This window comes from Salinimicrobium xinjiangense DSM 19287 (assembly GCF_000423585.1).
GTDB classification, from domain to species: Bacteria; Bacteroidota; Bacteroidia; order Flavobacteriales; family Flavobacteriaceae; genus Salinimicrobium; species Salinimicrobium xinjiangense.
Map to the genome: position 1 here is coordinate 1 of NZ_KE384056.1, position 44444 is coordinate 44444.

Here is a 44444-nt window from a genome sequence, read left to right on the forward strand (position 1 = left end):
GCGTAAATTTGCTTGTCATATAGGTGTAGCTCCTTTTTCTTTTCATTCGGGAACAAGTCAAAGATCAAAAAATAAAGTGTCTCACAGAGCAAATAAAAAGCTTAAAACACTTTTCCATATGGCTGCCTTGTCAGCAATAAAAATGAAGGGTGAGCTCAGGGATTATTTTGAAAGAAAAATAGCAGAAGGAAAGAACAAAATGACTGTTGTTAATGCTGTAAGAGCAAAATTAATTAACAGGATCTTCGCCTTAATTAGAGAAAACAGGCAATATGAAAAATCCCTTAATTTAACCTTGGTTTATCCATAAGAATATCGGGGCTTACTATTTCTGTTATCTCAAAATTTCCGGAGGAAGGTTTAAATTTAAAAAGATGGATTTTACCACCCGAACCAACAAGCTCTGCAAATTCCCCTGCGTCTGAATTAAAGAATGTTTTATGAGAGAAATTAAGGGCTGAAATTCGGGGTGTGTCCTCCAGTTCCCGGATGGTACCCGTTTGAATATTGTAAGTTACCGGCCTTACTTCTGCCATGTAATCTGAATTGGCTACAGGTGAAAAACCAAAAATGGAATTGGCACTCCCACTATTTCCAAGATTTGTAAAGCCTGTATCAATACCGGAGACCGGAACCACTTTAAAAGAATTTTGATCCAGATCAATTTCCAGCAGATTTGGATTCCACTGGCTGCCTCTAAATCCAACTGCATATAATTTTTGCCCTACCAGACTTGTGGAATAGACATTTGTATAAGCTTCTGTAGCTAAATCAATATCAGGTGTAGTGGTTATTTCGAAGTTTTCGGGATCTATCCGTACAACCTTTATAGGTTTGTTGTTTCCGGACTGTTCTATGTCCTCTCTGGTAATCCCAACGAGGTTTTGATTTTCTTCATCCCAGTCCAGGGAGATCAGAGCCGTGTTGTCTCCAAACTCTGCAGGGAAATCCAGAACAGCAGACCTGGTGTTAGCAGTTAGCTTATCCCACGCATACAGAACCCCCCTTGGAGGATCAAAATAATGCTCATAGATGTAGATTTTCGAACTTGATGAGGTGATGGAATTGAACATGACATTAAATTCAACTCCCGGTATTTTGCCCAGCATACTTACCTTGCCGGTTTGATCCCCAATGCTAAATAGCGTGCCGTCATTCCTTAAAGCGATATAATTATAGCTGTCCATGACTTCTTCAGGCTTTTCGGTGCCTTTTTCTTCCGGCGTAACTTCATCTTCAGAACATGAAAAGAGGGAAAGGAGTAAAGCCAGCATGAGGAGGGGCTTTGAAATTTTTAGTTGCATAATGTCATTTTTGAGAAGTATGAAAATAGATAATAAATTTTAGATTATGACATAAAAAAGTGGTCAGTGTTCAGTGGTCAGAATTTTATCATACAATTTATGATATACATTATTCATTAGACCTTATATCTTCCAAAGTAAGTCGGGAGAGACAGTATTGTTAGCCCGGGAGGTTGAATTTCCGAAGTTAGAAGTACGAGGTATTTTTAAAAAGTGGGCAGTGTTCAGTGCTCAGTGCTCAAAAATTTTATTATACAATTTATAATATACATTATTCATTAGACCTATACTTCCAAGGTAAGTCCCGGAGGGACGAAATATTGCCAGCCCGGGATTTTATGCCCGGTGATCATAATCAAAGCATACTCGTCGTTAGGAGAATTTAATGGATAGTTTATGGTCAGGAAACTAAATCTATAATTTTAGTTAAAGTCGAAATCTTCAAAGTGTATTTGTTTTTTGGGCACTTTTAATTGGTTCAGTTGTTTTAAAATGGCTTTTCTCATATTTTTCGGTCCGCAAATAAAGATCTCTTTTTTCTGTATTTCAGGTAAGTCGCCGGCTTTGAAAAAACCATTCTGTTCTTCACTAATTACCTGTACATGAAATCCCGGTAATCTTTTTTCCAAATTCATAAAGACCTCCATGTGAGTTGCAGAATTCACATTCTTTACGCAGTAGTAAAGTTTGGCCCTTATATATTCATTGGGATTGTTGAACAGGTAGTTCGCCCAGCCAAGAAAAGGTGCAATTCCAACGCCACCTCCTATCCATACCTGCTCTCTTTTGGTAGTCCTGAAATTAAATTTCCCATAAGGACCTTCGAGCAAAGCGGGTATTCCGGGTTTTATGATTTTGTTCAAAAGGTTCGTGTAATCCCCCAGAGCCTTTACCATGATCTTTATTCTTCCATCTTCGGTCTCATCACAAATGGTAAAAGGATGACTTTCTGCCGAAAGATCTTCAGAAAGAAAAGTAAAGAAATAAAATTGTCCGGGTATAATATCTTCAGCTTTACTTTTTGGCTGTAGTTCTATCTCAACAATGTTGGCATTCAGCCTTCGAACCTCTGTAACTAAAAACCTGCTTTTCTTTTTTACCAGATCAAAAAATACCGATTTATAAAGCCACGCAGATATTCCTCCCACTGAAAGCAATGCCAGATAAATTCTTAAACCGGGATTTACGGAAAAGGAAATGCCCTGAAAATAGAAATGGGCTACTCCCAAAACAAAGAAAAATCCCATGAATTTATGGGAAATCTTCCATTTATCGTAAGGGATTTTTATTACCAGAGTAAAGATAATTAGGACGAGCATGCCCCATAGCGCCCAACTGCCCAGATCTATTTCCACCCGACGGTGGAGGGGGAGCAGATACCACAAAGCCTTGGTTAAATCTTCGGGAACCCACCTTAGGGCCAGAAGAACCGGATGTGCTACTAAAAAAATAGCGGCCGATTTCCCCATAGAAAGATGCATTTTATAAACCTTGTCTAAACCTCCGAACAAGTCTTCCAGAAATCTTAGTCTGGAGGTTAAAATCAAACTTAATGAGAACAAGGAGAATCCAATAAGGCTTGAAAGCTGACTGGCATATATGAAGAAAGGTTTAAAATTATGCCGTACAGTAGTTTCGGGATAAGAGATGATCCACAGAGGGATAACAATAAAAACAATTCCCCAGATAATAAAAGGGCCGGGTGGTCTTCTGGTTAATGCTCTATCCCGGTGTTCTGAAATGAGTGCATAGGAGGACATATCATTTTAATTAGTGATTGTATGGGAGAAATTGGTAGCATCAAAGACTATTTTCAGACTTATTTCGGGAGTTAAGAAAGAAGTATCACAGTTATTGTGTTCGATGGTCGTAACCCCATTAAATTTACGACAAAAAAAAGTTGTGACAGATTTTGTAAGGCAGCAATTAACCAGATTTCACACCCTATTCCTTATGCCTTTAAAACCAATCTCCCGGAGACCATATATCGGTAGCCCGGGAAGATAGACTTACGAAGTTATAAGTACGAGAAAAAGTGGGCAGTTCCCAGTTTTAAGTGGGCAGTACTAAAGTTGTCGGTTGTCAGTTGTCAGTAAGAGAGGTGTGGAGTCACAAGGCCTCTAAGGGTGAACCGTAGTAAATGAGAAATTAAACATTATACACTATTCAATATTTAATTTGTCAGAGCCTTTATACAGGAAAATAAACCGAAAAAGTAGAACCTTTTCCAAGCTGACTCTCTACCTCTATACTACCACCATTGTTTTCCATAATACGTTTGATGATATAAAGACCCATTCCTGTACCTTCAATCTTGTGGGAAACCCGGGTAGACCTTTTAAAGATAGCCTCCTGGTGCTCCTCTGCAATGCCAATACCGTTATCCTTTACCTGCAAGAGTACGTGATCATCATTTCTTACCGTGGAGAGCTGTATCTTTAATGGCTTATCTGCTTTTTTGTACTTGATGGAATTGCGCAGCAGGTTGTATAAGATACTTCTTAAATTGTTTCTGGAGAAAATAATTTCTGAAGTTTGAAAGTCTGTACTAATTGTAATTCCCTTGTTAAAGATTTCAGATTTTAAAGAAATGATGACATCCTGCGCAATATTCTCAATATTTACCCGGATTGGTTCGCCTTCAAGTTCAGGCTGTTCTTCACTTTCAGCTATAAAATCTTTAACCAGCTCCCTCATGGCGTTAGAGCTGGATTTTAAAGTATCGATGTATTTTATGAACTGCGGGGTATTTTGTTTATGATACGCATTTAATAAGGCGTCAGAAAGTAATACAATAGCAGAAAGTGGCTGCCTTATATCATGAGAAAGGGCATCTAATAGCGTATTGTATTCAGAATTTAACTTCTCTAGTTCCCCAATGGTTTTTATTCGTTTGGTAATGTCTACAAAGGTAATTATAACCCCGTTGGTCCTGTTTTCCTTAAAAACCGTGTAGGGGAGGATATTCATCTGAAACCATTTCTCATCTGTAGTCTGCACTTCCTTTTCGAGTATCTCTCCGGTCTCAATGACTTCGTTAATATTTTCAATCAAAGTGGGAAAACGAAAGTTATCCTTTACATCACGTATATCTCTGTTGATATCTTCATCTGTAAGAGAAAACTGTTTCATCGCAGGAGGTGTAAATTTCTTCAGGATGAGATTGCCATCAATGAAAAGCTGCGGAATTATTGTATTGGCGAAGTAATTTTCGAGATCCTGGTTTTTCTTTTTATTTGCTTTGGGAACATTTTTTTTAACTACTTCAGACATATGGTATTAATCGTTTTTAATTTTATGAAAGATAGGCATTTAATTTGTTTTATTTAAGATGCCTGATATCGCAAGAGAAAATAAAATATGTTTTTTAGTTTCAAATACCCGATCCAATTTGAGAGCGAGTTCATTTTTATGATTCTTGAAAAACTATCTGTGGATCGTAACTGAATTAAAGTCTCTAAAATGCCATTAAAAAGAGTTATTTATAAGGGACAGAGGAGAGAGAAAATAGTGATCAATGGTCACTGTTCAGTGCTCAGTACCTCCCCCGCTGAAACAGCAGGATTACTGCGGAATATGACTGTAGAAGATTTTGTGCGGACAGCAAAAAAAGCCCCAGCGGGGCGAAATATAGGTAGCCCGGGGTGCAGCCCCGGGATCAAAAAACACCCCCTCCACAAAGAGCCCCGGAGGGGCGACATATTTGCGATTGCAGTTACATCATTATGTTTAGTCATATGATAGTTAAATACGATTGAAAAAAGTTTAAAATGAAAAGTAAAAAGTTGAGAGTAGAAGATGGGAAGCGGAAAGTGGACAGAAGAAAGATGAGAGAAGCACCAAATTCCAAATTCCAGGGAGTCAGTTGGCAAAAAAAGTTAATGGTTAATAGGATTACTAAACTCCACAAGGTCAAACTGAGAACCGGAACCCCTTATACAATATTCAGTATCTATCAAAAAGATATCCGTGAATCCGTGGCTAATTAGAATGGTCCTTAAAATGCAATTTAAAAGAGGTGTCCATATAGGACCAAAGACAGTTGATCATTCATTATTCAATATTCATTATTCATTATTCATTACTAAATATTTAATATTCATTTTTATCCTTGCCGGTTATCTTTTTCAGAATTGTGGAAAGGCTGAGGCTAAAAAGGACAAAGGCAATGAAGATGATGAACCCCGGCTGCAATGAGGTCTTATTGGTTGAGATGCTAACCAGCGTTTCAGTCTCCATGTCAAGATTCGAAAGCTGATTATCCAGTATTCCCTGGAAACCTATATAGGCCATGAAAATTGCAATCACATACACATCTGCCATGCTCCACTTCCCCGATTTAAAAGTGAAGAATCTAAGGATCTTGTTCTTTCTCAGTTTAGCACCTCCGGCAAGATAGATTTGGGTAGATAATAACTTTGCCAGGGGAAAAACTATACTAAAGACAAGGATAAGTAGTCCCACGAAAAAGGAATCCAGCTTTCCTGTATCAAATAATATCCCAATCACCTGCAGTATGCTTTTACTTTGGAAAAAAATAACCTGATCGTTAAAAGTGATCTGCTCTCCAATGATTAGGAAATTCACCTGCTGGAACCGGGCATCTATCTCTATCATTGGGGCTGTGAGTCCGGCAAAAAGGACAATTAGGGCCACCAGAACCGAAGTGATAAATAAAAGGGTGTGCAGGGAATTTTGGTTTCTAAGCAGCCACCACAGGATTAAAAAAGCTATGATCACTCCAAGTAAAATATAGGTGTGGTTATAAGTTTTTCTTTCCAGTTCGAGCAGTTCTTCAGATGCTTTTAAATTAAATTCTTCAAGGTTTGCTGCATCATACCGATATAACAACTCATTAAGTCGTATCACCGCGGCCAGAGAGTTTGCGTGGGTCATATCGCTGTATTCCTGCAGTTTGCTTTTTATGACGTACTTAAGAGCTTCCTTGTTTTCAGGTTTTTGAATTTCATCTACTATAGTCTGGGCAAACATGGGTACAAGAGCCCTGATCTTTTCCTCGGGCACCAGAGTTCTAACTGCAAATTTGCGGAGCTTACCCTTTAGGGTTTTTTGTTTGAGGTTCATTAGGCTGTCACCCTTATCGATTCCGGCAGTCAGAATATTCTCCACCTGAAACACCAGTGTGTCTTCCTGTTCGGCGGTGAATTCAAATTCATCGATCCGGTTAAGGAGCATATTGGTGAGGTGATCCCTCCAGATGTTTACCGAAAGAATTCCGTGGGTAATGCTATTAAGTTCACTGAAATCTTTTTTGATCTGGGCTGCTTCTGAAGAATATTTATAGACCAGGAAACTGCTCCATCCCGAGATGACAAGCAGACCACCGGTAAAGATTATCAGAAGAAGGCGCTGTAGAGTTTTTGACATCACTTATTGGAGTTGCACTAAATGTACTCCTTTTAAGCGGATAAAAAATGCGCCTGATTTACACCTGAAAATATCGAAAAGCAGAAGCACCAGGTTGTAGATAGTTAATAGTTATTAGTTAATAGTTAATAGTTAGTAGGAATCGAATACATCAAGGACAATCGTGAACAGATTTCAAAATTATATTCCGGTACTAAAATACAGCAGGAACATAGTAAACCGTATTCAGTATTTTTTGTAGAATTAGCTCCGCAGGATCTTTTCCATTTTCCTGCCTTTAGCCAGTTCGTCCACCAACTTATCCAGATATCTGACTTTTTTCGTCAGCGGATTTTCAATTTCCTCTATTCTGTACCCGCAAATCACGCCGGTAATAAGATGCGCATGGGGGTTGAGGGAAGCTTTGTCAAAAAAGGTTTCAAAAGTGACGTTTTGATCGATCATTTCCCGGAGCTGTTTTTCATCAAAGCCGGTCAACCACTCAATAACCTGATGCAATTCTGCTTTTGTTCTACCTTTCTTCTCTACTTTGGTGACATAATGAGGATAAACAGAGGCAAATGTGAGATTTGCCATTCTTTCGTCATGAGATGCGGAAGTACTCATTGATTTTTAAAGAAAGATATAGGATTTGGTTTTAATGTCAAAATAAGTAGAGGACGATGTGCAGTGGGCAGAGAACAATTAATGAGTAGTTAATATTCACTATTTATGTATGGAGGAAACAGTGTGAAATAATCAGACAAAAGCTTGTAGGGATTCGCTTCTGTCAATAACCCGTTAACAAGTTTTTAAATGTAGGAATTTTTTGTTTTTATTTTTTGATTTTGTGGAAAAAAGTGAGTGAGCAGATACAAACTCTGTTATACCTTATTCCTTGTTCATTTTACCAAAAGGGACTCCTCCTTCGTCCTGATGACAAACCTTGATTGAAGTCTTTTACCGGGCTCTTGAAGCCGAAGCGGACTTTATTCTTAACCGGACATTAGGATACTCAATCCTGATCTATTTTTAATCATCAACCTTCAGCACAACAAGCCTCTTCTCGATTGCCAGACATTTAAAATCAAATTTCTTCCGGATAAATTCAAAAGTGGGTTCTGTATAAATGAAAACATGGGTAGGATCCTTCCTGTAGTACCAACTTTCAAACGGAATTTCTTCAGAATAGAGGTGGGTCATCATAATTAAAGCTCCTCCCGGCTTGAGCATTTTTCTTAATCTCCTGAATTCTTCCTGCGGATGGTAAAAATGCTCCACCACCTCACAGGCGAAGATATAGTCATAGGTTTCCTCCAGTACTTCAGGATGATTAGCAAAATATGGATCGTACTGCCTTATCTGATAATCCTGTTTTTTTAGCATTTCGGAAATTACAGGCCCTGTACCCGATCCAAAATCCAATCCTGAATGATGTGGTTTGAAATTGTTTAGAATATAATTTGTTATTGGGGAAGTGAAATTTTGGTAGTTAATATCATTGACATCATTGTTGTGAGTCAGATAGCGTTCTTTTTCCGCTGAAGTGTCCGGCCATAGTTCCCTGTCTTTTACCAAAGCCTCACATTGGGTGCAGTGGAAATAATGAGTATCTATCTTGAGGTTGAGGTCGTTCTTGCAAAGCGGGCAATCCATAAGTGCTAATTTAAAAAAGAAGATAATTTTCGGGAGCCGGATGGTTTCAAAAACAGTCCTACCGCTGAAAAGAACCTACAAAATAACATCGTTAGGAATTTGACATAAAAATTTATCCTGGCAGAAGGTAAAAGGATTTCTTCTAATTAGGAGTATGTCTAAAAATTTTAGAAATAAAATTATTCCAAAAATAACAAATTAAGATAGAGCGAGGCCAGGATGTTTCCAGATCAGGAACCCAGAATCTTAGACATTAAACAATCCATCTTACTCATTCAAAAGTTATGTTAATCATTTCCAGGGATTTAAGTTTTTAGCTATATTAAGGATGAATCACTGTTTAACCTTAAAAAACTAATTATGAGTATAGTAAAAGTTATAGAAGTAATAGGAACATCAGACAAGAGTTTTGATGATGCAACCCAGAACGTATTAATAGAAGCTTCGAAAAGCGTCAAAAATATTGAGTCTGTTTATATAAAAGAGATGAAGGCCAAGGTGAAGGATAACCAATATGTATCTTATGGTGTAAATGCAAAAGTATCCTTTGTTGTGGGAGAAATTTAGACTGGAATAAAGCCAGAGCTTTCATTAAGCGGCTATCTAAAAAGATTGGAACGTGTCATCCCTAATTTCCTTAGGGTTATCAATTACTGAATTTCAGGTCAATGATGGTCTGAAAAACAAGTTTGGAAAACACATTTTCAAGGCTATTTAGATGGCCTTTTTTTATGGACAAAATTCCAGATGATGGAACTATTGTCCAATTCATTTAATCTCCTTTCAATTACCTGCAGTAGCTGAATAATTTCCTCAAAATTTTTAAGATTGTATATGATTGTACTCATAATACAGCCTTGCCTGTTTGCAGATATTTGGGACTAACAGTTAGTTGTTAGCTATTCCGGAAAAATAAACTGAAGATCCATACTTCCGGTGTCTTTAGCTGCTTTTGAATTTAAATGAGGATGAATAAGAAATTATCAGATTCCGGCGCTTTAAAAATATTGAACGAGGAACATGATCATGTACTTCAGTTGTGTTCGAGGATTAGAAAAGGATTGATCCGAAATGTCGAGACAGCAAGGATAAGAAGATATGCCGACTGGTTTAAGGAAAATTATCTGGAGCCACATTTTGAAGCTGAAGAACAGTTGGTTTTCCCTCTTTTAGGTACTAATGTGAGGGTGAAAAGAGCTCTGGCAAACCACAGAAGAATAAATAAGTTGCTAAGTTGTAGCTGTGCCACCCCTCAAAAGCTGGAAGAGATAGAACGGAATTTTGAGGCACTTTCTTTTGATGATTCAGAATGGAGGGACCAATTCTGGCTGGAATAAAAATTTGCAGATGTAGTTGGATCAATAGTAAAAGGTTTAAAACTGATTTGTATCATTTTTACAGATGAAGGGTTGAACTATTTTCGGCCCTTAGAAGAAATGCTATGAATGTCCTTTTACTTTCAGACTTCTCAAAGGTGGCTATTAATGCTACCCTTTATGCTATGGATCTTCTACAGGACCAAAAGGTGAATTTTTATTTATTGAACATCTATGATCCCGATCCTGATTGTGAGGACAATCGGGAACATAAAAGAATTGCCACCCAGGCACGCTTAGAAGAACGGGTTCAAAAGTTAAAACAGAGATCCGCTACCGGTCTTCATAAAATTACAGGGCATTATTCTGAAGATACTTTAGTGAATGCGGCACGCAGGTTTGTAGATAACTACAGGATAGACCTAATTGTGATGGGAGCAGTGGGTCACGAACAGCGTCATACTACAATTCTGGGAAGACACACTTTTGAAATAATATATAAAATCAAGTGCAATATACTGGCAGTACCAGAGAATAGTAAGTTTAAAAGACCCGGGAAATTGCTAATGCCTCTTGATTACACTGCTTCTTTCAGCAGCAAAAATATTCGCTTTTTAAAAAATTCCGGGCTTTATCAGGGGACTGATCTCAATATCTGGGAAATATCAGGAGACGCAAAGATCGCGGATGAAGAGATTGCTGCAAAGAAGAATATATTCAGCAGCATTAATGATATTAAAGTGAAATTTTCCCCATTAATGGAATCTGCCGTTTATAATGCAAATACCTGGACAGAGGTTCAGAAAAAATTTGATCACATCATACTTCTGGGAAAGAATATCAGGATCTGCGATCGTCTCTTGCACAACCAACATGGTTTATATACTTCTGTTCCAAATCAAATTCCCATCCTTGTGCTACATGACTGAAACATGTTTTGAAAGGAGAGCCACGTTCTAGAATATCTTCCGGAAAAGGAAAACCTTTAAGTCAATTCAGATAACAAGACAGGTGTGAAAAGTAATCTCTGAATCTGACTGTAGGGAAATTCTGTGTTGTGATGAGCCTTTAAACTATTGGGACGGCTAAAAGCGGAATCTTTAATTCATCTACAAGATCTTTCTTCTTGTTGGAGGAGAAAAGTTCGTACAGGAAATCCTTTTTACGATGTCCGGCGATGACCAGGTCTATACCATATTCATCTACTTTTTGTTTTATAGCTTTGGCAACAGAGCCTTCAACTATAAAACCTTCTGCAGGAATACCATGATTCTCCTGAATTCCTTTAGCGCATTGTTTTACGAAAGTATCTTTTTTCTTTTGTTTTTCAGCTCTTTCATCAAATACGAATTGAGGTCCACTTTCCCGTGCCAGATAATCTTCCGGATTGGATTCGGTGACATGTGAAATCCAGATCTTTCCGTTAGTGAGTTTCGCCAGCTTTACTGCCTGGGCTATTAATTGATCAGCATGTTCACGATTTCCGAGCGCTATAAGTATATTCTTCATAAACAGATATTCAATAAAACTTAAATATAGCAAATAAAAACCGGTTCAAATAAAAAACACGAGCAGGTTCAGCCTTTGGACCAGGTATTATGTATATTTTTTAATTCAATAGAAAAACGAAAAATCTTATTATTGAAACTCTAATAATTGTATAAAGTCCGTTAATTCCTTTTAAAATATAACCGCAGAGGGATGAACATTTGTTATTTTCCAGACTAAATAGTAGCATATGAAAGCTGATGATCTTTATGAAGTACTTAAGCCAAATTTAAAAAGGCTTGGCAGGACCGAAAAAATCAAATTATATCACCAGATAATTTCTGAATCCCACCCTGCATATAGACTAAAGAAAAGAGGGAAAATAAAAAGTTGTGAAGAAGTAAAGCAAAAACTCCGAAAGGATTTGAGGATTGCTTCACAAAGTGCTTTGACAATCCACAATCTAAAGCAGGAGAATATCTAAGATGGAAAGCCGGGAACAGCAAGAGGAGCATGAAATCGAGGAAATCCTAAAAGATAAAAAGGTCAGGGAGGCTTTAAAAGAATCTTCGGGAGAGAAAAAAAGCAGCAGTAAGGAACAGTCTTCTGCTCTGGGTTTAACAACAATTATCTTCCTGGTTGCCGGTACCGTATATTTCTTGGTACAGTATCAGGTTATCCCCATCCCTGTCTCCTATGTTCCTTTAGTCCAAAGAATATTACCTGGTCTTTTATTTATATCAATTATTCTGGTCATTAGCCGCTTGTTGAAAAAGATCTTAGATCGTAAAATAGTAGATAAATCCACAGTCTATAATTTACATCGCATAATCAACCTCTTTAGTGTCGTTTTCATCTTTGCTGTTTCTTTATCTTTATTATTTTCCAACTGGTATGCCACCATGGTATCATTTGGTGTGGGTTCATTAATTCTTGGACTTGCCTTGCAGAGTACCTTCACAAGTTTTTTTGGATGGATCTATCTTCTTATTCGGAAACCATATGAGGTGGGAGATAGGATTAAAATAGGACCGGTTTATGGGGATGTGATTAGAGTGGGATACCTTGATACTACTCTTTGGGAATTTCGGGGAGATTATCTTTCTGGGGATCACCCCAGCGGTAGAGTGGTTAGATTTACCAATTCCAAAGTTTTTACTGAATATATTTATAACTATTCATGGCCGCTATTCCCTTTTATCTGGAATGAATTAAAAATATTTGTTTCTCATGACAGTGACCTCTTGTTCATTAATAAAACAATAAAGAGAATAGCAGAAGAAGAAATTGGAGAAGCTATGACCCGCAGGATAAAAAGGTACAACAGAATTTTAAAAAGCACTCTGGTCGAAAAATTAGAAGTTCGGGAAGTGCCTTCAGTTCTACTGAAGGTCAATGAAAATACCTGGATAGAAATTACTGTAAGATATCTGGTGAATCCGAAATCTTCAGGTACAGTAAAAACAAGTTTACTTGAACATGTTATGCAGGAATTAAAGAGACATCCTGACAAGGTAAAATTTCCGAATTAGTATTCTCTGTAAGGTCTTCAGAAATAGATTCAATCAGAATTCTTTCCAAATAAAAAACCTAATGGTTTCAGCTTATCAATGCTTCGGAAAACAACAGTAAAAATGGCCATGACCGGGATTGCCAAAACCATCCCAATTAGCCCCCAAAGAGCCGCTCCCAGCATTACAAACAATATCACGAAGAAAGGATGAAGTCCCACCTTGTCGCCAACAACATACGGTTGAAGAATATAGCTTTCCACAAACTGGGATACTGTAAAAGTAATAATTACCCCCCAAAGAACATTTAGATCCCCGGAGGTAAGATATCCAAATACCATAGCCATAGCAAGACCTATTATATTTCCTATCCAGGGGATAATGGTTAAAATAGCAGCAATAATGGATATCAGAATAAAGTTATCTACCCCCGACAAGCCCAATCCGATGGAATAGAGTACGGCAAGAATTCCCATCAGGATTAATCTTCCCAGCAGGTATTTTTGTACTACATCTGCAGATTCGGATAGTATTTTGTGTATTTGTAATTTTCTTTCTTTCGGAAAAAGTTTTATTAGAAATTTTTTAAAATGCTGTCGGTAATACAGGATGAAAAAAATATAGACAAAAGTTAAGAGATATACTCCCATAAAATTAAAGACAGATTTTAAAAATCCGGCAGCACGTGCTCCTTCGTTCAGAGGTTCTTCCAAAAATGGGAAAAGATCTGACACAGTACGGTCACTCAAAGACTCCTTGTTTATTGCTGTATGATCAAAAACGAATGTTTTAAATTTTTCTATTTCGGGGGACATGGTTTCTTTAATATCAGGCCATTGACTAACAAAGTTTTTGATCTGTAGGGAGCATAAACTTAATATCCCTAATGAGAAGAGAAACAACACAATGGTGCTAATTAAGGAGGAAAAACTTCTGTTAAAAATAGATCTTTCCATCTTCCTGGAAAGAGGAAGAATAATTAAAGCTAAGACTACCCCTGTAACTATGGGTGCTAAAAAGCCCCGGGAATATGGTAAAAAGTTTAGAAGCAAGATTAGAGCAATCAGCCCTAAGACCGCCAGAAGAAGCTTTACATGGATTATCTTAATCATTTGGGACTAAAATTTCTATCCTAAGTTAAGGAAGAATTTTTAAGGAAAAAATCCAGGCAGAGGCAGAATGTTAAGATTTTCTTTATCTAAAACTTTTGAACAGACGGAGGGCAACTAAATAATCATTTTAAACTTCTTCTTCCCGGCCTGAAAATTCTATAGTCCAGGACCGGAAAGGTTTACTTCCACTTGCTAGTACGGAATTCTTTGGCAGTAACTTCAGGAATTGGGCGGGAAGCATAATAAGTATTACACTTCGTGTTTTTCCTGCTTCACTTCTCTTTTTATCTTAGAAAATTTTCAAAATATTATTTTTTCAGGCAGATCTTTTCCTAATAAATCAAATGCATTGGAACTGTAACTATTGTTACTGCACCGAGAGAGGTCACAGAGTACTTTTGCTGCAAATTAAAAAAAGGACACTTTGGAAATAATAGATCTCTTAGGATATTTTGGAGCATTATTGATTGGCGTGGTTTTAGGCCTGATAGGAGGTGGTGGATCAATCCTTACAGTTCCGGTCCTGGTTTACCTGCTATCAATTAATCCTGTTACGGCAACAGCATACTCCCTCTTTGTTGTAGGTGCTTCCTCTCTGGTTGGTGCTTTGAATAACATGAAAAAGAAGCTGGTGGATTTCCGCACGGCTACGGTATTTGCCATTCCGGCTTTTATTGCGGTCTATGGTACCCGGAAGTATCTTGTACCTGCAATTCCCGAACATATTTTCACCTTATGGGGATTTGAGGTTACCAAAGATATTGCAATCATGCTGTTCTTTGCTGTCATTATGATCGTAGCGTCAATATCGATGATCAAAAATAATGGTACAGAAGAACTAAAGGAAACTAAGGTCAAATATAACTACCCGCTTATCATTATTGAAGGTCTGGTAGTTGGTGTTTTGACCGGAATTGTTGGTGCCGGCGGCGGATTCCTTATCATTCCGGCCCTGGTATTACTGACTAAACTCCCAATGAAAAAGGCAGTAGCCACCTCCCTGCTCATTATAGCCGTGAAGTCACTTATAGGTTTTATTGGAGATGTGGAAAATCTGGAAATTGACTGGATTTTTCTTATGATCTTCACCGGACTGTCTATCATAGGGATCTTTCTGGGCGGTTATCTCAATAAATTCATTGACGGGAAAAAACTTAAAAAAGGTTTTGGCTGGTTTGTATTGGTAATGGGCGTTTACATCATTGGAAAAGAGCTGCTGTAAATTGCATTTTTGACACCCCTAAACATTGATTTCAACGGAAGAAAATTATCTTCTCAGGGATAAAAGCTTCGGATTTCCCTGCGGAACGGAAGGTGGAAATTCAGGAGTTTCGACTGAAGTGGACTGCAAAGTTTTGGCTTTAAAATCTAATCCCGAAGGGTAGGTAAGACGACATTGTACAAATAAGAAAAAGGATGAAATAAAACCTTTTTAAAAGGCATCTCTTTCGGATGCCTTCTTTCTTGCCCTGTAACTTTTGTTACATCCGGTAGGGAATAAGGGTTCTATTTTTGAAAGTCATAAAAGAAACTTAACCTAATTGATTCAAAAAGATGAATACGACCATAATAGTTCAGAATTTAAAATGTGGTGGCTGTGTAAAAACCATATCCACTAAAATTTCAGAACTGGAGAATATAAGTAATGTAAATGTAAACCGGGAAACTGCTGAGGTATCATTCCAGTATAATGACCCCGAAGACGCTTTGAAAGTAAAGGAGATACTGAAAAAACTCGGGTATCCCGCAGTAGATGAGAAAAATAGCCTGGTTGCTAAGGCAAACTCATTTGTAAGTTGTGCTACAGGCAAAATTTAAATAAATATAAAAAATCACAGGAAGTATGAAGGAAAAGAATAAGAAGAGCTTGAAAAAGAATTTAATAGAATACGGAATTATTTTTGTCATTTTCGGGGGGTTATATGTCACAGGTTTGCATACCGAAGTCCTGGGATTTCTGCAGCGCGGGATCCTGGCGACCGGATTAATGAATCCCGATCTTGAGAAAAAAGAAGAGCTGGCATTAAATGATGTTAATCCCGCTGCCGACTTTAATATGAAGCTTATAAATTCAAAAGGTGAAAAAGTGGCAATGGAGGATCTAAAAGGCAAAGTGATTTTTATGAATGTATGGGCTACCTGGTGCCCTCCATGTATAGCTGAAATGCCCGGAATAAATAAACTTTATAATGATGTAGATAAGGAAAAGGTAGCTTTTATAATGTTATCTGTTGATCAGGATTTTCAGAAGGCCATAGATTTTAATGAGAAGAAAGGCTATGATTTCGAGATCTATAGACTTGACGGAGGCATGCCGGTGATGTACCAGACTCAGAGCATCCCCAGCACCTTTGTAATAGATGCCGACGGAAAATTGGTTATGACCCACCTGGGAATGGGAGACTACAATACCAATAAATTCAAGAAGTTCTTAAAGGAGCAGTATTGATTTAAGGAATCATCCGGCCTCTTATAAATAGAAAACCTCACAACCTTATTGTGAGGTTTTTCTATTAAAAAGAAAGATGATCACTGAAACTTATAATTTGTTTCAGGTACTGTGGAAAAAGAATAAGGTCCTAAATATTCACAGTAGGCGCGACCTTCCAATTTTGGGGATACCGGTGAATTCTTTTGAAGATACTCTTCCACCACCTCGTGAATGGTGTAATCCTTTACTTCCACGTCTTCCACATCTGGAATCCGGCACAGGTTATCTATAGGATCACCGGGACGTACACAGGCAGAAATAGTGTAGTATTCATCCATTTGCATTGGCTCACCTTTTATAGTAATAGATTTTACCCGTTCTCCTTTGTTGCCCTGACTATTGAAATCAACTTCCATTCCTGAAAATCTTACCAGCCATCCGCCAAACCTTTCGGTAGGATCCTGAGCAAAAGCATTATGCATTTCCCGCTCCAGCCAGTCTTTTATCTGCTGTCCGGTGACTTTTCCGGTTTTCACTTTTTCATTTACTGGAAGCAGGTTCCATAAATTTGCACGGGTAATAGGTGCAGGTTGGCCATTCTCCGGAACTATGGGATTTCCAAACCGGAATCCATTGGAAATGGAAATGTCGGCTCCGGTTTTCCACCTGGCGGCATCGGTTATCATGTTGTCCATTGGATTTTCAACGGTTAAATACCTGTAAAGGGGAGTGGCTGTATGTCCTACAACCGTTTCCAGATGTTCCTCATAAGGTTCTTTGGCTTTATCAACCAACTGCTGAAGTTCAGGATCTGCGGGATAAACTTCTGGATCCACATCCATTAGTTCGTAGTCATCTCCCACCAGTTTTCCATCTACAAAATGCAAGGTGAGCTTTCCTACGAAAGAACCGAAGGCACCGGGCTCAGTTACTTTCGCATATTTACCCGAAATGAGCTCCCTTACTCTCTCGTGTGTGTCATTCCCCAAAATATAATCGACATCTTTCGCCAGCTCCCGGTTTGCAAGATCCACCTGTTTAAATACGCCGAAATGGGTAACCAAAAAGAGGACATCTATTGCTTCCTTCTTTTTGACCTCACTAATAAGTTCTTTTACCTCATCCTCAATTCCGCTGAATGTTATTCCTTCGCTAAAAATTGGATTTTGACGCACAGGTACATCGGGATCATTAATACCGATGAAGCCAATTTTCACCCCCTCTATTTCTTTTACCCAATAGGGAGGAAAAAGTTCCTTCCCGTTCTCTTCGTGAAACATGTTCTGAGCGATCACGGGTGTGTTATAGTTTGTCATGATATCCATCATCCTGGCTTTTCCATAAACCACCTCCCAGTTTCCGGGTATGATAAGATCATAACCCATCTGGCTTATGATCTCCGGGAAAATTTTGCCTTCAGAAAGAGCAGCATAACCGCTACCCTGGATGAGGTCTCCGCCATCTACAATTATAGTGCGGCCGGGATTCTTTTTACGTTCTTCCTTAAAAAAGGTTTTAATATTGGCGAGTCCGCCTCTTTCTTTAAAAACGATCTCTTCATTTTCCCAGAACAGCTCAGGGTGTGGATCCAATTGCCCGTGAATATCTGCCGTTTGCAGCACGGTAATACTTAAGGTGTCTTTTTTGATTTCTTTATTAATCGAATTCCCTCCGGTTGCCTGATTGCAGGAAGTTAAAACTGCAATCCCCAATAGTGCCGGGATCCAAAGAGATTTCTTCAAATTAAAATTCATAGCTATTTTTTTATAGTTGTAAACTGTAATAATTTTTATTTTTCTGTAGCTGAATGAGGTGCGTAAAAGCATGATCCACCACCTCAAAATATTCGTGCAGTTCGGCCGCATCTATCTCCAGTCTCTCCAAAGAGAGCTTACAAACAGCGATCTTTACTCCTGCAGCCCTGGCTTTGCCGGTGTAGGTCTCCATCTCTTCCTTATTCGTAAGCCCTTTTACATTGGATCCATACATAACGATCTGGAAGTCACCGAACCTTGAACCATCTTCTTCTTTTAGAGCTTCAGCCGTTAGTATGATTGGCAGGAGTTGCGGGATCTTTGTTGTTGAAACCACGTAATTGTTCATTTCTTCCTGTATCCCGGATTGTGCATTAGCGGTAATTCCCAACATCATGAGCATCATAAAAATTCCTATTGATCTTTTCATAAATTTTGTTTTAGAGTGAAATGCTGGTATATCCTTTCTTTTGTAGCTGCAGGTTGTAGAGAATCCCGTTCTCCACGACCCTGAGTTCGGGAGAAATATCCTTTCGGTCCACTCCGAATTTATTCAGTGAGAATCCGCAGGCAACCAGTTCAACATTCTGTTCTTTGGCTATATTGATATATCCCTGCATCATTTCTTTATCGGTAAGTTCCTTCACCGTTTGTCCACAAATGATGACCTCAAATTTTCCGAAGTTATTACCGTCTTCCTTTGCTAAAGCTTCCGCAGTTAAAAATATGGGTTGAAGCTGAGGGATCTTCTTTGTCAGGACTACATAGTTTTGCTGTTCTTCCTCTACCTGCGCATGAACAGGATTACTTACTAATGCAAGAAGAAATACGATACTGCTTAAAAAATACATTTTCATAATTATTTATTTTTTACGCTCAACTCTGGTTGAGCAGGATTTGTTTCTGTTATTGTTTCTTTTGTAAAGTCATTTAAAATAAAAAACAGGAGTCCGCCCATTATGGCCACATTTTTAAAGAGAGGTCCCATGGTATTCGCCTGGCCTACCTGAATAGTAATAGTAATTGGAATTAGTACGGCCAGAAGGATCACTGCCGCCCATCGGGTCCGGTATCCTGCCAAAAAGGCCAGACCTGCCAAAAGCATTACAATACCCGACAGGATCACCAGTAATTCGGGGTCTCCAAAGAGATATGCAAAACCTTTTAAACTGGCAGCGTCTATGCGTTTAGCCGTTTGCTCAACATTCATGAGGTGATTGGAACCTGCGATAAGAAATATCCCGCTAAGCATTATTCTCAATACCTGAATGGAGCGACGGCTGACTGAAATTTGCGTCGTCATATTAAATAAGTTGTGGTTCAGAACCAATAAGGTTCTGAAAATTGTGTAAAATTGATTTAGGTTGTAGCTTAGAAAGTGAATCTAAGCCTGAGGGGGAGGATAGAACCTGTCTTCGGCAGATTCCGGTAAAGAGGGAGTGTGATGTGCATATGTCCTGGATTCTTCAGGAATTACCGTAGATTCCCAGGAGAAAACTTCAAATTCAAAAGGGGCATTACAAAACGAATCTATAGTTAGATTTAAAGAAGTATCATCTTCAGCTAAAGTCTCCAAAAAGTTGTCCTTCTGAATTTTTTCCTTTTGCTTTTCACAGAAAGGATTGACGTAAGCGATTTCATCAGCATCAAAAATGGCTACCAATATTTTGGAGTCCATCACAAGGAATTTTCCGAAGAAAATTACCGAAAAGAAGATCGCTATGTAAGCCTTTAAATTCATCAAGCGTCAAATATATTCATTTTTCGCTCAAAAGTTATGTGACATTTGTTACATAGCGCAGATCATATAGGATGAGAATTGATTGCAAAGTAACTTTGGTTACTGATTGAGCCGTTGCTATAACGGACATTTGCGGAAAACTCATAAAGTTTTAATCACATGTTAAAAATACTTTTTACAAATAAACACCGGAATTGTCTCTCTGCCTGGGCAGGCTTTGAAGTTTATCTTAATGATGATTTTGAGTCTTTAATTCAGAGCGAGGTAGATTTTATAGAGCTTCTATTATTGTTCGAAAAGCACTTTCAGCTCGATTTACTGGAAACAGATAAAACCAGACAGGATTTCTCTACTGTTGAAGAATTTGTGACATGGGCTCTGGAACATCCTGCTGTGGAACCAATACCATTTTCAGAACCTGAAGATCTGCCTTTTGCCAAACATCTTCAACAGCGGCATTATATCTGTCAGCAGGTGGGATCATGATGATTCCCTTTGCTGAAATATTTTGCTGAAAAGGTTCAGAAAACTTTCACGGTAAGTGAGATTTGGCGGGTTGATAGCTTTATTTATTTCGTAGAGCAGATATACAAAATCCCGGATCCTTACAATCCGGGATTTACATAATATATTGATATATTGGAGGTACTTGAGCTTAAGCAGTCTGATTGTTTGAAATAAGGACCTTAGTTTCCATATGAACTTCAGAAGTTATCGAGTTGGAAATAAGACAGGCTCTTTCGGCTTTGATCATGATCTTTTCTGCTTTTTCACTGTCAGCCTCGTTTGGTATGGTCACTACAGGTCTTAAAATGATCTCTGTCATCGCAAATTTTCCATCTTTCTTATCCAAAACACCTTCTGCAGGACATGTAAGGCTTTCAAATTCCAAATTAGAATTCTCAGCAATTGCAAGAAAAGTAGTCATAAAACAACTGCTAACTGCAGCGGTAAAAAGATGTTCGGGTGACCAGATCCCCGGCATTCCTTTTGGAAATTCCGGCGGAGTCGCAACTTCAACTTTCTGGTCAAGAACCGGAGATGAAATTTCCCCCTTTCTGTCCATTTTCCATTCAAGATCGACGTGATATTTATGTGCTTCCATATGTTTAATTATTTTTTTTAAAAGTATTAAAGGCTTTCTTTAAGGTTTATGATCTGTGTCAGGTTTGACCTCACAACTTCCTGTGGCGCAATTTCCCGACGCACATCCAAATGCAAAAAGTCCCATCACCGCGGGCCACGCACCAATGACCACACCTATCCACTGTCCTTCCAGTGCGCTTTGTACAATCACCCAAACGCCTATGAGGAGGTAGACAATGCGTACCCAGGTCCAGTTGCTAAAGATCCTGTTGATCACGTTCCAATTTTATTATTTAGCCCTAACCAGCTTCCGCCATTGTACACATTGGTGTAGCCTTTTGACTTTAAAATGCTTTTAGCCGAGCCACTTCTCATTCCGGAAGCACAACAGGTAATAATGGGCTTATTCTTATCTTTAGGGATTGCAGGATTGGAATTCAGGTTGGGCAACGGAATGTTTTTAGATCCTTTAATATGTCCTACGGCAAATTCAGCTTTACTTCTTACATCTACAATTATTCCACCTTCCCTGAGTAGCTGATTATAATCTGGTGCCGGAGAAATACCCAGCATTTCCTTTATTTTTTCGAACATATTATACTTCCTGAGAGGTTAGAAAATTTACTTCAAGCCAGGATCCACCGTTTACACATTCTATTCCCTGGCGGCTAACATAATGAGTCGCCTGCCCGCTTCTGTTTCCTGTGGCACAGCAAAAGATCAACGGGGTTTTCATTTCCTTCAATTCATCTAGTCTTAATGGTATTTCATTTAAAGGCATATTTACGGCCCCGGCAACGCTGCCTCCCATAAATTCCCCGCGGGTACGCACATCCACGATGGTGCCCTCATTATTCTTTATCAATTTTTCTGTATCCATAAATAATATGTATTAATTTAAAATTGGTTTTTTGAAGCTTATATGCTAATTGATTTTATACGTGCAAATTTAAGCCTGAAGCCGGGACTCCACAGTTACTTTTGTTACATATAAAGCAGGACATCAGTAATGAAAAAATGAAGAAAAAGTCGGATTTGGATAGCTTTATAAAGCTGCTGAAAGTGTAGCATCATCAGAGATCCTTCGCAAAGAATATATTTCAGGAGTAGTAGAAAATACTTCAAAAAAATCAGCCTTTTAGGAACCCCTGAAGTTGTTGTTTAAAAAGCTCTTCAACATCAATATGGCCTACTAACTACCTGCGGATTCCACGTCCCCGGGATTTGAAAATACATCCGGTTGATTCAATCAATTTTCAGATAATATAAAATCGGCAGCCATTTGTGCATGAAGTTGGGTGGTTGCGATCATTGGCAGGTGGAAATCAGAAGCCTCAATAAGCATCGGCAGTTCGGTGCAGCCAAGAATTATTCCTTCTGCCCCTTTTGCCTTGAGTATTTCCATTTGCTCAAGAAAGAATGATTTTGCCTCATCATTAAAAATTCCCCGGGTAAGCTCCGTTGATACAAAATGATGATTTTGATCTATATATTGAGGATCGGGGATAATGGTCTCAATTCCGTAGTTGGCCTTCAGGTATCCGGGGATAAAATCTCCGGTGATTGTAGGCCGGTTTCCAAGAAGACCTAAAGTCTTTAATCTTTGTTTTTGGGCCTCTTTTCCAATAGCATCGGCGATATGAAGAATTGGGATATCTATTTGAGGTTGCACAAAATCATAAACCATATGCGGGGTATTGGCACAGATGACCAGCGCTTTGGCTCCTGCAGTTTGCAGAGTGCGGGCGATCTCCAGGTACTTCTTGTTGATCTTTTCCTTGTTTTGCTCCCGCATGAGCTCAATATTAAGGCTGTAGATGATCACTTCGGGATTAGCCTGAGTGCCGATCTTTTCCCCCACCAACTCATTAATGAGCCTGTAGTAAACAATGGTAGAATGCCAGGATGTGCCGCCAATTAGTCCTAACTTTTTCATATCAACCTTTGATCCCGTTAATAAAAGTAATGCATGAATTTAATCTTTTTCACACTCAATGTTTTGGATCTTATGCTAAAATTTCTGTCAGAAGATAATTGTGGAGAGTATATATCCCTGATTAGAAATTTTTGAAGAACCAGAATTTTTCATCCCACCATTTGGAAAAGTGTCCCAATTGAGCGGGAGTTTTCATTTTGACATCCTTTCCGGTAGCCGAAAACCTGCCTCCGGTCTCACTTGCTTTTCCTTCGCCGGCTTCGATAAAGTATTTACCTTGGGGTACAAAAGTTTGATCTGGTTCATCTCCGGCCATTTTTCTTCCAATATTATGAGCTACTACCGCTGCCTGCTGCCTTGCAAATACTCCTATCTTTGGAAGCATCGCTCCGTTTTCAGTGCTTACCTGAGTGACATCACCTATCGCATAAACATCTTTGAATTTCGTTTCCAGTGTCTTGTTATCAACCTCTATCCAGCCCGATTTTCCAGCTAAATCACTCTTTTTGATCAGTTCGGGTAGCTGGTGCCTTGGAGTGTAAGCCAGGAGATCATAGGAGTAATTTTCTCCATTTCTAAATTCCAGTTTATTCCCTGAAACAGCTTTTAATTCGTGATTTGGAAAATATTTGATCCCCTTTTTTTCCAGCAGTTCCTTTAGCTCCTGTGATGCTTCAGCGCCTGCGAATTCCATTGGTCCGGTTTCAGGAGTATAAAGGGAAACGGATGAATTATCTTTCAGATTATTTTTTCTTACGAAATCTTCTATTAGCATAGCTGCCTCATAGGGTGCGGCCGGGCTTTTAAACGGAAGGGAAGAAACTAAAATGGCAATTTCTCCTCCGTTGAATTTCTTTAATTCAGAATAAAATGCCTCAGCTCCTTTTAACCGGAAAAAATTGAATCCAAATTTCCGAAGATCAAAAGCATCCGTCTGTTCCACACCTAGTGAAACCACCATGTGATCTCCCTTATACTGCTTTCCATTCACGGTTACCGCAACATTTTCTGGATCTATTATTTCTATTTCACCTTTGACGACTTCCAATCCTGAAGCGTTCAGTTTATCTACGCGCTCTGTGATCTCTTCCTCTTTACTTTTACCAACCATCACCCAAGGCAGGGAAGGGGAATACACGCTGGTTTCCTCTTTTTCGAAAACCAGGATCTTTACCAGGTTGATATCTTCTTCATTACCACTATGTCTGCTTAATTCCCTGGCAGTTACGATTCCTCCTGTTCCGGCTCCTAATACTAAGATTGTTTTCATAAAGTTTAAGATTTGTTGATCCCTTTCCCGGCTTCATTTATTTTGAGAAGCTCAGGGCGCAGGTTTTTTTCCATATAGATAGAGCCATAAGAGCAACAGGTACTGCTATCGTGTTCATGCGAAACCGGATTTTTGAAATCCTCCCATATATCCTTTAGCAGTGCTTTAAGTTGTACTAAATATTTCATTATTTGATTATAAGGTCATTTTTAATTGCAGGACAAATTTAAGGGGCGACTGTCTTATAGTAAGTTACTTTTGTTACATACTGAGGTTGATCTCAAACCTGATACTGTAACATATGTTACTGTCCTATGATCTTAGTCATATTTTCTTTGCGCCCTTAAAAAAAGTAGTATATGGAATGGATTTTAGAACCCTGGCCCTGGTATGTAAGTGGGCCGCTTATAGCAGGAATAATGTTTTTGTTATTGTTTGGAGGTAAGAATTTTGGAATGTCATCAAACCTGCGTACAATGTGTACTATAGGAGGAGCCGGAAAGAAAGCCGACTTCTTTGCATTTGACTGGAAATCACAGCGTTGGAACCTTGTGGTTGTGGCCGGTGCCATAATAGGTGGATTCATTGGAGCCAACCTTTTGAGTACAGATACTGCCGTGATCATAAATTCTGAAACAGTTACAACTCTTGAAAATATGGGATTTGAAAGTGCAGGGGAAGCTTATTTGCCGGCTGAACTTTTTGCTACAGATGCTTTGACAGATCCTAAATCGCTGATCATTTTACTCATTGGCGGATTGCTAATTGGGTTTGGGGCGAGATACGCCGGTGGATGTACTTCAGGACATGCCATCTCCGGACTCAGCAACCTGCAGTTACCCTCACTTATCGCAGTAGCAGGATTTTTTATTGGGGGACTTGTTATGGTTCATTTATTATTCCCTTTAATTTTTTAGAAAAATGAAATATTTAAAATTTTTAGCCATAGGTATCCTCTTTGGAATAGTAATGTATAAAAGTGAAGCCGCCTCGTGGTTTCGTATCTTTGAAATGTTCCGGTTCGAGTCATTTCATATGTATGGAATAATTGGTTCTGCTCTCACATTAGGAGTGCTTGGAACCTGGCTGATCAAGAAATATAAATTAAAATCCATAGATGGAGAACCTATCAAATTTACTCCTAAAGACAAAAGCTTTAGCCGGTACATGTATGGAGGAATCCTTTTCGGCTTAGGTTGGGCACTGGCAGGATCCTGCCCCGGGCCCATTTATACCTTAATAGGAGCCGGATACATATCTATCCTGGTAGTGCTTTTTGGAGCTTTGATTGGGACCTTCCTATATGGTGTTTTCCGGGGTAAATTACCTCATTAAAAATAAAAAGAAATGGTTTGAGCTACCCGGGAAAAAAGGTGGAAGTAACCCCGTCAGAAGGGGTATTGAAAATACGTTGGTATGAAGAAAAATGCAATTGAACTTGGCTTAAAAGAGAACTGGAAACAGTTTAGCCTGCTGGTTCTTGTAAACGCCTTTGTAGGAGGTATGGTAGGTTTGGAGCGCAGTATCCTGCCTGAAATAGCCGAAAAAGAATTCGGAATAGCGGCAACCAGTGCAATATTGTCTTTCATTGTAGTATTCGGAATTGTCAAGGCCATTTCTAATTATTATGCCGGCACCCTTGCCAATAGAATTGGAAGAAAGAACCTGCTGGTTCTGGGGTGGATCTTTGCAATCCCTATCCCATTCATATTAATGTATGCTGAAAACTGGAACTGGATAGTGGCGGCCAATGTCCTCCTGGGGATCAACCAGGGACTTGCATGGTCCAGTACCGTGGTGATGAAAATTGATCTGGTGGGCGAGAGACAGCGGGGTTTTGCAATGGGACTCAATGAATTTGCGGGCTATCTGGCTGTTGGGCTTGTTGCTTATTTAACAGGGTGGATAGCAGGAGAATACGGGCTTAGGCCCTATCCATTTTACCTGGGGATAGGCCTAATGGTGATGGGATTGCTAGCCAGTATTTTTTTCATTAAAGATACAAGGAGACATGCTTCAAAAGAGGGGGACACCAGCGAAATTGCTTTACTAAAGAATTTGTTCTGGGAGACCACCTGGAAAGATAAGAACCTGGGATCTGTAACCCAGGCCGGGCTTATCAATAACCTGAATGACGGCATGGCCTGGGGATTATTCCCCATTCTTCTTGCCGTTCGGGGTTTTAATCTGGAACAAATAGGAATTGTAGTAGCAGTTTATCCCGCTGTGTGGGGTATAGGACAGTTGGTCACCGGAAGGATGGCAGATAAATTCTGCAAAAAAGATATGCTGTTTGTTGGAATGTTGCTGCAGGCCTTAGTCTTGATCGCCCTGGTGTGGGCAGGAAGTATGTGGCAATTTGTTAGCCTCATGGCGTTGCTTGGATGGGGCACTGCTATGGTATATCCAACTTTTCTGGCTACCATTGCTGAAAACACGCACCCTAAAGACCGGGCTCAAAGTATTGGGATCTTCAGGCTGTGGCGGGATCTTGGTTATGCCGTTGGAGCGATTCTTACGGGGGTGATCTCAGACCTTATAAGTATTGAAGCTGCTGTTGGACTGGTTGGGGCGCTTACCCTGTTTTCTTCCGCAGTTATCTATATAAGAATGAAATGCGGTGAAGGAAGCTCCATTAGACTACGCTCTATGTTCGCGAGACCTACTGTTAAATGTTAGCCTTGCCTGGAGAAAACACGATATCATGAAGTTAATATTGTAACCAATGTTACTGTAAAACAGAATTCCGGGAAGTATTTTTGCTCCGGAAATTAAAAAAGATAATAATCTAAACTAAACTATAAAAATATGTTTTTTCAACACGTATATGACAAATCGCTTGCACAGGCAAGTTATGTAATAGGATGTCAGAGAACCGGTGAGGCAATTGTCATCGATGCGAAACGGGATATTGACACGTATCTTGAAATAGCAAAACAGAACAAACTCAACATCACTCATGTCACCGAGACTCATATTCATGCCGATTTTTTGGCAGGAACGAGGGAACTTGCGGAAGTGACCGGAGCAAAAATTTATCTTTCAGATGAAGGCGGACCAGACTGGAGCTACGAATTTGATCATATTGGATTAAAGGATGGGGATTCCATAAAGGTGGGAAATTTGACCCTTGAAGTAATTCATACCCCCGGACATACCCCCGAAAGTATCAGTTTTCTACTAACGGATAATCCTGCAACTAAAGAGCCTGTAATGATATTTACAGGGGACTTCGTCTTTGTTGGCGACATTGGACGCCCTGATCTGCTGGAAAAAGCTGCCGGACTAAAAGGTACACAGGATAAGGGAGCCGAAGATATGTACAAGTCTATTAAAAGGTTCAGTGAGCTTCCTTCCCATCTTCAGGTGTGGCCGGGCCACGGAGCAGGATCTGCCTGTGGTAAAGCTTTGGGTGCAGTACCAAGTACTACAGTTGGCTATGAGAAGATACGTAACTGGGCTTTTCAGTATGAGGACAATAAACAGGGATTTATAGAATACCTGCTGGAAGGCCAACCGGAGCCTCCAAAGTATTTTGCAATGATGAAAAAGCTGAACAAGGTAGAACGTCCATTGCTCACCGAAGTTCCTAAACATCCAAAACTTTCTTCCGAAGAATTTAAAAGTGCCTATGAAAAAGGTATCACCATTATCGATGCAAGAGATAATAAAGCATTTGCTCAGGGACATATTCCAAATAGTATAAATATTCAGGGGAATAACTCCTTTTCAACCTGGGCAGGCTGGTTCCTGAATTATGATGAGCAGTTTATTATTGTAGCCGACGATAATCAAATGGAAAACCTTACAAGAAAACTGATGCGGATTGGCCTGGATAATGTTCTGGGGTATATTTCGGATGTGACCGCTATGGGACTTCCTTTGGAAAAGACAGAGAACATTTCCCTGGATGAGTTCAAATCAGCCTTGAAAAAGGACAACGTTCAGGTAGTAGACGTTCGCGGTGTATCTGAATATAAAGAAGCACATATAGAAGGAGTGGAGAATGTATTTGTGGGAACGATCGGAGACAACCTTAATAAGATTGACCGTAACAAAGAAGTTGTGATCCACTGTCAAAGTGGAGCCAGAGCTGCGATTGCCCAATCTGTATTGGCACGACACGGAGTGGAGAATGTAAAGGTCTATCCCGGCGGAATGGAGGAGTGGTCCAAACAGGATCAACCTGAAGTCTCTACTGATTTTAATATCTCTTTGACCTAAGAATTAAATTAGTTTATTAAAGGATCCCGGCGTCATACGATTGCCGGGATTTTTTTGTTTCATTATGTGCTGAAGGTGATTATGGGACAAAATGCTGGTAAATGCAGCTAAGCTTAACTGTCCCTGCGGGCCAAACGTTTTAAAACGAAAAAATCCTGCTCAAGCGAAAAGGCCTGGCAGGTTTTCTTCATAGTAACCTCTTATTTCTAAAGGCTGCTCCTGATCCTGTTTTCAGATATCTCTCAAAATCACAGACTTTCTTTTTATTTGGAAATAGAGAAAGGTGAACAAGTTCTACAGGTAATTTCTTTTTTGTGAAGTACACTTCTCCTTTTTGATGTGCTGTTAAGCGTTTATTAATATTCTCAGTATATCCTGTATAATATTGACCATTGGAACATTTAAGAATATAGACTGCAAAAGCTCGTTTGGTAAGGATTTTTTAGGTGGATTTCGTCCACTGAAGCTATCCGAAGATAATTTAAAAAGAAATACTATTTTTTAATTTTTGGTTTTGAACTGTTTGTAGTAGCTACCAGGGTCTTCAAATTAGTGGTCAAAGAGGGGACAATTTTTCTCCTGGTTTTGAGAAATGTTTTTGGTTTAAAGGATTATCTTGGGCTATTTCTTAATTTCACCCGATTCCCAAATCGATATCTATTATGAGCAGCCTTACTTCCGCAAACCAGTCTGACCTGGAAGCATTTTTTCGTTTATCCCACGATAATCTCTGTATTGCCGGATACGATGGCTACTTTAGAAAGGTGAACCCTGCCTTTGTAAAGCTTCTGGGCTATAGTGAGGAAGAATTGTTCGCAGTTCCCATAAGTTCCTTTGTACACCCGCAGGACAAGGAATTAACAGCTGAGACCCGGTCCTTAATTCTGAAGGATAAACCGCTGCTGAACTTTGAGAACCGCTACATCACGAAAACCGGTGAAATTGTATGGCTTTCATGGACTTCGATACCAGATCATACCAAAGAACTTATATATGCCGTCTCCAAAAATATTACCCATAAGAAAAAACTGGAAGAGGACAGACAGCTGTTGATAAAGGATCTTACAGCCATAAATACAGGACTTAAACAACTCACTTATACTATTTCTCATGACCTGAGATCACCTGTGAGCAATATGATGTCGATCTTCAGTTTACTTGATCTTTCACTAATACAGGATGAAGACAGCTTACAATACCTTGACCTGCTGGAGAAATCGGTACACGAGTTAAAGGACACACTGGATGAGCAGATGAAACATCTAAAAGAGACGCTTTTACTTAAATCCACCATGGAACCTATTCCCCTTAGAGAGGTGTTTCAGGCCACCACAGATTCGATTCGCAGTTTAATTAAAAGTTCCGGGACCACCTTTGTAGTTGATTTTTCGGAAGTGGAACTTTTATTAGGGAATAGTTTTTATCTGCATAGTATCTTTTTGAACCTCATCACTAACTCAATTAAATATGCAAGACCGGAAATTCCTCCCATAATAGGGATTACCTCAAAAAAAGATGGGGATTCTGCCAGACTCCTTTTTACAGATAACGGAATAGGTTTTGACCTGGGGAAGAACGGAAGCAAGATATTCAAGCTGAATCAGGTGTTTACCGACCATAGCAATAGTAATGGTATTGGCCTTTACCTGGTAAAAAATTACATGAACAGTGTTGGCGGTACTATTGACGTATCAAGTCGGGTAAATGAAGGGGCTACCTTTTGCCTTACTTTTAAGGAGCAGGGTTTAAATTGAGCGCTAAATTGATTTTCGATCTTGTCCAGATCATAGCAGGATTTTCCCACAATTTTTTAGACACAAGGGGAGGTCGACCTCAACTTTAAAACATTTTCCATTATAGTTTGAGGATTGCAGGAGATTTTTTTTCCTCCCGCTAAGTTGTTCCATATAAGGTCGTTATTTTTTGCTTTAATTTTAGTTTAATACTCATGGCTTTCAGATTATGAATCCGGCGCTCAGAAAGTTTTAGCAGTGGCAGATTTAAAGAGGTGTCAAAAATGTCATTTTTGAGAGCTCTTTGTTATGGTGGCGACCAGCCTTAAACCTTAAACTATCTCAAAAATCCGTTGGAAACGAAAGGCAGCGCCAAATAAAGGGCAGAATGCCAGTATTCCCAGTCATGGCCGCCATCTCTCACTCTCAATTCTGAAGGGATCTTCGCCTCCTGCATCGCGCGGTAAAAATCGAGGTTGATGGAGAGTAGGAAATCGTCGTCCCCACAGTCTATAAACCACCTGATATCCTTTAGTTCTTCCTGGGTTGCTTCATCGGCATTGGTGACAAATTTCACCGCATGGTTTTCGAGGACAGTCCTGTTCAATTCTTTGCCTTTTTCATCTGCATTCTGGATTCCGCCGCCGGTTTCGATTCCGAGCCAGGCACTCATGGCATAGACCGAGGAGAACATCTCCGGGTGTTTCTGTGCATAAACGGTCGCACCGCCACCGCCCATGGAGAGTCCGGCAATCGCGCGGTGCTTTTTATCGGGAATTGTTCTGTAGGTTTTTTCGATATGTGGGATCAACTCTTTAAAGAAGTAATCTTCGTAGGTCCATCCATTCATGTTGAAGTAACCATACCAGTCTGTTCCTGCATCTGGCATTACTATGATCATTTCCACCGCTTCTTCGGCATTGATCAGCCGGTTGGCTACGTCCTTTACATGTCCTCGTTCTACCCAGTCTTTGTTGCTGCCGTACAAGCCGTGCAGGAGGTAGAGAACAGGATATTTTTTTTCTGTATCGGTGCTATAGCTTTTGGGCAGGTAAATGGAATAACTTCTTTCGGTCTCGAGGATCCCGCTGCTCATGGTCTTGAATTCCGCCACGCCCTGCGGCGGATTAAAATTTTGAGAGTAGCCGGCAAAAGTGCTGCCGATCAACAGGAATAATGTGAAAAATCTTTTCATGAGTTTAGGTATGGTGGTTAAAGGTCTTAAAAATACAATTTTTGAGGGGTGTTTATGAAAGCCAAATTACAAGCACCAAATTCAAATTTTCACCCGCCGAAGCCTGAGCGAAGGAGGGCCAATTTGAGCAGTCCAGGCTCTGGTTTCTAGATTCTTACTTCCTTCACCAATCTTGAATCTTAAATCTTGAACCCGGAATCCTTCATGACCTCACGCAGCGACAACGGATGTTGCGCAACTGGTTGGCTTTAGTTTTTTGCAAATTCAATTAATGGTGTAATGTTTCCATTGTCAGCTTCTCTTAGGGCGTTAATATACTTGTTTCTTGTTTCGTTAGGTTTAATCATATTTGACTGATGCCAGGAAAATATTTCCTCTCCGAATATTGATTCCATAATTATGTCGGCCATCATCCTTGAGTGTCTACCATTTCCATTTGGAAAACAATGAATAGAGACTATACGATGCTTGAACCTAATGGCTACTTCTTCAGGTGGGAAAGTTTTATTTTCTATCCAATATTTGGTGTCATCTAGTAAGTTTTTTAATTCAATCCCAATTTGTGTCCACGGAATCCCAATGTTTTTTTCAGTCCTTCTAAATTCGCCTGCCCATTTCCATACATCTTCATACATTTTTTTGTGTAAGTCTTTTATAAACTTTTCTGTCAAAATCTTTTCCACTTTCCATTTTATATGAATAGTCCATTCGACTGCTTTTTCAATGTTCAGTTGCTCAAAATCATCCAGTTCTCCTTGAGTAGTAATTGATTTTATTTTGAGGCCCTCCTTTTCTTCTTCGTCTAAAGGTGTTTGTCCATCTTTATAATCGAATTCTAATCCCATAATGACTTTCTCATCTCTCGCTTTATTTCATTAGCAAGTTCCTTTATAGTTTTGGCTATTTTTTCATCTCCAATTCCCTGGTCCTCTAATTTCATATTTTGATTAGTCCTTAATACTATTTTTTGGGCCAGCTTTTCTGCTTTTAATTGTATTAAATCGTCGATGGTCCCGCCTTTTGGAACCAGCGCATAAACCAATTTTAAGTCCATTGCATTGGCTACATCTTTTAAGGAATTTAGTGTTATCGTGCCATTAGCCTCACTTTCTTCAATTCTTTTCACACCTTGTCTGGTGATATTAAGTTTGGTGCCAAGTTGGGCCAGTGTCATATTGAGAGTGGTCCGAATTGTATTGATCCATCCACGTTCAGGGACCAAAACCCCTCTGGTTTGGGAAAATGCTTTAAGTTTTTGGTCCAACTGTTCTATTAAAAGTGTTCGCTGGTTTCTCATTTTTTGTAAATATTTAAGTTTACAGAATAAAAATAATGTCAACATATGGATTTACAAATATATAAAAAAGTTAACGTATATGTTTACAAAATAAATTATAAGTAAACTTACTTGTTTACTATTAGCCATATTAAAGCCGAAAGTCCCGTATAAAAACTGTGCGAGCTGGTTTTAAAATCCCATTGTAACGGGAAGGCAGGACTTAAAGATGATCCTCGTTCTCTCATAATTCAGAATCGAAATGTCATTTTTGAGAGGTATTTATGAAAGCTAAATTACAAGCACCAAATTCTAAATTCCAATTTAAGTAAGTCTAGACTCTAGACTCCAGGTTCTAGTCTCTTGCTTCCTTTACCAATCTTGAATCTTGATTTTTGAATCTTGAATCCAATTATGATTGCTCATCCAAATAATCCTGCCAAATCTCTTCCCATTCATTTCTGAAAACTACAGCAGTCTCATAGTCTGAAATTCCATGTCTGTTTGTTCATTATACTCCTGTTTTTTGAAATTTCCTGTTGGGGATGTTCCTAATACAATTAGCTTTTGGAATTCTCTTTTAAATCTGGATCAATAACAATAAGCATTAATGCTTCTAAAGTATACCTTCTGTAAAATTTCATGAAGGCCATGAAGAATAAATAAGAAGTTATGGTTAAGAATAGAATTGAAGTGAGCATAATTTTAATGTCATAGTTGCTTGCACCGAAGCCCTCAATTATCTTATATAAGAGAAACCAAAAAAAGAGAACAGATATAAGACATAGGGATCTAAGAAATCCGTATAACGTTACATAATTTGTCATTTTTGACTGGTGGTTTTTTGAATTTTCGTACACGTAGTGAGAAAAAATTCTGTGAAAATCATACTCTCTTAAGGATTCAGTCACTGGAGCTCCTAATTTTTCCAGTAATACAAGTCCTTTAGATTTGACCATTTCAACAATGAATTTATCGGCTTTTTTCGTGTAAAACTCTTTGAAGCTAAAAAATTCTCCCAAGATATAATCAAGGATTGCAACAGGTAAAATAATTAAAGCAAGAAATCCTTTCCACAACTTTATTTTAATTGGTCCTATCCAATATTTATGGTTGGGATTTAAATTCATTAAGTATTTTGAGGGGAAGCTGTATTTCCAATTGGCATATCTTTCGATTGTAATTGAGGAAGAAAAATTGATTAAATGTCCAAGAGAATAGCTAATGATTACAAAGAATAAAATATTATCGAAATCAAGAATTTTATTACTACCTAAAAAAGTTACAAAATCCTCAGTGTTCGAAGGATTAAAGATGATTAGGAATATGTAAATAACCAAGGCTCCTGGAATAAAATAACCCAGAAAATCGTAAATGGAAAAAGGGTTTTGCTTAATCATCATACCTGAAATTATTCATTATTTACATTATCTATTTCCTCGCCAAATTCTGCCAAAAACCAATCAAGAGTTTTATTGTGTTTTCCAAGTTCCCTTCTTAAAAAATTCTCGTGCCCTTTTATATCTTGCTTCTTCGCGTTCAGCATCTTTATAATCGCGTCCCACCCTTTGTGCTTGTAATATAAAACCAACTTCTCTGGGTAATCCATTGGGGGATTTTTCGAGTTCTCTACTAAGTTCTTCATGTATTGCTCTTTCAAGGCCTTCTTCTTGTTCTGCAATTCTTCTTTCTTCTTCTGTAAAGCTTGCTCGTTCTCTTTCTTCAAGCTTTCTAAAATCTTCAGAAATGGTTCTTTCTTGTTCTCGAATTCTTTTAATATTTTTTTCTGCTCTTTCTCCAATTCCTCTTCCTTGTTCTGCAAAATTTGCCCGTGCTTGTTCCTCAAACTTTCCAAACTCTTCTCCAAGGGTTTTTTGTCGTTCTCGAATTGTTTGGATATTTCTTTCTTCTCTTTACAGCACTCTTGTTCTGTAACGAATTTTGTTAATTAATCTAGTTTCTTCAACAACTGAACTCTTAGACCTTTAACAGTAAAAATTATATTGCACTCATAATTATCACCTGGTTTCAAATTAAATTCACTTTTAAACATATATAAATCTTTACCCAGTTCACGAATATAAATTTGGTAATTACCAATATGTTTAATGTTACCATTAAAAAGTTTTGGCTCTAAAGTTTCATCATCAATCCATAATTCCTTTAGAGATGGATTGATATACTTATATTCTTTTCTTAATTCGTTCAAGTGTCGTCTGGAATAGTGGTACTGTTGATTATACGACTCTTTAATGTAGTTGTAAAAATGATACTTAAAAAAATTGTCTCTTTCAAATTTCTCCATATCAAAATTATTCATAGCCATTCTTGAATCAATATTATATAGCCGGTTGCAGTGATACTCAAATATTGCTTTTTGAACTATATCCAGATGCTTATAATTTTCCAATTCTTCAACTATGTCTTCACTTCCATGATTTGGAAGAAATTGTTCTCCAAATTCTAGTATAGGATTTTCGAGGGTATTTAGTTTGAAAATTAAAGCATATATTCTAGTGGAATTATTTTCATATAGTTCCTCTAAATGCTTTAAAACTTCGGCCTTGGAAAACTGGTTAACCTTAATCTCATGAACGTATTTGACTCTTAATTTTGTAATGAAATCAACATTTTCAACCACAGATTCATGAGCTTTTAGAAATAAATCTTGGATTAGCAAATGTTGTTTTAACACCTCATCCTCTTCGAGTTCTAAATTTTTTATTTTCCACATTTCAAGCTTTAAAAAGTCGGAATAACTATAAGAGGAAAATGGATCTACCATTCGTTTTATTTCAAAAAACTCAGTAGCTGATTGTAAGTATTCCTCCCGTAAATAAGCATTATCCTGGTGATGATAATATTTTGCTATTGCAAAGGCTATCACACCACGTCTATGAGTAATTGCATTACTCCTATATTCTAAACTGGAATCAACAAGCATAAGCCTTTCTTCAGCTTTCTTTAAGGAGTTGATATCTCTCCTGTGTTGAAGATTCATGGCATAATGAATATTAAATAATGGATGTGTTGCAAAGACTAAAGCCGCTTCGTCATATAGCTTTGAGAGTTTGTCTTGAGTGGTGAAAATCTTATGATTTCTGATTGCTTTGAACAAATCCACAGCTATTTTAGCATGTTCATCATTGGGGCTAAGATTTCTTACAACTTTTAAAAATCCTTTAAATAATTGATCTTCATTTTTAAAATTTCTCTCAACGAATGTCGAGGAGATGATCCTATGTTTAGTACGAAAAATTAAATCTTCTTTTATATCTACAGGTATAGCTATTTCATTTAAAAGAAGGCCTTTACAATCTATCTTTAATACTTTATCTTTAAATTCCTCCCAATCCATTTTAATAATTTTTTTCAAAATGCTGGCCGGCATAGGAATGTTGAATTGGTAGAGTAGTGAAGTATATTCAAAAGCTTTTCTGGCTTCTGGATTGATAGCACTTAATGTTTCTGCTACGGCTCTATACAAAGTACTATTCTCGATAATAGAAAGCATAGTAACATAAGGGTCTGAATCATAATTTGTTCGTATCTGATTCTTTATTTGATTTTCTTCTTGTTTATCTCGTGTATGTATTAATCCAAGTGTTTTCAGTTTAATAATTAGTTCATCAATTTCAGTCTCAGACAGTTTATGATTAACTGTAACGGTCCTCGTGTTCGAATAACTGTAACTCTTCAGATTTTTAGCTAACATATTCTCCCTTATCGGAGCAACTATAACAATGTTTCTATTGAATTGATGCTCACTTAATGATAATCTGAAATTCATTAATTCCTTGAAAAACGTATGCCTTTCTACATTATCAGCTAAAAGTATAATCTTTTCAGAAGAGCTTTTACTAAATAAGTCTTCCATATCCTGTGCTCTTAATCCATTAACTTCAATTAACTCGAAAGCGGTATAATCATAATTTTTCTGCAATTCGTCTATTGCTCTCAGAGTTGAAGTGGTTTTCCCGATCCCATGACTCCCGGAAATAAATAAGACAGGAATGAGATTTTGTAGAACCTCAGAATTTAGAATATTCTGTACAATTTTAAGGGTAGGTTCTTTTTTAATTATATCATGACCTTCTAAAATAATGGAATATTTTGGTTGTTCTCCTTTATAAAAGCTTTCTGGTTTCTGAAATTCAAAATTATTCTTATGTAGTTGTTTTAATTTTGTCATCAACCTCATTCTAAGTTGATTACTTATTTGTACAGCGCCTTCAGATTTTTTATAAAAAGTTTTTGGTAATGCTTTTGCTGCCCTTGAATGTTTAGCTTCTAACCAATCCTCATAATATTTAAAAAATTGCTCAGCCGTCATTCTAATAGTTATGACGTTTTTTTCTTCTAAATAAGGTATTAGACTTTCATTAGGGAAAGGGTCAACATTAAATATTTTTCTATTATTCTTTAAATTGTTCTTGTTTAATTCATCTAATAGCCTTTTAGAAATTCCATCAGTAAATGAATATCCAATTGACAAGAATTTAACCTCATTTGTAAGAACACTAAAATTACTCAACACCAAATTGTAAAATTCTTTGTTGTTAAGAAAATCCTGGGAAGAGAAGATGAACTTGTATTTAGATAAATCAGAAAGACACCCGTTTAACTTAATATATTTTATTTGATCATTTGCTATACTACTTTGATATTCAGAAATATCACGTACGGGGTAAATCTTTTTATATTCATCAGGAGTACCATAAATTGAATTATAGGCTGTTTCTATTAACAGGTCCATATTTGTCGTTATGATTTGCCTCCATCCTAGAGATACAATTTTTTTATGGGCAGTCTCTGGTTTTAAACCTTGCAATAAGGTCTTAACATATTGGTCAAACTGGTGCCTAGAAAATTTATCTAATTGGGAGGCTCTATCTACAAATTCTACTAAATCTCTTGTTTCTAAATTACTTTGTAATTTTTCTTGATAGTAGTTGATGAGTGTAGAACCCAAATAATTCTTTTCTTTAGTATATGAGGCTCCAGCTCCAAGAAACAAAATTGTATTTTCATCATATATACTTGGAAAAATATTTTCCTCTAGAAATTCAATTGATTCCTGATTATTCTTTAGATTCATTCAGTTAAATTATTATAAACATATAATGGTAAAATCCTGGTATAGATTGGGATAGTGAAAACCGGACCTCCTCCTAAATCCATTTGTTAGGTTTTTAAATCAGCCGGTCGATTTGCTCCTTCAATCTATTTCCTTTTGGAATTCGCGAATCTCCCTCCATCCCGTTACTTAATTGAGTTTTCGATTATTTGAATCTCTTCGTCAGTCAAGTCATATAATTGGTATACAAGCCGGTCGATTTCTGCTTCCAAAGAAGAGGTGTCGGCGGCGGGGTTTTCTTTTTTGTTATCTTCAATCTGCTTTACCAAAGCTGTAATATCAGATTCAGAAGCATTGTTCCTTGCTATTGGAAATTCTTTCACATATATATTTATCCATCTTGCAGTTCCCATTCCGCTCGTATTGGCGGTCAACTTCAAATAAAACTTTATGAGTTTTGAATTAAGTAAACCTGCTAAAAATGTAATTTCTAAATCATCTGGAGGTAAGAGAAAATATGCACTATTTAAGAGGTAAATTTCATCAGTGCAAATAGCAAACTTGTTTGTGTCACTTAGCTCGATCCAAATAAGCTTTGGTAATTTAAAATCTTCAAAAAATGAACAGGCTCTTAAATTTGTCCAGTGTTGTCCTTTTGCGCCGCGATTTTTGAAACCTTCACCAAAGGAATTTAAATACTTATAGATAATTGGATAATCTTTTTCTACGTTGACACCGTTTTTTGTCAGTATTATGAAATTTTGTTGGTCATATCCATATCTCGAGATATCTCTACCTCCCAAAACAGGTTTTATTATTTCTAAATTCTTTGGGTCTTGAGAAATTAATTCTTCTGCTTTTGATCTATCAATTACAAAGGCTTTATTAGACCCTGTAGCTAAGCCAAGTCTGATTTTGGTCTCAAGCTGCTCCAAGGTTTTCCCTTGACTTGCCATTTTTTTACCTAAAGCGATATACTCAGGTTTAGCGAGATTCCAGCTCTTGGTATTAAAATCGTCAAAGGTGTAATTGAAGAAATTTTTAGAAACAAAATCACTGAAATTCTCTTGCAAATCATATTTCTGATTAACAATTTTGGAATTTAATTTTCTCTGTCCTTTTGAGAAGTGAGCAATAACTGTATTTACCACAGCATCTTCAAAAATTTGCGCATCTTCAATGTTCAGCAATTCAATAAATTGACCCTTACTATTAAAGAGATCTCTGAGCGGTTTTCCATATTCTGCTTTTAAAAATGAATTGGAAGTAATAAAATTTAAAAGACCTTTCCCTGTGAGAATGGCTAAACCTAGTTCAAAAAAATAGCAGTAGAGATCAGCAAATGCTTCAAAACTCTGATAATTACCGTTTAAATATTGTCGAAAATCGATTTTATCATGACTTACATACGGCGGATTCCCAATTACCACATCAAAGCCTACATAATCCCCGTTGTCGTCCAGCACTTCCGGAAATTCAAAGCGCCACTCAAAGGCGTTTTCGTAGATCTTGTTGTCTTTTATCTCCTGTATCTGGGCTTCCAGCTTTTTGCTCTCTTTGCTGAGCTTGTCCAGCTTCTTATTCCAGGCGGCTTTTTCCTTTTTTGACTGCTCAAACAGCTGAGTTTGATTGGCCATTAAAAAGATCTCGCCTTTTACCTTTTCCAGCCTCTTTACCTTGGGATCATTGGTGGAGATCTCGCTCCTAAAGTCGTTCTTGATGTCGTGGATGATCTTTTCCATCTCCCGCTTCTGCTCTTTGTTGTGGGCGTTACGGTAAGTATCCACCGCCACGCGGTAGCTGTCAATATTCCATTTGCTGTCCTTCAGAGCTTTGCTTAAGTCGGCATTGAGGTCAAAACGGCTGATGAGGGAGTTGCCGCATTTGATGTTGATGTCGATGTTGGGGAGTGTCTCTAAAGCGGGGTGTGCTCCGGCCCCCTCCCGGCCTCCCCCCAAGGGGGAGGAGGTTTCGTTCTTATAATAAGCACTTTTTAAAAGTTCGATCCAGAGCCGCAGGCGGCAGATCTTGACGGAGTTTGGGTTGATGTCTACTCCAAAAAGGCAATTTTCAATGATGTTCTGTTTCTCGTGGAAAAGCGCTTCCTGCACCCGCTGACTTTCCTTTCCGGAGGGGTTGTATTCAAACAGCTCCCCGTCTTCATCGGTCACGATAAGTTCATCGTTGACCACTTCCACCTGGTATTCCTTTAGCCTTCTTCCATGGCGATCCTGCAGGATGTTCAGGTCATTCTTGATGGCGATCATCTCATTGAGCGCCGAAACCAAAAAATGTCCGCTCCCCACCGCGGGATCACAGATCTTAAGGCTGTTGATAATATCATTCGCCTGCTGCCGGGTAAACATCCGGTGATCATCGATCTGGTCGTACACATCATCCAAGGTTTCAAACCGGACCAATTCTCCCCCATTGGGGGAGCTAGAGGGGGCGGTCTCGTTAAATTTCTGTACGACTGCCTTCCTGATGGTCTCGCGGCACATGTACATGGTGATAAAGCCGGGCGTGAAGAAAGAGCCGTCCTTATAGCCGTTGATCTTCTCAAAAATAAGCCCCAGCACCGAGGCATTGATGAGCGTCTTGTTGTCTTCCTGTATGGTCTCGCCGCCTTCACTGCTAAAGTCATAGGCGTTGAGGAACCCGAACAGGTATTCGAGCGCGTTGAGTTCGCCGCTGCGTTTTTTGCCTTTTTTATCCTTCAGCACGGTGGCGCTGTAGATGGGCAGTGTCTTATCATCGCGCAGGTTGCTTATGAACAGCGTGGCGTGCTCAATATCTGTAGGCTCGAACAGCGAAGAGTTCAAATAAGGTACCTTCTCAAAAAGGGCTTTTACGTCTTCATTTCTTTCGGAATACTGCCGCGCCAGCACCTGAAAGAACAACGAGTTAAGGTCGTCGTAATTATGTATCCTGTCGAGACTGAGGAATTCATAGGATTTGTCGCCTTTGTGGTAGGTGAGGAGCTGGGCTTCGAGCAGCTTCAGAAACAGAATCCTGTTCAACCAGGTGATGCTGAGTTCCAGTCCTACGGAAAAAAGCCGTTCCTCATGCGTCTCCCCAAACTGCGACGGCTGCTCCAGCCTTCCGATCTTATCCATGCTATCCAGCTGAATGATCGCATTTTCGAGAAAAGAACCCGTGTTCCGCTGTCCGGCCTTCTGGCGTTCGATGATCTTTTTGCCGCCCTGTTTTGTTTCAGTTAAACCAATGATATGAAGTAACTCGCCGTAAAAACGTTTGTCCAGGCTGTTACTGTCATTCAAAAATGGCAATTTCAGCAGGTGTTCCGGAGAAAGTAATTTAAACAGCGCGATGAGCTTATTGTCGTCTTTCGGATTGTTGTTCCGCAGCGGTTTTTCGTAGTTGCGGATGTCGAAGTACGTGAATTCCACTTCCTGCTGCATTTCAGCAATAAAGGGTTCCGCGATTTCCTTATAGAAGAAGTCGGTCGTTTTCCCGGCCAGCCTTCCGGCTTCAAAATCGGTAAACTGAGCAACTAATTTTTTGTTTTGTGCAAAGGCTTTTTCAAAGAAGTTGGCGTCAAAGATGAACCACTCATTGATATTGGTCGCCACCACGTATTTCACCTCGAGGTTCTTATGCGTGATGCGCTCCCTCAAATAATACAACACCAGCTCCTGAAATGCCTTGCAGTTGATCTTTTCCCGACTCAGCATCTCTGCCCGGTTGGTAGGCTTCTTGGCTTCAATAATAACGCCCACGCTGGTTTTGGCCTTGTTCCCGTTATGGATCACGAGATCTGTACGGCCTTTGGTATTGATAAAGTGGTTGGGTTCGTACCAGGTCTTCTTCAGGAAGTCGGTCACCAGGTTCTTGTGGAACTCTTCACTTTCAGTTTCATTGGTCCTGTCCAGCAGCTGAATAAGATTGGTTTTGAACTGCTCTATCTGGGAGCGATTTGGTTTAACCTTTAAAAAAGCTTTATTGAGAGCTTTTCGTGGTTTAAGTATATGGAAATTCCCTAGGGTGGTGGAGGAGTCGGTCTGCATTCAGAAAACAACATTAAATTTATTCAGACAAAAGCCTGTAGGGAATTGCTTCTGTCTTTAACTCGTTAACAAGTTCTTAAATGTAGGAAATATTTTGAAAAAGCTTATCCCTAAGTTGACAATATCCAATTTAGGTACAGGAAAGTGAAGTAAGTCCTTCCGGGGGTTTCCCAAAAAATCAGAATTATGGCGCTGTAGCTGACTTTTTTGAAAAGGATGTCAATTGTGCAATAAGCTTATAAGAAAATATATAATTGTGTATGCCTGGTCAATGGAAGAAAGCATTTTTTGCTGCTCAGGGTGGGTGAATAAAATAAGAGCCACCTTACGGTGACTCTCATCTTATTACTACTAAAAATTATCTTTCTCTTAGTTATCTCTAATTACAATCTTTTTCTGAACTTCTCCAGCTTGTTCAACTCTCACAATGTAGGTTCCAGCCTGGAAATTATGGCCGAAGGTGTACGTATCATTTGGTTTTCCTGTTGTCTGGTAAACCACGCTACCACTATAATCATGTACAGAAAGATTAATTTTATCTCTCTTGTTTTCAGTTAGAATATGAACAGTAAAATAATCTATAGAAGGATTAGGTGAGACGGTAAAATCCAAAACGGTTGTTGATTTTGTCTCCGTTGTACTGGTTTCGATATCCTCTGAAGCTCCTTCCAGGCTAAACCCACTATGGACTAACAGGTTTCCTCCTGCCAGGTTCATCTCTTCACTCAAAATAACTGACCAGTTACTTGAGAATAATAGCACACCAGAGTTTCCATCGGTAAGATCAAACGAAATCGAATCATAGGTTCCCGGTTCGCCTCTATCGGTCATATTAACTTTCAGGATCAAATTACCGCCAAGGGATATCGGATTGTCAGGATCGGTAATATCACTTAGGTTAGATTTGGTAATAAATGTGGCCACCTGCGCATCGGGATCTGAAACATCCACACCTAAAGACTGAACTGCATTGCTCTTGATCTGGTACTTATGTACGATTCCGTCAGATTCCAGCCGCCTAAAGATCACATTCATATGCCCCTTAAGCTGGGTGCCTTTCTTGTTATATTTTACATTAAATCCAAAGTTAGTTTTCAAGCCTGGAGTAGAAGCATACTGCCCGGCGGAATTATCAGGCAATAGATAACCACCTCCGGTAATGAAATCTCCGGTGGGTATATAGACGGTTACTACAGTTTCATCTTCAGCAATGTAAAATCCGTTATCCACCATTACTCTTATAGTGAAGGATTCTGAAGTATTATTTCCGGTTAATTGAGCTAACCACTCATAGCTAACTCTTCCCGTTTTACTGTCAGATGGATCCACTAAATCGGTTACTTGTAACCATCCCGAATTTTCCCCTGTTTCGACAATCATGAAATTCACCTTAGCGTTCCTGATATCTCCTTCAAAGGCATCGTAGAGAGAATAGGAGGTATTGGCAGTAATATCCTGAATATTAGCACTTAATATCACAATTGCTTCGGTGTCCCTCGTACTTGGAGTGGCCTGTAAAGACTGACCGGTATAAGCTATCATCGCGTTTTCCCGGGTTATATTGAATGCATCAGAATCGGTGCTACCTAGATAACCGGCATCTTCCGGGAATTCAGTTTCGACCATATAAGAATTGGCCGGATCCTGAGTTAATATCAGAGTAGTGGAAGCCACGCCATTGGCATCGGTTACGGCGCTGGTAGATTGCGAACCAATGCTGAACTTAATCATCTTACCTGCGATGCCCGTACCTGAAACATTATCGATCAATGTAGCCGACAAGTTTGTCTGGTCAGAATATTGTTCGGAGTGATCTCCATTATAGGTCAGAGTAGTTGGCCTCTTTTTAATGGTTACCGAAGTTGAACAATTGGATGAATTATTATTTACATCGACGGCCGTCCAGGTCATTGTGTTGACACCCAGAAGAAGTTTTACTTCATTCATGCTGTCACCAGAAGTAGGAGCGATACCACCAGAGTAAGTGAGGGAGGCTACTCCACAAGCATCAGTGGCAGTAGCGTCAAATTCAGTACCTTGTACAGTATAATAGGTCTGGTAAGGATCAACATAGCGTTCCTGAGAGGAAACACAAGTTATATCTGGTTTAGTTTCATCTTTGACTTCTACGTTAGCATCAACCGTCGAAACATTCCCATTGTTATCGGTAACCGTTAAGGTCACGTTATTAGGTCCAATATTAGAACAGTCGAAATCTGCTTTACTAAGTGCCAGACTTGCAATCCCACAGGCATCATTGGATCCATTGTCGATATCGGCTGCTGTGATAGTGGCCGCACCTGATGCATCCAGTTGCACGGTAATATCCTGTGCAATAGCTACCGGAGCTACATTGTCTTCTACAGTTACAGTTGCCGTAGCTGTTGAAACATTATTGTTGTTGTCTGTAACGCTGAGTGTGACTGTATTAGCTCCTACATTGGTACAGTCGAAGCTGGTTACATCCAGGGTGAGATCAGCAAGCACACAGGCATCATTCGATCCGTTGTCGATATCGGCTGCTGTGATAGTAGCTGCCCCCAAAGCATCGAGTTGTACTGTAATATCCTGTGCAATAGCTGCCGGAGCTACATTATCTTCTACAGTTACAGTTGCCGTAGCAGTTGAGACATTATTGTTGTTGTCTGTGACAGTGAGTGTAACTGGATTGGCTCCTACATTGGTACAGTCGAAGCTGTTTACATCCAGGGCAAGATCAGCAATACCACAAGCATCATTCGATCCGTTGTCGATATCGGCTGCTGTGATAGTAGCCGCACCTGAAGTATCGAGTTGAACCGTAATATCCTGTGCAATAGCTGCCGGAGCTACATTGTCTTCTACAGTTACAGTTGCAGTAGCTGTTGAAACATTATTGTTGTTGTCTGTGACGGTGAGTGTAACTGTGTTGACCCCTATGTTGGTACAGTCGAAGCTGG

At 38.9% G+C, this 44444-nt stretch carries 45 protein-coding genes; 15 read left to right on the top strand and 30 right to left on the bottom strand.

What is annotated here, in order from left to right:
- On the top strand, window positions 1-310 hold a 310-nt coding region (locus G564_RS0115425; RefSeq protein ID WP_029038028.1), incomplete at its 5' end, for a transposase.
- Here the strand turns inward: G564_RS0115425 and G564_RS0115430 are convergent.
- The 3 genes from G564_RS0115430 to G564_RS0115440 form a co-directional block, all read right to left on the bottom strand.
- Complete coding sequence (locus tag G564_RS0115430) at window positions 285-1304, bottom strand: hypothetical protein (RefSeq protein WP_029038448.1); 1020 nt, start codon at window positions 1302-1304, stop codon at window positions 285-287. The genes G564_RS0115425 and G564_RS0115430 overlap by 26 nt on opposite strands.
- Before the next feature lie 422 nt (window positions 1305-1726).
- Window positions 1727-3064 (bottom strand): ferredoxin reductase family protein, encoded by a 1338-nt coding sequence (locus G564_RS0115435; protein WP_029038449.1) that lies wholly within the window; start codon window positions 3062-3064, stop codon window positions 1727-1729.
- Window positions 3065-3494: 430 nt separating this feature from the next.
- Complete coding sequence (locus G564_RS0115440) at window positions 3495-4577, bottom strand: sensor histidine kinase (RefSeq protein WP_029038450.1); 1083 nt, start codon at window positions 4575-4577, stop codon at window positions 3495-3497.
- Between the two features lie 497 nt (window positions 4578-5074).
- Between G564_RS0115440 and G564_RS0115450 the strand changes: the two genes are divergently transcribed.
- Entirely contained in the window at window positions 5075-5293 is a 219-nt protein-coding gene (locus tag G564_RS0115450; RefSeq protein WP_029038452.1) for a hypothetical protein, read from the top strand.
- A gap of 103 nt (window positions 5294-5396) precedes the next feature.
- On the opposite strand, the gene G564_RS0115455 is transcribed toward G564_RS0115450, so the two are convergent.
- From G564_RS0115455 to G564_RS0115465, 3 genes are all read right to left on the bottom strand, one after another.
- Window positions 5397-6692: a paraquat-inducible protein A gene (locus tag G564_RS0115455; protein WP_051205539.1), complete on the bottom strand. Its 1296-nt coding sequence runs from the start codon at window positions 6690-6692 to the stop codon at window positions 5397-5399.
- Window positions 6693-6935: 243 nt separating this feature from the next.
- A complete protein-coding gene (locus tag G564_RS0115460) occupies window positions 6936-7298 on the bottom strand; it encodes a DUF2200 domain-containing protein (protein ID WP_029038454.1) in 363 nt (120 codons plus the stop codon).
- A 405-nt stretch (window positions 7299-7703) separates the two neighbouring features.
- A complete protein-coding gene (locus G564_RS0115465; protein ID WP_029038455.1) occupies window positions 7704-8327 on the bottom strand; it encodes a class I SAM-dependent methyltransferase in 624 nt (207 codons plus the stop codon).
- A 360-nt stretch (window positions 8328-8687) separates the two neighbouring features.
- Between G564_RS0115465 and G564_RS0115470 the strand changes: the two genes are divergently transcribed.
- Window positions 8688-8894, top strand: coding sequence for a dodecin family protein (locus tag G564_RS0115470; RefSeq protein ID WP_029038456.1), 207 nt, complete (start codon window positions 8688-8690; stop codon window positions 8892-8894).
- A 143-nt stretch (window positions 8895-9037) separates the two neighbouring features.
- Here the strand turns inward: G564_RS0115470 and G564_RS20385 are convergent, their stop codons facing one another.
- Window positions 9038-9175 carry a hypothetical protein gene (locus G564_RS20385; protein WP_156879265.1) on the bottom strand — a complete coding sequence of 46 codons (138 nt, stop codon included), beginning with the start codon at window positions 9173-9175 and terminating at the stop codon, window positions 9038-9040.
- A 120-nt stretch (window positions 9176-9295) separates the two neighbouring features.
- On the opposite strand from G564_RS20385, the gene G564_RS19465 reads away from it, so the two are divergent.
- Window positions 9296-9664 carry a hemerythrin domain-containing protein gene (locus G564_RS19465; protein ID WP_051205540.1) on the top strand — a complete coding sequence of 123 codons (369 nt, stop codon included), beginning with the start codon at window positions 9296-9298 and terminating at the stop codon, window positions 9662-9664.
- Window positions 9665-9768: 104 nt separating this feature from the next.
- On the top strand, window positions 9769-10572 hold the full coding sequence (locus G564_RS0115480) for a universal stress protein (RefSeq protein WP_029038457.1): 804 nt from the start codon (window positions 9769-9771) through the stop codon (window positions 10570-10572).
- 139 nt (window positions 10573-10711) lie between these two features.
- Here G564_RS0115480 and G564_RS0115485 read toward each other — a convergent pair whose 3' ends face one another.
- Window positions 10712-11152 (bottom strand): universal stress protein, encoded by a 441-nt coding sequence (locus tag G564_RS0115485; protein WP_029038458.1) that lies wholly within the window; start codon window positions 11150-11152, stop codon window positions 10712-10714.
- Between the two features lie 464 nt (window positions 11153-11616).
- Here G564_RS0115485 and G564_RS0115495 point away from each other — a divergent pair, with 464 nt between their 5' ends.
- Window positions 11617-12663: a mechanosensitive ion channel family protein gene (locus G564_RS0115495; RefSeq protein WP_029038460.1), complete on the top strand. Its 1047-nt coding sequence runs from the start codon at window positions 11617-11619 to the stop codon at window positions 12661-12663.
- A gap of 29 nt (window positions 12664-12692) precedes the next feature.
- On the opposite strand, the gene G564_RS0115500 is transcribed toward G564_RS0115495, so the two are convergent.
- On the bottom strand, window positions 12693-13754 hold the full coding sequence (locus tag G564_RS0115500) for an AI-2E family transporter (protein ID WP_156879266.1): 1062 nt from the start codon (window positions 13752-13754) through the stop codon (window positions 12693-12695).
- A gap of 424 nt (window positions 13755-14178) precedes the next feature.
- Between G564_RS0115500 and G564_RS0115505 the strand changes: the two genes are divergently transcribed.
- From G564_RS0115505 to G564_RS0115520, 3 genes are all read left to right on the top strand, one after another.
- Complete coding sequence (locus G564_RS0115505) at window positions 14179-14976, top strand: sulfite exporter TauE/SafE family protein (protein WP_029038462.1); 798 nt, start codon at window positions 14179-14181, stop codon at window positions 14974-14976.
- A 332-nt stretch (window positions 14977-15308) separates the two neighbouring features.
- Window positions 15309-15572, top strand: coding sequence for a heavy-metal-associated domain-containing protein (locus G564_RS0115515; protein WP_029038463.1), 264 nt, complete (start codon window positions 15309-15311; stop codon window positions 15570-15572).
- Window positions 15573-15597: 25 nt separating this feature from the next.
- The gene (locus G564_RS0115520) at window positions 15598-16203 is read left to right on the top strand and encodes a TlpA family protein disulfide reductase (protein ID WP_029038464.1); all 606 of its coding nucleotides are present in this window, start codon (window positions 15598-15600) and stop codon (window positions 16201-16203) included.
- 80 nt (window positions 16204-16283) lie between these two features.
- Here the strand turns inward: G564_RS0115520 and G564_RS0115525 are convergent, their stop codons facing one another.
- From G564_RS0115525 to G564_RS0115545, 5 genes are all read right to left on the bottom strand, one after another.
- On the bottom strand, window positions 16284-17939 hold the full coding sequence (locus G564_RS0115525; RefSeq protein WP_029038465.1) for a bifunctional metallophosphatase/5'-nucleotidase: 1656 nt from the start codon (window positions 17937-17939) through the stop codon (window positions 16284-16286).
- A 10-nt stretch (window positions 17940-17949) separates the two neighbouring features.
- A complete protein-coding gene (locus tag G564_RS0115530) occupies window positions 17950-18369 on the bottom strand; it encodes a hypothetical protein (protein ID WP_037374155.1) in 420 nt (139 codons plus the stop codon).
- 10 nt (window positions 18370-18379) lie between these two features.
- A complete protein-coding gene (locus G564_RS0115535) occupies window positions 18380-18796 on the bottom strand; it encodes a DsrE family protein (protein WP_029038467.1) in 417 nt (138 codons plus the stop codon).
- A 2-nt stretch (window positions 18797-18798) separates the two neighbouring features.
- Window positions 18799-19242 (bottom strand): DoxX family protein, encoded by a 444-nt coding sequence (locus tag G564_RS19470; protein WP_051205542.1) that lies wholly within the window; start codon window positions 19240-19242, stop codon window positions 18799-18801.
- Window positions 19243-19323: 81 nt separating this feature from the next.
- The gene (locus G564_RS0115545) at window positions 19324-19680 is read right to left on the bottom strand and encodes a hypothetical protein (RefSeq protein WP_029038468.1); all 357 of its coding nucleotides are present in this window, start codon (window positions 19678-19680) and stop codon (window positions 19324-19326) included.
- Between the two features lie 159 nt (window positions 19681-19839).
- Here G564_RS0115545 and G564_RS0115550 point away from each other — a divergent pair, with 159 nt between their 5' ends.
- Window positions 19840-20166, top strand: a complete 327-nt coding sequence (locus G564_RS0115550; RefSeq protein WP_029038469.1) for a hypothetical protein — start codon at window positions 19840-19842, stop codon at window positions 20164-20166.
- A gap of 169 nt (window positions 20167-20335) precedes the next feature.
- Here the strand turns inward: G564_RS0115550 and G564_RS0115560 are convergent, their stop codons facing one another.
- The 7 genes from G564_RS0115560 to G564_RS0115585 all read right to left on the bottom strand — a co-directional run bounded on the left by G564_RS0115560 (window position 20336) and on the right by G564_RS0115585 (window position 24160).
- Entirely contained in the window at window positions 20336-20785 is a 450-nt protein-coding gene (locus G564_RS0115560; protein WP_029038470.1) for an OsmC family protein, read from the bottom strand.
- A gap of 39 nt (window positions 20786-20824) precedes the next feature.
- The gene (locus G564_RS20205) at window positions 20825-21043 is read right to left on the bottom strand and encodes a hypothetical protein (RefSeq protein WP_084625664.1); all 219 of its coding nucleotides are present in this window, start codon (window positions 21041-21043) and stop codon (window positions 20825-20827) included.
- Window positions 21040-21360 (bottom strand): rhodanese-like domain-containing protein, encoded by a 321-nt coding sequence (locus tag G564_RS0115565; RefSeq protein ID WP_029038471.1) that lies wholly within the window; start codon window positions 21358-21360, stop codon window positions 21040-21042. Before G564_RS0115565 ends, G564_RS20205 begins: the two co-directional genes overlap by 4 nt.
- Before the next feature lies 1 nt (window position 21361).
- Window positions 21362-21646, bottom strand: a complete 285-nt coding sequence (locus G564_RS0115570) for a rhodanese-like domain-containing protein (protein WP_029038472.1) — start codon at window positions 21644-21646, stop codon at window positions 21362-21364.
- 369 nt (window positions 21647-22015) lie between these two features.
- Entirely contained in the window at window positions 22016-22702 is a 687-nt protein-coding gene (locus G564_RS0115575) for an aspartate/glutamate racemase family protein (protein WP_029038473.1), read from the bottom strand.
- Between the two features lie 121 nt (window positions 22703-22823).
- Entirely contained in the window at window positions 22824-23972 is a 1149-nt protein-coding gene (locus G564_RS19475; protein ID WP_051205544.1) for an NAD(P)/FAD-dependent oxidoreductase, read from the bottom strand.
- A gap of 5 nt (window positions 23973-23977) precedes the next feature.
- Window positions 23978-24160 carry a hypothetical protein gene (locus G564_RS0115585; protein ID WP_029038474.1) on the bottom strand — a complete coding sequence of 61 codons (183 nt, stop codon included), beginning with the start codon at window positions 24158-24160 and terminating at the stop codon, window positions 23978-23980.
- 171 nt (window positions 24161-24331) lie between these two features.
- Here G564_RS0115585 and G564_RS0115590 point away from each other — a divergent pair, with 171 nt between their 5' ends.
- The 4 genes from G564_RS0115590 to G564_RS0115605 all read left to right on the top strand — a co-directional run bounded on the left by G564_RS0115590 (window position 24332) and on the right by G564_RS0115605 (window position 28196).
- Complete coding sequence (locus G564_RS0115590; protein ID WP_029038475.1) at window positions 24332-24889, top strand: YeeE/YedE family protein; 558 nt, start codon at window positions 24332-24334, stop codon at window positions 24887-24889.
- A 4-nt stretch (window positions 24890-24893) separates the two neighbouring features.
- Window positions 24894-25307 (top strand): DUF6691 family protein, encoded by a 414-nt coding sequence (locus G564_RS0115595; protein WP_029038476.1) that lies wholly within the window; start codon window positions 24894-24896, stop codon window positions 25305-25307.
- Between the two features lie 81 nt (window positions 25308-25388).
- Window positions 25389-26651 carry an MFS transporter gene (locus tag G564_RS19480; RefSeq protein WP_037374157.1) on the top strand — a complete coding sequence of 421 codons (1263 nt, stop codon included), beginning with the start codon at window positions 25389-25391 and terminating at the stop codon, window positions 26649-26651.
- 129 nt (window positions 26652-26780) lie between these two features.
- Complete coding sequence (locus tag G564_RS0115605) at window positions 26781-28196, top strand: MBL fold metallo-hydrolase (RefSeq protein WP_029038477.1); 1416 nt, start codon at window positions 26781-26783, stop codon at window positions 28194-28196.
- Window positions 28197-28383: 187 nt separating this feature from the next.
- On the opposite strand, the gene G564_RS20210 is transcribed toward G564_RS0115605, so the two are convergent.
- Window positions 28384-28635 carry a GIY-YIG nuclease family protein gene (locus G564_RS20210; protein ID WP_084625665.1) on the bottom strand — a complete coding sequence of 84 codons (252 nt, stop codon included), beginning with the start codon at window positions 28633-28635 and terminating at the stop codon, window positions 28384-28386.
- Window positions 28636-28858: 223 nt separating this feature from the next.
- Between G564_RS20210 and G564_RS0115610 the strand changes: the two genes are divergently transcribed.
- Window positions 28859-29950 carry a sensor histidine kinase gene (locus G564_RS0115610; RefSeq protein ID WP_037374160.1) on the top strand — a complete coding sequence of 364 codons (1092 nt, stop codon included), beginning with the start codon at window positions 28859-28861 and terminating at the stop codon, window positions 29948-29950.
- Window positions 29951-30266: 316 nt separating this feature from the next.
- On the opposite strand, the gene G564_RS0115615 is transcribed toward G564_RS0115610, so the two are convergent.
- From G564_RS0115615 to G564_RS20015, 8 genes are all read right to left on the bottom strand, one after another.
- Entirely contained in the window at window positions 30267-31124 is an 858-nt protein-coding gene (locus G564_RS0115615) for an alpha/beta hydrolase (protein WP_029038479.1), read from the bottom strand.
- Window positions 31125-31372: 248 nt separating this feature from the next.
- Complete coding sequence (locus G564_RS0115620; RefSeq protein ID WP_029038480.1) at window positions 31373-31969, bottom strand: mobile mystery protein B; 597 nt, start codon at window positions 31967-31969, stop codon at window positions 31373-31375.
- The gene (locus tag G564_RS0115625; RefSeq protein ID WP_029038481.1) at window positions 31960-32421 is read right to left on the bottom strand and encodes a mobile mystery protein A; all 462 of its coding nucleotides are present in this window, start codon (window positions 32419-32421) and stop codon (window positions 31960-31962) included. Before G564_RS0115625 ends, G564_RS0115620 begins: the two co-directional genes overlap by 10 nt.
- 539 nt (window positions 32422-32960) lie before the next feature.
- Window positions 32961-33803: a hypothetical protein gene (locus G564_RS0115630; protein ID WP_029038482.1), complete on the bottom strand. Its 843-nt coding sequence runs from the start codon at window positions 33801-33803 to the stop codon at window positions 32961-32963.
- Between the two features lie 8 nt (window positions 33804-33811).
- Window positions 33812-34267, bottom strand: coding sequence for a hypothetical protein (locus G564_RS0115635; RefSeq protein ID WP_029038483.1), 456 nt, complete (start codon window positions 34265-34267; stop codon window positions 33812-33814).
- An 81-nt stretch (window positions 34268-34348) separates the two neighbouring features.
- Window positions 34349-37498 (bottom strand): SIR2 family protein, encoded by a 3150-nt coding sequence (locus G564_RS0115640; RefSeq protein ID WP_029038484.1) that lies wholly within the window; start codon window positions 37496-37498, stop codon window positions 34349-34351.
- 164 nt (window positions 37499-37662) lie between these two features.
- The gene (locus G564_RS0115645; RefSeq protein ID WP_051205547.1) at window positions 37663-41505 is read right to left on the bottom strand and encodes a class I SAM-dependent DNA methyltransferase; all 3843 of its coding nucleotides are present in this window, start codon (window positions 41503-41505) and stop codon (window positions 37663-37665) included.
- A gap of 369 nt (window positions 41506-41874) precedes the next feature.
- Window positions 41875-44444 (bottom strand): T9SS type A sorting domain-containing protein (locus G564_RS20015; protein ID WP_169578142.1); only part of this gene is annotated, 2570 nt, incomplete at its 5' end.

What these genes read in the sequence shown, in the direction of transcription:
- G564_RS0115430 (WP_029038448.1), bottom strand. Translation starts at nt 1,304, where the DNA reads ATGCAACTAAAAATTTCAAAGCCCCTCCTCATGCTGGCTTTACTCCTT.
- G564_RS0115435 (WP_029038449.1), bottom strand. Translation starts at nt 3,064, where the DNA reads ATGTCCTCCTATGCACTCATTTCAGAACACCGGGATAGAGCATTAACC.
- G564_RS0115440 (WP_029038450.1), bottom strand. Translation starts at nt 4,577, where the DNA reads ATGTCTGAAGTAGTTAAAAAAAATGTTCCCAAAGCAAATAAAAAGAAA.
- G564_RS0115450 (WP_029038452.1), top strand. Translation starts at nt 5,075, where the DNA reads ATGAAAAGTAAAAAGTTGAGAGTAGAAGATGGGAAGCGGAAAGTGGAC.
- G564_RS0115455 (WP_051205539.1), bottom strand. Translation starts at nt 6,692, where the DNA reads ATGTCAAAAACTCTACAGCGCCTTCTTCTGATAATCTTTACCGGTGGT.
- G564_RS0115460 (WP_029038454.1), bottom strand. Translation starts at nt 7,298, where the DNA reads ATGAGTACTTCCGCATCTCATGACGAAAGAATGGCAAATCTCACATTT.
- G564_RS0115465 (WP_029038455.1), bottom strand. Translation starts at nt 8,327, where the DNA reads ATGGATTGCCCGCTTTGCAAGAACGACCTCAACCTCAAGATAGATACT.
- G564_RS0115470 (WP_029038456.1), top strand. Translation starts at nt 8,688, where the DNA reads ATGAGTATAGTAAAAGTTATAGAAGTAATAGGAACATCAGACAAGAGT.
- G564_RS20385 (WP_156879265.1), bottom strand. Translation starts at nt 9,175, where the DNA reads ATGAGTACAATCATATACAATCTTAAAAATTTTGAGGAAATTATTCAG.
- G564_RS19465 (WP_051205540.1), top strand. Translation starts at nt 9,296, where the DNA reads ATGAATAAGAAATTATCAGATTCCGGCGCTTTAAAAATATTGAACGAG.
- G564_RS0115480 (WP_029038457.1), top strand. Translation starts at nt 9,769, where the DNA reads ATGAATGTCCTTTTACTTTCAGACTTCTCAAAGGTGGCTATTAATGCT.
- G564_RS0115485 (WP_029038458.1), bottom strand. Translation starts at nt 11,152, where the DNA reads ATGAAGAATATACTTATAGCGCTCGGAAATCGTGAACATGCTGATCAA.
- G564_RS0115495 (WP_029038460.1), top strand. Translation starts at nt 11,617, where the DNA reads ATGGAAAGCCGGGAACAGCAAGAGGAGCATGAAATCGAGGAAATCCTA.
- G564_RS0115500 (WP_156879266.1), bottom strand. Translation starts at nt 13,754, where the DNA reads ATGATTAAGATAATCCATGTAAAGCTTCTTCTGGCGGTCTTAGGGCTG.
- G564_RS0115515 (WP_029038463.1), top strand. Translation starts at nt 15,309, where the DNA reads ATGAATACGACCATAATAGTTCAGAATTTAAAATGTGGTGGCTGTGTA.
- G564_RS0115520 (WP_029038464.1), top strand. Translation starts at nt 15,598, where the DNA reads ATGAAGGAAAAGAATAAGAAGAGCTTGAAAAAGAATTTAATAGAATAC.
- G564_RS0115525 (WP_029038465.1), bottom strand. Translation starts at nt 17,939, where the DNA reads ATGAATTTTAATTTGAAGAAATCTCTTTGGATCCCGGCACTATTGGGG.
- G564_RS0115530 (WP_037374155.1), bottom strand. Translation starts at nt 18,369, where the DNA reads ATGAAAAGATCAATAGGAATTTTTATGATGCTCATGATGTTGGGAATT.
- G564_RS0115535 (WP_029038467.1), bottom strand. Translation starts at nt 18,796, where the DNA reads ATGAAAATGTATTTTTTAAGCAGTATCGTATTTCTTCTTGCATTAGTA.
- G564_RS19470 (WP_051205542.1), bottom strand. Translation starts at nt 19,242, where the DNA reads ATGACGACGCAAATTTCAGTCAGCCGTCGCTCCATTCAGGTATTGAGA.
- G564_RS0115545 (WP_029038468.1), bottom strand. Translation starts at nt 19,680, where the DNA reads ATGAATTTAAAGGCTTACATAGCGATCTTCTTTTCGGTAATTTTCTTC.
- G564_RS0115550 (WP_029038469.1), top strand. Translation starts at nt 19,840, where the DNA reads ATGTTAAAAATACTTTTTACAAATAAACACCGGAATTGTCTCTCTGCC.
- G564_RS0115560 (WP_029038470.1), bottom strand. Translation starts at nt 20,785, where the DNA reads ATGGAAGCACATAAATATCACGTCGATCTTGAATGGAAAATGGACAGA.
- G564_RS0115565 (WP_029038471.1), bottom strand. Translation starts at nt 21,360, where the DNA reads ATGTTCGAAAAAATAAAGGAAATGCTGGGTATTTCTCCGGCACCAGAT.
- G564_RS0115570 (WP_029038472.1), bottom strand. Translation starts at nt 21,646, where the DNA reads ATGGATACAGAAAAATTGATAAAGAATAATGAGGGCACCATCGTGGAT.
- G564_RS0115575 (WP_029038473.1), bottom strand. Translation starts at nt 22,702, where the DNA reads ATGAAAAAGTTAGGACTAATTGGCGGCACATCCTGGCATTCTACCATT.
- G564_RS19475 (WP_051205544.1), bottom strand. Translation starts at nt 23,972, where the DNA reads ATGAAAACAATCTTAGTATTAGGAGCCGGAACAGGAGGAATCGTAACT.
- G564_RS0115585 (WP_029038474.1), bottom strand. Translation starts at nt 24,160, where the DNA reads ATGAAATATTTAGTACAACTTAAAGCACTGCTAAAGGATATATGGGAG.
- G564_RS0115590 (WP_029038475.1), top strand. Translation starts at nt 24,332, where the DNA reads ATGGAATGGATTTTAGAACCCTGGCCCTGGTATGTAAGTGGGCCGCTT.
- G564_RS0115595 (WP_029038476.1), top strand. Translation starts at nt 24,894, where the DNA reads ATGAAATATTTAAAATTTTTAGCCATAGGTATCCTCTTTGGAATAGTA.
- G564_RS19480 (WP_037374157.1), top strand. Translation starts at nt 25,389, where the DNA reads ATGAAGAAAAATGCAATTGAACTTGGCTTAAAAGAGAACTGGAAACAG.
- G564_RS0115605 (WP_029038477.1), top strand. Translation starts at nt 26,781, where the DNA reads ATGTTTTTTCAACACGTATATGACAAATCGCTTGCACAGGCAAGTTAT.
- G564_RS0115610 (WP_037374160.1), top strand. Translation starts at nt 28,859, where the DNA reads ATGAGCAGCCTTACTTCCGCAAACCAGTCTGACCTGGAAGCATTTTTT.
- G564_RS0115615 (WP_029038479.1), bottom strand. Translation starts at nt 31,124, where the DNA reads ATGAAAAGATTTTTCACATTATTCCTGTTGATCGGCAGCACTTTTGCC.
- G564_RS0115620 (WP_029038480.1), bottom strand. Translation starts at nt 31,969, where the DNA reads ATGGGATTAGAATTCGATTATAAAGATGGACAAACACCTTTAGACGAA.
- G564_RS0115625 (WP_029038481.1), bottom strand. Translation starts at nt 32,421, where the DNA reads ATGAGAAACCAGCGAACACTTTTAATAGAACAGTTGGACCAAAAACTT.
- G564_RS0115630 (WP_029038482.1), bottom strand. Translation starts at nt 33,803, where the DNA reads ATGATGATTAAGCAAAACCCTTTTTCCATTTACGATTTTCTGGGTTAT.
- G564_RS0115640 (WP_029038484.1), bottom strand. Translation starts at nt 37,498, where the DNA reads ATGAATCTAAAGAATAATCAGGAATCAATTGAATTTCTAGAGGAAAAT.
- G564_RS0115645 (WP_051205547.1), bottom strand. Translation starts at nt 41,505, where the DNA reads ATGCAGACCGACTCCTCCACCACCCTAGGGAATTTCCATATACTTAAA.